The sequence below is a fragment of the Clostridium sp. BSD9I1 genome (assembly GCF_900185645.1).
Classification (GTDB): domain Bacteria; phylum Bacillota; class Clostridia; order Clostridiales; family Clostridiaceae; genus Clostridium_AK.
This window is the reverse complement of the sequence record NZ_FYAM01000025.1, coordinates 1-57,671: the sequence shown is the minus strand read 5'-3', so window position 1 is coordinate 57,671 and position 57,671 is coordinate 1. Positions and strand designations below refer to the sequence as shown.

Here is a 57,671-nt window from a genome sequence, read left to right as displayed (position 1 = left end):
TTTATTATTTTCCTTCAAATCGTTGATATATATTATTTGCCCGCACTTTTCACACTTCTCCCACATTCCTCCTGGAATATTAGGTTTTTGTTCTTCCTTATCATTTACTGATGTATTTAAATTTTGAGTACTTACGGTTATATATTTAGTCTTTTTAAATAATCCTTTAAACACCAAAATCATCTCCTACATTAGGTTTCTACCTACAAATCCTGTATCATAATTTCCTTCATTAAATTCCGCATTATCAATAATCTTAAATGCATACTCTATATTAGTTGTAAGTCCTTCTATCAAAAATTCACCTAATGCTCTTCTCATTTTATTTATAGCTTCATTTCTATCTTTTCCATATACAATGAGTTTTCCTATCATTGAATCATAATATGGAGATATAGTATATCCTTCATATATTGCACTATCTACCCTTACACCTAATCCCCCTGGCATAAATAATCCATCTATTCTTCCTGGACACGGCATAAAGTTTTTTGAAGGATCCTCTGCATTTACTCTAAATTCTATAGCATGCCCTTTTATCTGAATGTCTTCTTGTGTAAATTTCAATCTCTCTCCTGATGCTATTTTTATTTGCTCTTTTATCAAATCTACACCAGTTATAAACTCAGTTATAGGATGTTCCACTTGTATTCTTGTATTCATTTCCATAAAGTAAAAGTTCATGTGTTTATCTACTAAGAATTCTATGGTTCCGGCATTTTTATAATTTACATATTTAGCTGCTTTAACAGCTGCCTCTCCCATTTTACTTCTTAATTCTTCAGTCATTATTGGACTTGGAGCCTCTTCTAAAACTTTTTGATTTCTTCTTTGAATAGAACAGTCTCTTTCTCCTAGATATAGCACATTTCCGTAGTTATCTGCAAGGATTTGAATTTCTATATGTCTAGGATTTTCTATATACTTTTCCACATATACGTCATCATCTCCAAAGGCAACTCTGGATTCTTCCCTTGCTGCAAAAAACGCATCCAATAATTCTTTTTCTTCTCTTACAATTCTTATTCCTCTTCCGCCGCCACCTGCTGATGCCTTAATCATAACTGGATATCCTATATCATTTGCTATGCCCTTTATATTTTCTTCCGTAATTTTTTCTTCTACTCCAGGGATTACAGGAATCCCTGATTCTATCATCATTTTTCTAGCATTGGATTTATTACCCATAGAGTCTATAGTTTCAGCATCAGGGCCTATAAATGTTATGTTACATTCATTGCACATTTGTGCAAATTTGCTATTCTCAGATAAAAATCCGAATCCAGGATGTATTGCTTCTGCACCTGTAAGTACTGTAGCACTTAAAATATTCTTTACATTCAAGTAACTATCCTTTGACGCAGGAGGTCCAATACAAACTGCTTCATCTGCCATTTGAACATGTAGCGCATCTTTATCTGCAGTGGAATAAACTGCAACAGTTTCTATTCCCATTTCCCTGCATGCTCTTATTATTCTTACTGCAATTTCTCCTCGATTTGCTATTAATATTTTCTTAAACATATAATCACCCTATCATAAACATAATTTCGGCTTCCGCTACTTTCTCATTACCTACTAATGCAACGGCATCTCCAACACCAAAATTTCCTCTTAATTTAGTAAGTTCTACTTGAAGTTTTAAAGTATCCCCTGGTACAACCTTTTTTCTGAATCTAGCCTTATTAACTCCTGCAAAATATGGAGTTTTACCCTTAAACTCCTCAAGACTTAAAACTGCTACTGCACCAGCTTGAGCTAAAGCTTCAACTATAAGCACTCCTGGCATAACAGGGTTACCTGGGAAATGACCTTGAAAAAAGTTATCATTCATAGTAACATTTTTTATTCCTACTACTCTTTTACCTGGTTCTAATTCCTCTATTTTATCTAACAATAAAAATGGATATCTATGAGGAATTATTTCCATAATATCTTTTATATCTAAACCTTCCATAATAACCTCCTAGCTTATTTATAAATTAAAGCTTTCTTATTTTTACCATTTCCTGACCATACTCTACCATATCTCCATCACTTACAAGAATCTCTAAAACTTCTCCATCCACTTCACTTTGTATTTCATTCATAAGCTTCATGGCTTCAATGATACAAATAGTATCACCTTTCTTCACTTCTTTTCCTTCTTTTATAAAAGAATCTTTATCAGGTGATGGTGAACCGTAAAAGGTTCCCACTATAGGTGAAGTTATGGTATATACATTGACATCATTTACTACTTCCTTTTTTTCTACAGCTAAATCTCTACTTACTTCCTCATCAAGAATATCATAACTTGGGGGATTGACTACAGGTGTTTCGTTTTTAATAACTATACCTTGTGAATCCTTTTCCATCTTTATTGATATTCCATTTTCTTGAACCTCAAGAAGTTTTATATTAGAACTACTCATTACCTTAATAAGTTCAGTAATTCCCTTAAAATCCATTACTTATCACTCCATTTTTTTAATAAAATAACTGCATTATGTCCACCAAAACCTAATGAGTTTGACATTGTATATTGAAGTTCTTTCTCTCTTCCCTTATTTGGAACACAATCCAAATCACATTCTTCATCAGGAACTTTATATCCAATGGTTGGAGGTATAAAACTATCTTCCATAGCTTTTATACAAGCTATAGCTTCTACTGCGCCTGCTGCTCCTAAAAGATGTCCAGTCATAGATTTAGTTGAACTCACTGGTACTTCCTTAGCCTTATCGCCAAATACTAGTTTTATTGCTGCTGTTTCAAGTTTATCATTAACTTCTGTTCCTGTTCCATGAGCATTAATATAAGAAACATCCTCTGGTTTAATATTAGCTTCTTCTAGCGCCATTTTCATAGCTCTTGCTGCTCCTTCTCCACCTGGTGCTGGAGATGTTATATGATAAGCGTCACAAGTTGATCCGTAGCCCACTACCTCACCATATATATTAGCTTCTCTTTTTAATGCATGTTCTAAAGATTCTAAAACAACTATTCCTGCTCCTTCTCCCATTACAAATCCTGCTCTTTCCTTATCGAAAGGTATTGATGCTCTGCTTGGATCTGTACTTTTACTTAAAGCAGTTAATGTTATAAAGCCTGCTACTGAAAGAGGAGTTATAGATGCCTCTGTTCCTCCCGCTATTATTACGTCTGCTCTTCCCGATTTTATCATTTCAAATGCTTCGCCGATGGCATTTGTACCTGTAGCACAAGCAGTAACAACTGTTGTACATATATTTCTTGCTCCAAATCTTATAGCAATATTTCCTGCTGCCATATTACTTATAATCATTGGTATAAACAATGGATGTACTCTACCAGGTCCCTTTTCCACAAGAGTTCCATGCTGCTTTTCAACAGTGTCTATCCCACCTATTCCAGAACCTACAACTACTCCAAGCCTATCCTTATTTATAGTTTCTAAATCAAGCTTTGAGTCTTCCATAGCTTCTACAGCAGCTGCCACTGCGAACTGTGAATATCTATCCATTCTTTTAGCTTCTCTTTTATCAATTGTATCTTCTGGCTTAAAATCCTTAACCTCTGCTGCTAGTTTGGACTTGAAGTTTTCTGTATCAAATGCCTTTATGAAATCTATTCCACATTTTCCTTCTTTTAAACCATTCCAAAAATCCTTAACATTATTTCCTAGGGGAGTTATAGCTCCCATTCCTGTAATTACTACTCTATTTTCCAAGTTATATCACCATTCCTCCATCTACATTTATAACCTGACCTGTTATATATGAGGCACTATCAGAAGCTAAGAATGCCACTAATTCTGCTACATCTTCTGCTTTTCCAAATCTCTTAAGTGGTATACTCTTTACTGATTCTTCCTTAACTTTATCTGATAAACTACTTGTCATATCGGTTTCTATAAAGCCAGGTGCTATTGCATTAACATTTATCCCTCTTGATGCTAGTTCTCTAGCTACACTTTTAGTAAGACCTATTATTCCTGCCTTTGCAGCAGCATAGTTTGCTTGGCCTGCATTACCTGTAATTCCTACTACAGAAGACATATTTATTATTTTACCATATCTTTGTTTAACCATTACAGAAGATACATGTCTAATACAATTAAATGCACCCTTTAGGTTTACATTTATAACTTTATCAAAGTCTTCTTCTTTCATTCTCATGACCAATCCATCTAAAGTTATACCTGCGTTATTTACAAGAATGTCTATTCTTCCAAACTTATTTATTGTTTCCTTTATTATAACTTCTGATTCGGTAAAATCACTTATATCTCCTTTAATAGCAATACATTCTACATTCATGCCTTTAATCTCTTCAACTAGTTCTTCTAAATTATTACTACTTCTATAGTTAATTACTATATTAGCTCCTAGGCTCGCAAGTTTAAAGCATATTGCCTTTCCTATGCCTCTGCTTCCTCCAGTAACTATAGCCACCTTTCCTTCCAGTGCTCTATCCAAACTAACAACTCCTTCTCTAACTTATAATGGAGCAATTGATTATGCTCCATAATTAATAGTTTTTAATTTTCTATCTATCTTCTTTACAAAAGAACTTAAGGTTTTTCCAGGCCCAATTTCTATAAAGGACTCTACACCTTCTTCTATCATTTTTCTTATGCTATGTTCCCATTTTACAGAAGTCATAACTTGAAGTCTTAATGTATCCCTGATACTATCTTCATTCATGTATTCCCCTGTAACATTTGTTATAACAGGTATATTAGGCTTTGAGATCTCTAAGTTTTGTAGTTCCTCATAAAGCTTATCTGCCGCATCTTTAAGCATAGAGCTATGAAAAGGGCCACTTACAGGAAGCATTACAGTTTTTAGTGCTCCCTTTTCCTTAGCTATTTCGCAAGCATAACTTAAAGCTTCCATTTCCCCGGCAATAACTATTTGCCCTGGACAGTTAAAGTTAGCTGGTTCCACTATACCCTTTTCTTTAGCTATTTCACATACTTCATAAATTTGCTTTTCATCAAGTTTTAGCACTGCAGCCATTCCACCTATTCCATTAGGAACAGCCTCTTGCATAAACCTTCCTCTTTTCTTTACTAAAGCTACTGCATCTTTAAACTTAATTGCACCTGCTGTAACTAGTGCAGAATATTCACCAAGGCTTAATCCTGCTACTACATCAGGTGTTATTCCTTCTTCTTCTAGTAGCTTTAATGCTGCGATACTTACAGTTAAAATAGCTGGTTGAGTAAATTCTGTACTGTTTAATTTTTCCTCAGGGCCCTCAAAACATAGCTTTGCCATGTCAAAACCCAAAGCATAACTTGCCTCTTGAAATACTTCTCTACACTTAGGATGATTTTCATATAATTCCTTGCCCATCCCTACATATTGAGCACCCTGTCCTGGAAAAATGAAAGCTACTTTACTTGAATTACTCATACTTATCTCCTCTTTATCTATCTAATATCTTTATTAATTTTTTCTAATAAGTTTACTAAATCAAACATTTCTTCTATTATTTCTTTACAGGTTTCTTCTTTATTTATCAAGCCAGCAATTTGACCTGACATAAAGGACCCATTATCCAAATCTCCTTCTTTAACGGCCTTTACTAATGCCCCTTTTCCCAATTTATCCAATTCTTCTGAAGGAGCATTTTCCTTTTCCAAGATTTGAAACTTTCTTGTAAGCTTATTTCTAAGTACTCTTACAGGATGACCTGTACTTCTTCCTGTAACTACAGTTTCTATATCTTTAGCAGTTAAAACTTTTTGCTTATAATTTTCATGTATATTACATTCCTTAGCTACTAAAAACCTTGTTCCTACTTGTATTGCTACTGCTCCAAGCATAAAGGCTGCTGCTACTCCTCTTTTATCTCCAATTCCTCCTGCTGCAATTACAGGAACACTTACAGCATCTACTACCTGAGGCACTAATGCCATAGTTGTAAGTTCTCCTACATGGCCTCCTGATTCGCATCCTTCTGCTATAATTGCATCTGCACCTGCTTTCTCCATTCTCTTTGCAAGTGCTACTGAAGCTACTACTGGGATAACTTTTATATCATGGCTCTTCCACATCTCCATATACTTTCCTGGACTCCCTGCACCTGTGGTTACCACTTTTATCTTTTCTTCACAAACTATCCTTGCAACTTCCTCAGCATTTTGACTTAAAAGCATTATATTAACTCCAAACGGCTTATCTGTAAGCTCTTTGGCTTTTCTTATTTCTTCTCTTACAAGTTCTACAGGCATATTGCCAGTAGCAATAATTCCAAGTCCCCCTGCATTAGATACAGCAGCAGCTAAACTACTATCTGCTATCCATGCCATAGCTCCTTGGATAATTGGATATTCAATACCTATCATTTCACAAAATTTATTACTTTTCATCATTGACCTCCAAAAATTTAATACTAAAAGGCCTCATTTTATTCTTCTATATTACTTTCTACAAATTTAACTGCATCGCCTATAGTTTTTATTGATTCTGCATCTTCTATTTGAAGATTAAATTCTTCTTCAATTTCTATAACTATTTGGAAAAGATCTAATGAATCCACTCCTAATTCCTCAAAACTAGTTTCTAAAGTTAGACCTTCTTCTTCTATATTTAATTGTTCTACAATAATATTTTTTATTTTTTCAAAAACCATTTTTGTACCCTCCTCAAAATTAAATATCTCAATTTATATAGCCCATTTTATTAAGGTTCCGCCCCAAGTAAGTCCTGCACCAAATCCTACTAATATTAATTTATCTTCTTTCTTAAAAAGATTACTCTTATTAGCTTCATCTAGTGCTATTGCAATACTTGCTCCAGACGTATTTCCATACTTGTGTAAATTTATATAAAACTTATTTTTATCTATATTTAGCTTCTTTCCAACATGCTCTATTATTCTTAAATTAGCTTGATGTGGAATCACATAATTTATATCATCAATAGTTAAATTATTTGATTTTAATAATTCTTTAATTGTTTCATTCATAGCTCTTACTGCAAATTTAAAAACTTCTTTACCTTCCATAGATAAAAACAATTCCTCATAAATGGAATTTTCACAGGAACCTTTAAGCTTCTTATTAAATTCTTCATTGTTTACCTTTAAAGGTGCCGCAGTACAACTTAAAAATTTTCCACCTGTTCCATCTGATCCAGTATGGAAACTTACTATACCTTGTTTTTCACTTTTTGTTATAATGGCTGCACCAGCTCCATCACCAAATAATACACAGGTATTTCTATCATTCCAGTTTAAAATCTTTGATAATGTCTCTGCTCCTATTACTAATGCATTTTTTGCAGCACCTGTCTTTATAAACTGAGATGCAATATTTAATCCAAATATAAATCCTGAGCAAGCTGCTGAAATATCAAAACAAGTGGCTTTACTTGCTCCAATTTTTTCTTGGACAATGCATGCAGTAGAAGGAGTGTAACAATCTGGTGTAACTGTAGCAACTATTATAAGATCGATATCTTCAGCAGATAAGTTAGAACTTTTTAAGGCATTAATTGCTGCCTTTGCTGCAATATCTGATGTATTTTCGTTAAGTGAAACTCTTCTTTCTGATATACCTGTTCTACTTCTTATCCACTCATCATTTGTATCTACAAATTCAGAAAGCTCTTTATTAGTAACTATTCTATCTGGAACATAGCTACCTGTTGCTATAATTTCTACCTCATTCATTTAATTATGTCTCCTTCTCTTAATTTTTTATGTCATAATGACTTTTAAAGAAACCATTTAATTTTTCAAGAGAATCCATAAGAACTCTTTCCTCTTCGCCATTAAGTCCTAATATGGTATTTTTAATCATATCTGAATGAAACTTTTGATGAATTCTATAGGCAAGCTTTCCTCTTTTAGTAAGGCTTATATATACATTTCTTCTGTCTTCCTCTGACCTTTTTCTTTCTACATAACCCTTTCTTACTAGATGATTAATTGCAGTTGTTAAGGTTCCTACAGTAATTCTTAACTCTTGTGCAACTTCAGACATAGTTCTTTTACTATACATGCCTATGGCATCTATAGTATGTATTTCAGTCACAGATAAATCTTTAAACGCTCCAGCCTGTAATGCATTTTGTTCTATAGTGAGGATATCATTGAACAATTCCACCAGTAACTCATTTAGTATGCTAATTGACTTGCTCATACTCCATCACTTCCTTAATAAGATCATTTATAAGCTCTTTTACTGTAACTAATTTAGTTATTTTATACCCATTACTTCCAGTAAATATTAACCCATTTTCAATGTTTCCCTTAACTGCCTCCATTAATGCATTAGAAATGCAATATATGGTAGTTTTAGGGTCACATTTTCTCAAACAATTATAACATCTATCTATTTTAGGTCTTTGTTCGTTTACACTCTTTATAAATGAATTCTTTATAGCTCTTCCTGGCATTCCAACTGGACTTTGAATTATTTCTATATCTTCTTTTTTGCTTTCTATAAATGCTCTTTTATACTTTTCATCAGCATCACATTCATAAGTTCCTATAAATCTAGTACCCATTTGTACTCCAGAAGCGCCAATACTTAAAAGCTCTGCTATATCTTTCCCTGAGTATACTCCACCTGCTGCTACAACAGGTATCTTACAATTATGCTTAGCTTCATATTCACTTACAGTATCAAGTACCTCTTTTAATATATTCCTTAAATCATATTTTTCGATAACTTCTAGTTCGTCTCTCTTAAAACCAAGATGTCCTCCTGCCTTAGGACCTTCTACTACTATTAAATCTGGGATATAATTATGCTTTTCTTCCCATAACTTTAATATAACTCTAGTCGCCTTAGCTGATGAAACTATAGGTGCTATTTTAGTAGTACTTCCCTTTACAAGCTTTGGTAAAACAGTTGGTAATCCTGCTCCTGATATTATAATATCTATCTTCTCTTCTACTGCTGTTTTTACCATGTCCTCGTAATTATTCATAGCTACCATTAGGTTTAGCCCTATAACTCCCTTTGGACTTAGTTCTTTTGCTCTTCTTATTTCTTTTCTTAAAGCTCTAATATTAGCCTCTTTGCTATTAGATTTAAAGTCTTCTTCTCTAAATCCTATCTGCACCCCAGAAATCACTCCTAAAGCTCCTTCATTCGCTACTGCTGCTGCAAGAGTTGACAAGGAAACTCCTATTCCCATGCCCCCTTGTATAATAGGAACTTTTAAGGTTAGATCTCCAATTTGCAAAGGAGGAATATTCATAAGCTCCCCTCCCTACTATTTGATATTCAAATATTTTGATAGTCAAAGTATATATCTAAAAAAAAATAAAGTCAATAAAAAATTTGAAAATTTACTCAAAAGCAGCGTATTTTTTTTCCACATTTTTGAAAAATATCACCACTATAGAAGTTAATATTAAGTATATAAATCCAGCTATAAAAAAAGGCGTAATGGTAAAATCCCTTGAAAGAATTTGCTTAGCTGCTCGTAATAGCTCTTCCATACCTATGGTTGCTACTAATGCTGTATCCTTTACTAAGCTTATGCCCTCATTACAAGTAGCAGGTATTACTCTTCTTACTGCTTGAGGTATTATAACTCTTCTCATGATTTGTGAATAACTCATCCCTAAAGCCTTCGCAGCTTCATATTGTCCTTTATCTATAGACTCAATTCCAGCTCTAAATATTTCTGTAAAATATGCTGAATAATTTAATATAAAAGCAATTGATGCTGCTGCAAAACGAGATAATTTTACCCCTGTAACCGGAAGACCAAAGTATACAAAAAACAATTGAAGTAAAAGGGGTGTTCCTCTAAACACCCATGTATATACTCCAATTATTCCTTTTAATATTTTATTATTAGAAACCTTCATAAGAGATAATATTACTGCAACTGGTATAGAAAATAAAAATATAACAGAAAATAGTTTAATTGTTACTATACTTCCCTTTAATATAAATAGTACTGATGATTGAAGATTATCCATTTATTTCACCTCTATTTTTTAATAAGATCCTTTCCAAACCACTTTTCAGATATCTTTTTAGCTGTGCCATCAGCTTTCATTTCATCGAGAATTTTATTTACTTCATCCTTAAAGCTACCGTCAGCTTTTCTAAATCCTACTCCCATTGGTTGTTCTTCAAGGGAATCATCTAATACAGTATATACTCCTGGCTTTTTAGTCATATAGTATCTTCCAACTATTTCATCAATAACTACTGCTTCAACTCTTCCTATTTGTAAATCCATAAGAGCCTCAGCATAGTTTCCATATTTCTTTAACTCCTTAAATGACTTTAATAATTCAGGTTCCTTTTGTACTGCATCCTCACTAGTACTTCCCATTTGTAATGCTACTACTTTATCTTTTAAATCTTCCTTAGTCTTTACACTTGAATCTTTCTTTACCATTATAGCTTGTCTATCAACTAAATATGAATTTGAATAATTTATCTGCTCTTTTCTCTTTTCAGTAATACTTAGCCCATTCCATATAAGATCTATATCACCATTGTTTAAGCTCATTATTATTCCATCCCACTCAACTGGTTTAAATACTGCTTTAACTCCCATTCTCTTTGCTACTTCTTTTGCCAAATCTATATCCATTCCTACGATTTCACCTTTTTCATCTCTAAATCCCATAGGTGCAAAGGTGTCATCAAGTCCTACTACGAATTCACCCTTTTGCTTTATTGATTCCAAAGACTTATCTTCCTTGCTGTTACTTCCCTGTGATGAACATCCTATCATGCTAAAGCTTAAAATTAAAGCTGCTACTCCTAATAAAAATTTCTTTTTCATAGTTAATCCCCCTATACTTTTAAAATTTATAAATTTATTATACTTTAGCATGATAAATTTGTAAAGTGGTAAATCATTAAAATAATGTCGTTTTAATATTTTTTTAAATATGGTTCTGGATTTTGAGGAACATCACCTTTTCTTACTTCAAAATGAAGATGTGGTCCAGTACTATTTCCCGTACTTCCTACTTCTCCAATTTTATCCCCTGTATCTACTAAATCATATTTATTAACATTTAGAACACTACAATGGCCATATATTATAACAGTGTCTTCTCCTATATCTATTTTAATTACCTTTCCATATCCATCCTGCCATCCCGAAAATATAACTCTGCCCTTTCTTACTGCATATATGGGAGTTCCTGTAGGTGCGGCTATATCTATTCCCTTATGCATCCTTCCCCATCTTTCTCCAAAGCTGGATGAAATAGTTCCTCTTGAAACTGGTATCCATTTGTCTCCTTCTTTATAACCCTTTACCTGAAACTTTATTGGCCAATTATTATCATGACCTACAGCTATATTTGAAACATAGTGTGCTAAGTCATTTATTTCTGAGCTATTAACTACCTTTGGTACATATGTAATTTTGCTATTTAATCTTACTTCTTCTACCTCTTTTACATCACTTTGCTTTATAGCCTCTTTCTTTACCATATCAATCAACTTTTTAATCTCAGATTTATCTTTAACTAATGCAACTTCCTTACCATCTGATTTTACAGATATAACTTCAACCATATCAATATTGGATTTTTTCACAGTGCTGCTAGACGTATACTTTGCCTCTTTTGCTATTCTTTCAGCACTTATAACATAAGCTGTAGAAGTAAAAGTTATACTTACTGAAAGCACCCCAATTATTAACTTCTTTTTCATCATTTATTTTCCTTTCTATTCTTAATCACATGTTATATTAATCTATTTTTAACCAATCCTTACTTATTATATGCATTTCTTATAATTTTATTATTATTTATATGATATAAGTATGTCCTATTTTTTAGCTAAGTTATCAAGTATTTGTTATTGAGATAATAAATATACTTTGTTATAATTAGTTGAAGTAAAATAATTAGGAATTTTTAGGGGGCTTATAAATGAGTACATTTGTATTTAAAAATAAGCATTCTGAGTATACTCCTGTAAGCAATATATTTATAGATAAGTACATGCCGAAAGCCCGTGGAGAGTTTGTAAAAGTATATCTTCTTGGGCTAAAATATTGTGTATCTGGAGAACTTGGAGTAAATTCCAGCATAATGGCAAGTAGCCTACACTTACTTGAAACAGATGTACTTAATGCTTGGAGTTATTGGAATGATGAAGGACTTATAAAGATGATACCTGTAGATAATATGGGTAACTATACTATAGAATTTTTAGATATTACAACTTCTATATCATCTGAAAATGAAAATAACATAAACTTACTTGAGGAATTAAATAAAAACTCTACTAAAGATATGCTTCAAGATATTGAAAAGCTTTTAGGAAGACCTCTCTCTAGTAAGGAAATGACTATGTATATAGGTTGGATTAAAGACTATGCATTTTTACCTGAGATAATACTTCTCCTAATTCAATATTGTGTTTCTAAGGGCAAAACTGACTGCCGATATATAGAAACCATTGCCATTGCTTGGTATGATGCTAATATTAAATCCATTGAAGATGCACAAGGATTTATAAAAAAGCATGAAAATAAATGGATTAATATAAGGAAGATCCTAACTTACTTAGGTATAAAAGATGGGGAAATAATGAAACCTCAAGAAGAAATGTTAACTAAGTGGTTATACACCTATGGCTTTAGCATGGATATAATACATAGGGCTTGTGATATATGCTTTCAACGAATAAATAAAGCTGACTTTAAATATATAGATGGAATTTTAAATAGTTGGCAAAGGGAAGGTATCAAAACTATAGAAGATATAGACAAGAAGGATAATAAAAAGACTATTAAAAAGAATGGCTCTTATAAAGTTAAAATGGATAGTTTCAATAGTTATGATCAAAGAAATTATAATTTTGATGAGCTAGAAAAGAAATTGTTAGGATGGGATAAATAATGCTTAAAGTTTATCATGAAAAAGTTCTTAAGCTTTATGAAAATATAAGGACACAAGAGGAACAGGCCCTTTTAAAAAGAAGAGAAGAAATAGAAAAAAAACTTCCCGAAGTTATAAGGTTAGAAAAAGAAGTAGGAAAGCTTTCCTTAGAGCTTTCCTTAAATATATTAAGAGGTAGAGAAGATATAAACTCCTATATAAATAGTCAAAAGGAGAAAATAACAGAATTAAGAATAAGAAAGTCAGAGCTACTAGTTTCTAGAGGTTATTCTGTAGATTACTTAGAATTGCATTATAGATGTGCCAAGTGTAAAGATACTGGGCGTATAGGCAATGTGCAGTGTGGCTGCTATAAATATAATTTAGTAAAAATATTATATCAAAACTCTGAATTAAATGTTCTCCTCAAAACTAATAACTTCGATAACTTTAGCTTCGAATACTTTTCTACTAATGCAGGATCCAATGAGCCTGAAAGCCCTAGAAAAAACATGGAGAAAATAGCAAATGATTGTTGGAACTTCATAAATAACTTTCCTAATACAAATGAAAACTTGTTATTTTACGGGGATTCTGGAACTGGAAAAAGTTTTTTAGCTAACTGTGTTGCAAAAGAGCTTTTTGACAACGGATATTTAGTTATATACAGAACAGCAGTTGATTTAATTGAAAACTTAAAAGAGATACGCTATAGAGATAATGATGAATTAGAAGATTTACTTTTAAATTGTGACTTATTAATAATAGATGACTTAGGCACTGAGCCTATGACTGAGTTTTCTAAGGGAGAATTATTCAACTTATTAAATAGAAAACTGCTTAAAGGAAAGAAAATGATTATTTCTACAAACTTTACTCTAGAATTGATTTTAAAGACATACTCAGAAAGAATATCATCTAGACTACTTGGAAACTTTAATCTATATAAATTTTATGGCGATGATATAAGAGTAAGAAAAAATGTAGCAAGAAGAAAGTAAAAAATAAGGTATACATCTTAGATGTATACCTTATTTTAAGCTCCAATAAAAAAATGGTGGGAACAACAGGGATCGAACCTGTGACCCTCTGCTTGTAAGGCAGATGCTCTCCCAGCTGAGCTATGCTCCCACATTATAATGGTGACCCCTACGAGACTCGAACTCGTGTTACCACCGTGAAAGGGTGGTGTCTTAACCGCTTGACCAAGGGGCCTTATTTTATTAAATTAATGGAGCTGGCAATAGGAATCGAACCTACAACCTGCTGATTACAAGTCAGCTGCTCTACCGTTGAGCCATGCCAGCATAATTATGGCGACCCAGAAGGGACTCGAACCCTCGACCTCCGGCGTGACAGGCCGGCACTCTAACCAACTGAGCCACTGGGCCATAATGTGGTGGGAACAACAGGGATCGAACCTGTGACCCTCTGCTTGTAAGGCAGATGCTCTCCCAGCTGAGCTATGCTCCCACATTAATGGTGACCCCTACGAGACTCGAACTCGTGTTACCACCGTGAAAGGGTGGTGTCTTAACCGCTTGACCAAGGGGCCTTATTTGTCGGGTGCTTTGCTTTGTTGTGTCAGCCACCCGACATAGAATATAATACCTGAAAGTCTTCTAAGTGTCAACAGCTTTTTAAAACTTTTTTTATTTTTTTTTTTTATTTTTTATTTTTTTCCCCGTTAAAGTACTGATTTTACTATATTTCTACAAATCAGTATTTCTATAAAATTATACTTTTTAAAACAAATTAATGATCTTTTGTTCCAATATAACCTATAGACTCCATTATTAAAAGTGCTGTATCTTCTATAGCTCTTTTTGTTACATCTATAACTTTACATCTTAATCTTCTCATTACTTTATCTGCAAATTCTAATTCTTGAAGTACTCTTTCTGCATTTGCGTATTGTATTTCCGATGAAAGCCTTGAAAACTTATCCATCCTATGTTTCCTTATTTCTATCAATCTCATAGGTTCTATAGTAAGTCCTACTATCCTTTTACTATCTATTTCAAGTAATTCCTGTGGCATTGGAACTTCAGGCATTAAAGGAACATTTAATGCTTTTATACCCTTATTAGCTAAATACATACATAGTGGTGTCTTTGATGTTCTTGATAGGCCTACTAACACTACATCTGCATGTTTTATACCACTATTGTCTTTACTATCATCATATTGCATGGCAAATTCCATGGCCTCAATTTTCTTGAAATACTTAGCATCCATATCTCTAACTGCCCCTGGCTTATAATCAGGAAGTTTGTTTAAAATTCTAGAAGCAGTACTAATACAAGGTCCTAATATATTTACAATACGTATTCCCTTTTCTATGCACCTTTCAACTAAAAATTCTCTTACGTCAACTAAAACTATAGTATTTATTATCATGCTATTTTCAGGATCATCTATACTGTCTATAAGATCATCTACTGCCTCAAAGGTTTTTACATAAGTTATTCTTTTTACTTTTATATTTTCATTAAACTGCATTGCCGTAGCCCTTGCTACCTGTTCAGCAGTTTCTGCTATAGAATCTGATACCGCATAAATTGTAAGCATTAAAGCATCTACCTCTTTCTATTGTAGTAGGAAAGTTCTACTAATGCACATCCCTCTATAGCTATAATACCGTTTTCTCTACAAAAACTCAATATTTCTTCACTTTGTGCCCCTGGTTGAATTAAAACCTTATCTATGCCCAATTCCTTAGCTTCTATAAGCATTTTCTCACCTTGTATAGGATTTATACATAAATCTATAACATCGATGCCGTAAGGAACGTCTTTTAATGATCTGTACACACTTTCATCTTTACTATTAGGATGCACTCCTACAGCGTTAAAATCATGCTCTTTTAAGCTATTTAATATTCTATGAGCATATTTTTCACTATTTAATACATCTCCTACTACTACCCAATTTTTATATTCTAAAAGGTTTTGACCATCCATAAAAAAATCCTCCTCTATTTTCATTATTTAGAACTATTATATGTTGAAAAATCATTGCTGTATTAATTATTTTTTACTATTTTTTAAAATATATAATTGATAAAGTAAAATTTATGATTTACTATATTGGTAAATAAACTTTAAAAGGAGAAAACTATCATGCATTATGATATTATAGTAGTTGGTGCTGGTGCTTCAGGTATTATGACTGCTATCACCTCTAAAGACCGTGGACTGCAAGTAGCTATTTTAGAAGGAAGCAATCGTATAGCCAAGAAAATACTCACCACAGGAAATGGTAGATGCAATATAACAAATAAATATTCAAATATAGAAAATTTTCACAGTTTAAATAATAACTTTCCAAAGGATGTACTAAATAATTTTACAGTTAACGATACGTTAAACTTTTTTAAATCCATTGGTTTACCACTAGTAGAGCTAGAAGAAGGAAAAATGTTTCCTTTATCCTTGCAAGCTTCATCTGTATTAGATATATTACGATTTGCTTTAGAAGAGCGAAATATACCTATACATTTAGATACAAAAATAAATAAAGTGAAATATGAAAAAAATATTTTTAAAATTTTTACAAAGGAATCTGAGCCTTATACTTGCGACAAACTTGTACTTAGTTGTGGTGGTTCATCCGCTCCAAATACTGGATCTGATGGCAGTGGATATGCTTTAGCAAAGGCATTAGGCCATACTATAATATCGCCGGTTCCTGGATTGGTGCAATTAAAGCTTGATTATCCTAGGCTAAAAGCTATATCGGGAATAAAATTCCAGGGCTCAGTAGAAGCCTTTTCAAATAGCGTTCTTATACGTAAAGAGTATGGAGAACTTCTTTTTACTGACTATGGAATATCAGGCCCCCCTATACTACAAATTAGCAGTTTAATTTCCAGAGATTTATATAACAAACAACAAATAATCTTAAAAGTAGATATGTTCCCTCATATGGACTATGAAAGTATGAAAGAGTTTCTTGATAACCACTTTGGCGTATTTGGATATAGAAGTATTTCAGAGTCTTTGATAGGAATATTAAATAAAAAATTGATACCTATACTTTTAAAAGAAGCACAGATTACCGATATACATAAACCTTGCTTTGACCTTTCATGGAAAGAACGAGAAAACATATTAAACCTTGTTAAGTCATGGAAATTTAATGTATATGACACAAATTCTTTTGCAAACTCTCAAGTGACTTGCGGCGGAATAGATACTACTGAAGTTAGTTCTATTACTCTAGAATCTAATAAGATAAAAAATTTATTCTTTACAGGAGAAATATTAGATGTAAATGGTGATTGTGGTGGGTTTAATTTGCAATGGGCTTGGAGTAGTGGCTATACGGTAGGAATGTCACTTTAAAAGATATTAAGCATTTTTAATCTTTCAGGATTAAGGTATTAGGTCTAGGCTTTTAGTAAATTTCACTTAAGTGAAATTTTCACATTTCCCAATTCCTAATACTTATTCCTGTTACTTAAAAGTTTCTAGTACAACCTTTGCTATCTTGTCCAAGTAGTCTCTGCCACCGTTAATTCATTTCCTTCTTTATCAACAATTTTATGCTTACATACTGCCTTTCCATCTACCTCACGTACTTCAACACATGAATCTATAACTTCTCCATAGGTTGTTTCTTTTTCATAAGTTATAATTAAATTACTTAAACTATATTGTGTAACTATGTTTAATGGAACAGCTTCCAATATCCATGAGATATACTTAGAATTATTAACATGTCCATTGGTATCTATATCGCTATACCTAACATCAAAGGTTTTACAAAAGTCACTTTCATTAGGTGCTGTAATCCTTGGTATATCAATAATTTCATTATCATCCTTACTTAAACAGTAACCAGTATACATTTCTTCTTGTACCCTAACAGGCTTTCTAGTTTCAATGTCTATTAAAAACCACAGCGAATCAGCTTCTACTATCACATTTCCTTCAATATCTAGTATGTAAAACTTTCTATATGCATAAAACTTTCTAAATGAATAAGGAACTGTTCTTGCAATAACCTTTTCTCTATAAGTTGGGTATCTATGTATCTTCACATTCCACTTATAAAGTACCCAGGCCATATTAACTTTTTTCAAATAATCAATTCCCATATTTCTATCTTCAGATTGCTTACTTGATATATCTCCAAAGTAATTCATCAAGCTAGTAAACAAAGCTCTTCCCTTATAATCAACTTCATAAAAGTGTATTTCATACTCTTTATCTGTTACAAGCTTCCCCATTGTTATCCTCCCATTAATTAACCTTATTTTACAATAATTATATCACAAAAATACCTATACCCATATCTTACTAATATAAGATTAAGCTTTAAATAAATAATAAAAATACTCCTAGCTAAAAGCTAGGAGTATTTTTATTATTTATTTAAAGCTTCCATTAATTGGTTTAAATCTAAACCATGAACCATAGCAGCCTGCTCTACTGTTTCAGCTTGAGCTGATGGGCAAAATACACATCCCATTCCAAAGCCTGCTAATACTTCAGCAGCTTCTGGTTTGTTTTTTATAACTTCACCTATAGTCATATCTTTAGTAATATTCATATTATCTACCTCGCTTTATTTATTTATTAAAGTATATAATAATAGTCTACTTTAGTTAATTATATACAACTAATATCGAAGTTTCAAGTACATACATAAAAATATTTATTAAATTTTAAAGTTCATTTACATTCATAGTTTGATCTCTCTTAGGACCTACAGATACTATAGATATTCTAGTTCCTGTAAATTCCTCTATTTTCTTTAAGTATATCTTTGCGTTTTCTGGTAGTTCTTCGTAACTTCTAGCATTTTCAATACTTTCGTCCCAACCCTTAAATTCTTCATATACTGGTTCACATTTTGCTAAATCTTCTAAGCTTGCAGGCACATAATCTATTACCTTACCATTGAAATTATATCCTACACATACCTTTAAAGTGTCTAGGCCTGCTAAAGTATCTATTTTAGTTACAGCAAAACTTGTAAGACCTGAAACTCTAGCTGCAGTTTTTAATATAACCAAATCTAGCCATCCACATCTTCTTGCTCTTCCAGTAGTTACTCCATATTCATGGCCCTTTTCTCTTATCCATTCACCTGTTTGATCAGAAAGCTCTGTAGGGAATGGTCCTTTACCAACTCTAGTTGTATAAGCTTTTGCTATACCCACTGCATTAGTTATCATAGTTGGACCAATACCTGCTCCTGTACATACTCCACCTGCAATGGTATTAGAAGATGTTACGTAAGGATACGTACCATAATCTATATCTAGTAGTGTACCCTGAGCTCCTTCAAATAATACTTCCTTTTTAGCCTTGATATTATCATATACTACTACAGAAGTCTCTGTAACATATTCCCTCATTTTTTCAGCGTAGTTTATATATTCATTAAATATAGTGTCAAAATCAAGGCCTTCTTCTCCATATATCTTAGTTATAATATCATTTTTATCTTTTACATTTTCTGAAAGCTTTTCTTTAAAAACTTCAGTATGCATTAAATCACATACCCTTATACCGCTTCTTTCCATCTTATCTGTATAACAAGGACCTATTCCTTTTCCTGTAGTTCCGATATCCTTACTTCCTCTATACCTTTCCTTTATGCCGTCTAACACTCTATGGTATGGCATTATAAGCTGCGCTCTATCACTTATTAAAAGATTCTTAGGTGTGATTTCCACTCCAAGTTCTTTTAAGTATTCCATTTCTTCAAACAACGCCTTTGGATCTAATACTACACCATTACCTATTATATTTAACTTATTTCCATAAAGTATGCCTGATGGAATTAAGTGAAGCTTATATTGTTTTTCTCCAACTTCTACTGTGTGACCAGCGTTATTACCACCTTGATATCTAACAACCACATCTGCATTTTCTGCAAGGTAATCTGTCATTTTACCCTTTCCTTCATCTCCCCATTGAGCTCCTAATACTATATATGCTGACATACAAATTCCTCCTAATCTTTAATAAAAATCATCTAAAGTTTTTTATATATATCTCTAGCCACTACTACTCCTGTAACTGATGCTTGCATAAGTCCTCTAGTAATTCCAGCTCCGTCGCCTATTGTATAAAAGTTTTCTACAGCAGTTTCAAAATGATTATTGGTTTCAAATTTACTTGAATAAAACTTTACTTCTACTCCATATAACAAAGTATTTTTGCTATATAGCCCTGGTGCTATTTTGTCAAAAGCCTTTAAAGCTTGAACTATAGATGTGAGATGTCTTTGAGGTAATACAAAACTTAAATCTCCTGGTACAGCTGACTTTAATGTAGGGATTGTGGTTGATTTGCTAAGCCTTGAAGCATCTGTTCTTCTTCCATTTAATAAATCTCCAAGTCTTTGAACCATGATTCCTCCACCAGTTAACATGTTTCCTAACTTTGCAATATATTTTCCATAATCTATTGGTTGATTAAAGGGCTCTGTAAATGTAGTGGATACTAATAATGCAAAATTAGTATTTTCTGTTCTAAGCTCCTTTTCTGAATAACTATGTCCATTTACCACAGCTATATTTTCGTCATAATGTTCCTCGGATACTACTCCTCCTGGATTCATACAAAAAGTTCTTACCTTATTTTCAAATTCATCAGAATAATAAACAAGCTTTGCCTCATAAAGGTCCTTTGTTAAGTGATCCATAATGGAATTAGGCACTTCAACTCTGACTCCTATATCAACTGCATTATTTTTAGTTTTTATATTGTGAGTCTTAGCCTGCTTATTAAGCCATTCAGCCCCACCTCTTCCTGGCGCTGCTATAACATAATCTGCATATACGGTTTTTAATCCTTCTTTATTCTTAATAGTAATTCCTTTGATTTTTTTATCTTCCATTAACAACTCTTCAACTTCTGTTAACTCACTAAAATCTGTATTTGTATTGTTAATTAAGTGATAATACATGGCTCTTAAAACATCATAAGCAAGCTCTGTACCCAAGTGCCTTACTGGGCATTCCACAAGTCTTATATTATGCTTACTTGCCTCATATTTTATTTTATCTACTTTCTCATTATTTAATCCATAAACTGTTTCGTTTGCTCCAAATTTTAGATATATATCATCACAATATTTAATTAAGTCCTTACACTCTTCTTCACTAAAATATTCTAGTATTCTTCCACCAACTTCAGGGCTTAAAGAAAGCTTTCCATCAGAAAAAGCCCCTGCACCAGACCATCCAAATGTTATTCCACAAGGATTACAATTCACACATTTACCTGTGGTTCTAGCGGGACATGCTCTCTTTTCTATATTTCTTCCTTTATCTATTATAAGAACATTTATCTCTGGCCTCAATTTAGTAATCTCTAAAGCTGTAAATATACCTGCAGGGCCAGCACCTATTACTATTATATCATACTTATTTTTCATACTATCCCCTCCCGTATCATGGTAGCAAATTTAAAATCATCCGTCAATACATATACGAATATTTGAAGGTGTATTTGTCTTAAAATTCGTCAAAAATATCTATAATTAACTTTTTATATATTTCAAAAATTGTTTAATATTTTATATAAATTCATTATCAATTATTGTATACATTGTTATAATATTAATATAACCATTTATTAAGGATTACATTAATTATATAGGAGCGATTTGAATGAATATTCCTAATTTACTTACGCTTTTTAGAATGTTCCTTATTCCAATATTTATTCTTATATTTTTTTCAAATATAACTAATAGTTTTGCATATTCTATATATATTTTTTTTATAGCAGGTTTTACTGATATATTAGATGGATACATTGCTCGAAAACACAATTTGATAACTAAGTGGGGAACAGTATTAGACCCCTTAGCTGATAAATTAATGCTAATAACAGTATTAGCTTGCCTTACATTAAAAAATTTAATACCTAGTGTAATTTTGATAGTTATAACCATTAAAGAAGCAGCTATGATTATCGCAGGAGTTCTTCTTTATAATAAGAACTTTATCATTCCTTCTAATATCTTTGGAAAAATGTCTACACTTATTTTTTATTTAGCCATACTAGTTTTAAGCTTTAATATCTTATATGGAAGATACATTCTATACTTAGCAGTTATAAGTGCACTTGTAGCATTTTTTAACTATTTAATGCTATATATAAAAAAAAGAGATGAAGCATAACTTGCAACATCTCTTTTACCACTTTGCTAAGAATTATTAATCCATAGCCACCAATTCAAGCTTTATTACATGATTCATGTCTCTAATCTCATCTAAAAATTCATTTAATTCTACATTTAAACTTGACATATCAAATGTAATATTTACATTTGCTGAATTATTAATTGGGATTTCCTGATTTATGGTTAATATGTTTCCCTTATAAAAAGCAACCTTATCTAATATCTTTGAAAGTGTTCCCGGTTCATGATCTAAGGTTAAAGCTATTATAACTTTTCTAGTATTTAGATTTTCTGAGACAGCAAACACATAATCTTTATATTTATAATAGGTACTTCTACTTATACCAATAATTTTTACTGCTTCAGTTATCTCTTTTACCTTTCCTGATTTCATTAACTCTTTTACTTCTAAAACCTTTTCAAATACATTGGGTAATACACTAGTATGTATCATTAAAAACTTACTTGTCATAATTTCACCTCATCAATACTATAATGATATGTTAATTATACAATAATGCTATCATATATAAAATAAACATACAACTGCTTTATTTTATTTAGTATAGGCAACTTAAGCTTAATTATGAATTTTTTATTGACATATATACCTTTAAATGCTAGAATAATTCTGTTCAATCATTGGAAACACATGTTTTCGTAATGCAAACACAGGATTTTCACTATGCTTACAAATTTAGAATTAATTTATAAGAATTTTTCATTAAACAGTTATGTAAATATATATGAAACCGTGAAAATGTTTTAGGTACTCAAAAAAGGAGAGCAAATCTTGCTCCCCTTTTTTGGTTATATCATTTTAATCTTGTATTACTACTAAAGCATTACGTGGAATATTATCATACATCCACTTAATATATGCATCAGGTAATCTTATGCATCCATGAGATGCTCTTGTTCCAAGCTTTTCATATTCAGATGTCATAATAGAACCATCTAAGTTATGAAGTACACTATGGAACAAATAATCATAATTTATTCTTATAAAATTATAACATATATATCCCTTTTCTTGACCAAAGGATGGCCCTCTTCCCCCTACTAAATACTTTCCTGTAGGAGTAGGTGTATAATATCCCCCTGTTGAACATATAAAGGTTTTATAAAGCTGCCCCGATTTATATATATATACCTTCTGATCACTTATATCTACTACTATACTATATGAATTCACAGGAGTTGTCTTCTTAACGTAATCTTTTCTTATATAGCCCTTTATAATGTTTGAAGTTTCATAGTCTCTTGTTTGTACATAATAGAAGTCTCCGCTTGTTCCCAATATATTTAACACCTGAGTACTACCATAAATATATCCTAATATTTTAGAAGAAGTGCTTGCACTTTGTCTTACATTAATTCGTTCAACCTCACTAGCATTGCCTACATAAACTGACTCAATTTTAGGTGCTTCTGGATATGCTGGCTTAGGTGGTGCCGGCCTCTTTACAACTTTAACATCATAACTCTGTAATGAATCATAATCTCCTAATGAATCTTTATACTTTCCTGGTATATTAGCTTTTTTTACCCTAATCTGTACTTTATAATCTCCTAAAGCAAGATTACTTATTTCTATTTTTGATTCTTGAGTTCCTAAATATGCAGTTGAGTATGCTGAAGTTACTTCAGACCACTTTTTACTACTATTTGAATATATAAAAGCCTTATATTGAACATAATCATTAAGGTTAGAAGTTAATCTTAATGTTATTTTATCTCCTTCGTATACACTGCTTGAGCTTAAGTTAGCCTTTAATTGTGGTAATATATCTTGCTCAGATGTTACATCTAGTACTTTTAAATCTTCATATTTAACTTCTGCAGCTCCAATTTGCATGGATTTAGTTCCTTCTGAATCTAAAAGTTTAGCAAAGACATATACCTTATATTTACCTGATAAAAGTTGAGGCATTACCTTAACATAACTATCCTTAGTTTTAATGCCTTCTGAATAATTAATCGTAATATCTTTCCACTCATTTTTATCTATTGACTGCAATACGACCTTATATTGAACTTCTTTCTCATAAGCAGATTTTATAATAAGTACTGCCCTATCCTTTTCAAAAATCCTTTGCTTATCTATTTCTATTGTTGCATCTTTTAATATAGAATTTTCTTGCCCTGGATTTTCTAGAATCTCCTCAGTAGTGTTAGGCTCTTTAACATCATTAGTAATTACCGCATTCTCATTATCTCCTTGAGTATCACTTATAATTACTGTATTATTATCTCCTGCCTTAACCTTATTAACAGGGAAATACATAACCATGCTAAATGCCATTAAAATAATAAAAAATAAATTAATACGCTTTAACTCTTTAACCATAACCGGCCTCCATTTTTTTATATAAGTTAGTACAAGCTATGACTATATTATAATACAAAACCCGGCTTTTATGGTGATAAGTTTATATATTAAGTTAAATTTAATAATTGCTTTATTGATAAAAATCTCCCTTAAATTTCAATAACTTGGTGCTCCCGACAGGAATCGAACCTGCGACCTACTGATTACGAATCAGTTGCACTACCAACTGTGCTACAGGAGCATACTCCATATATATACTACCATAATTATACATTTATATCAATTCATGAATTAAAAAAACAAGTAGGGAATCCCTACTTGTTTCTTATTCTTGATGTATAACATCTAATCTACCAAACTTACTATATTGCCCTAACCATGCCAGTTTAACTGTTCCAGTAGGACCATTTCTTTGTTTAGCTATAATGCATTCTGCTACGTTTTTCTCTTCAGTTTCCTTATTATAGTACTCATCCCTATATAAGAACATAACTAAATCCGCATCCTGCTCTATAGAACCTGACTCTCTTAAGTCAGATAACATTGGTCTATGATCTGTTCTTTGTTCAGGAGCACGAGAAAGCTGAGATAATGCTATTACAGGACATTGCATTTCCTTTGCCAGTGCCTTAATAGATCTAGATATTTCAGATACCTCTTGTTGTCTACTTTCATTACCCCTGCTTCCTGACATAAGCTGTAGATAATCTATAAGTATTAAATCTATTCCATGTTCTATCTTTAACTTTCTACATTTAGATCTCATTTCCATAACAGAGATACCTGCGGTATCATCTATAAATATTCTAGCTGTTGAGAGTGGTCCTGATGCTTTTGCTATACTTTCCCAATCCTTATCCTCCAAATTTCCTGTTCTAAGCTTTAACATATCTACATTAGCTTGTGAACATAGGAGTTTATATGCTAGCTGTTCCTTAGACATTTCCAGTGAAAACACAGCCACACTTTTTCCTTCTCTAAGTGCTGCATATTCTGCTAAGTTAAGGGCAAAAGTTGTCTTTCCCATAGAAGGTCTAGCTGCAATCAGCACCATATCTCCCCTTTGAAAACCAGAAGTTTTAGAATCCAGCTCAGGGAAACCTGAAGGTACGCCTGTTACACCGCCTTTATTATTAAAGAGTCGTTCTATTTCTAAAAATCCTCTTTCAAGTACAGTGTTCATGGCCTCAAACTCACTTGTATCTCTATTACTCCCTATATCAAAAATCTTTTTTTCTGCTATATCTACAACAGAAGCTACATCATCTTGCTTATTATAACTTTGTTCTATAATATCAGTAGATGCACGTATAAGTTTCCTTAGTGTAGACTTATCTTTAACAATCTTTATATAAGATTGAAGATTAGCTGTAGAGATAACCGAAGTACAAACCTGACTTATATAAGTTATTCCTCCAGCATCTTCAAGTCTCTCCTTTGATTGCAAATGTTCTGTGAGAGTTATCAAATCTACCGCTGTATCCTTTTGATATAAGTCCATTATTGCATTAAATATTACTTGATGAGCATCTTTATAAAAATCTGAGGCTTGTAAAACTTCTGCTGATTGTGCTATTGAGGTTTTGTCTATGATCATGGAACCAAGCACACTTTGTTCTGCCTCTAAATTATGGGGCATGCTTCTTAATACTGATGTATCCAAACCTCATCTCTCCTTAGTCTTTAAACACTAGCTTCATTAATTCCTCTATATCTTCTACTGCCTTTACTTCTATATCCTTTAAACCCACAGGGACTTCTTTACCATTGTCCTTAGGTATTATAATTTGTCTTATACCTTTTCTTCTAGCACCGTATATTTTTTCAAATATGCCCCCTACAGGCTTAACTTTTCCTCTTAAAGATATTTCTCCTGTTATTGCAATATCTTGTTTTATAGGTTTATTTAACAGCGAGCTTATTATACACATAGTAATAGCAGCACCTGCTGAAGGACCATCAATACGTCCTCCACCTATTATATTTACATGTATATCATAATCACTCATATCCTTATCGGTTATCTTTCTTATTACAGATGCAGCATTAAATACTGAATCCTTAGCCATAGAACCTGCAGTATCATTAAATCTTACCTTGCCTTGTCCTTTTTCTTTAGCATCAAATACAGCTGCTTCAATTTCGATGGTAGAACCTATATATCCACTAACTCCTAGTCCATAAATGTGACCTATTTCATACTTATCTCCATTTTGCACTTCTTCATACGGGGTAAGCCTATTTATGGATATAACTTGTTTTAAATCCTCTAGTGATATACTTACTTTTTCATTAGCATCTATATTATTCTTGTATAGTACATATCCATATACATCTGCAAGTATATTTACTGCTTTTCTTCCTTCTATGGTATATCTACTTATAATTTCTGCTAATCCATCTTCCGTTTCTATATTTAACTTTTTTGCTGCATTTTCAATTATAATTTCTATATCCTTCGGAGTCAACGGCTCAAAATATACCTCAGTACATCTTGATCTTAAGGCAGGATTTATTTCTTCAGGTTCCCTAGTAGTTGCTCCTATAAGTATAAAGTCTGCAGGAGCCCCTTTATCAAATAAGTATTTAATATACTTAGGTGTACTTTCATCATCTGGGTCATAATAAGAAGATGAAAACTCAACTCTTTTATCTTCTAAAACCTTAAGAAGCTTATTTTGAAGTATATTGTCTAGTTCCCCTATTTCATCAATAAATAGAACTCCTCCATGAGCTTCTGTTACCAGGCCTGGCTTTGGTTCAGGCACTCCGATTTCTGCTAAATCTCTCTTACTTCCTTGATATATAGGATCATGAACAGATCCAAGTAAGGGATTAGTTATCTCTCTAGGATCCCATCTTAAAGTAGTACCATCCACTTCAACAAAGTTTGACTCTTCTTTAAATGGAGTATTCTTCATTTTCTTTGCTTCTTCTAGGGCCAATCTTGCAGCAGTAGTTTTACCTACTCCTGGAGGTCCATAGAGTATTATATGCTGAGGGTAAGGCGATGCAATTTTAGAAAGTAGTGATTTTATAGCCCTTTCCTGACCTACAATCTCATCAAAACACTCTGGTCTTAAAAGAGATTGAATATTTTTAGTAAGCTTTTGTGAATCCAAAACTTCTAACTGAGCATACTTTTTAAGTGTCTTTGCATTTTCTGGTCCCTTTTGCTTTTTAATTATTCCAAGCCTTATCTCGTCTATATATTTTTCTTGCTTCTCATTTAAAAGAGTTTCCACTTCTTTCTCAATATTACTTTGAACATATCTTTTAGCAAGTATTTGTGATATCCATTCATTTGTATCTTGAAGAGCGTCATATACACTTTTTTTATCTGGAACGATTTCTATACCTTTTCCATCACTTATTATCTTATTTAAGGCATATAACCTTTTATATGGATCTACACCACTGATATATTTTTGCAACTTATATTTAACTATTCGTGATTTTATAGTTTTTTCATCTACTATTTTGCCCAGCATTTCCCACAACACATTTACTTGTGTTTCCATGGATAGAGAATCAACTATATCCTTTTCAAATTCACCAACAAATTGAGATTTCAACTCATATCCTCCTTATTGATGGTCCACAACAACTTTAATCTTTGTAGAAATTTCAGGGTATATTTTTACTTCTACCTCATAAGTTCCTAACTGTCTTATAATATCAACTACAATCTTTTTCTTATCTATATCTATATTAAACTTTTTCTTTAACTCCTCTGAAATGTCTTTACCTGTTATGGACCCAAATAATCTTCCATGTTCTCCAGTTTTAACTTTAATAAGTATTTCCTTGCCTTGTATTTCTTTAGCTAACTTTTGTGCCTGTTCTATTTCTGCAGTCTTTTGTCTTCTTTCTGCTTCCTTTTTATTGTTTAACACATGCATATTAGAATCGTTTGCCTCTATTGCTAATTTCCTTGGAAATAAGAAATTCCTTGCATATCCATCAGATGTATTAACTACATCACCTTTCTTTCCCAATTTTTTAACATCTTGTAATAATATTACCTTCATTTATAGTCACCTTCCCTTAAGTATTTATCTATAGCATTTTTTAATTTTTCTACAGCTTCTTCTATTGTATTAGACTTTAATTTAGCTCCTGCCATAGTCATGTGCCCACCACCACCTAAAGCTTCCAGTATTACCTGCACATTTATATCTCCTAAGGAACGACCACTTATGTGTATATCATCTTCTATTTTAGCAAAAACAAATGATGAATGAATACCTGTAATATTTAGTAGTTCATCCGCTGCTTGTGCAGCTAATACAATATTTTCTATATCCGGCGGGCATATTGATATGGCAATTCCATTTATTACTTCAGCTGACTTTATTATCTCATATCTTTTTAAATAAGTGTCTAAGTCATCTGAAAATAACTTCTTAACATCTATGGTATCAGCACCTAACTTTCTTAAAAAAGAGGCAGCCTCAAAAGTCCTTACCCCTGTCTTAAAATAAAAGTTTTTTGTATCTACACATATTCCTGCAAGCAAAGCCTCAGCCTCTAATATCTTTAATTGTGGCTTGTCACTCATATATTGTATCATTTCTGTTACCATTTCTGAAGTAGATGAAGCATATGGCTCTATATAACTCAATAAAGTTCCTTCTACAAAATTAGAGGACTTTCTATGATGATCTATTATAACCGTTTTCTTTGCCTTTTCTACTAATCTTATATCTTCCACATGGCCCTTACTATGAACATCCACTAATATAAGTAATGTATCTTCATCTAACTTATCTATAGCATCAATTGTACTTATAAATGCATTATTATAATCCTTTTCATTCTTAAGTTTTTCCATTATTATTTTAATACTGTTATTTACTTCATCTAATACTATATTACATTGCTTATTTAGAGAATTAACAGTACTATAAATACCAACTGCTGCTCCTAGACAATCTATATCCATATTTACATGACCCATAATAAGAACTGCACTACTTTCATTTATAAGATCTAAAAGAGCATGAGCTATAACTCTAGCTCTCACCTTAGTTCTTTTTTCTACTTCCTTAGTTTTTCCTCCATAAAAGGAAAGTTTCTCTCCATTTTTTACAACCGCTTGATCTCCCCCTCTTCCAAGGGCCAAATCTTTAGCTGATGCTGCAAACTTTTGATTTTCTATAGGATTTTTTCCACCTCGTCCTATACCTATGCTTAAAGTTACTGTAAGCTTATTTCCTATGTCTATTTCACGTATATTATCTAAGACATCGAACTTTTTTTCCATTTCTTTTTGAATATACTTGTTTTGAACAGATAATACATATTTATTTGAATCGTATTTTTTTGACATAGCATTAAGATTTTGAGAATAGCTATTAATAACTTTTTCTATTTCTGCTATCAAAATAGGTTTCTTATCTTCTTCAGTACTTTTTATCACTTCATCTAAATTATCTACCTCAATAAGCATTACAGTTTCCTTATTTTCATCAACACTTGTCATCATATGATAAAAATCTGTTACATCATATAGGTATACAAGAATCATCTTTTCTTTATTACTTACCTTACTTTCATTACCTTCAACTATATTAGTATAAATATCGAAGTAACTATCCTGTAGTTTTACATATTTAAATGAATTTTTTTTACCTTCTAATACTTGCCTTATATTTAGTTCTTTTATAAAATCATTTATATTTTTATCTAGTATATCTTGGTTACTTAAAACTTGGGAGAAATTTTGATTATACCACAATATATTTCCCTTTTTTCCTATTATAAGCATTGGAAAAGGTAAATTTACCAATGTATTTCTAGTGGCATTATCCATGTTTAAAGAAAAATTTTCTATAAACTTTTTCCACTTGTTTTTCTTAGTTTTATTTGTTCTTATATTGTATACTATAAGACCAATATATATAAAGCTAGCTAATAAACCAATTATATAATTATAATAACTTACAAACATAACCAATATAGCTATCATTATCATATAAATTTTGTTGGTAGTAAAAAAATAATTATAATTATTATCCATACGGGACCCCCATTAACTTGTTTTCCAAATCCTATTTGGGTCAAGCTTCCTAAAATCTGCAATGATATCTATTACTCCAAGTATTATATACACAATTGCTAATTGAGAAACTGTTGTAAATACTATTAATGCAACAATAACTCCCTTGGATAAACTTAATTTATTACTAAGATAATAAGTTACTAGTGCTATTCCATCAAATAAAAATGCATACAAAAGCATTAACTCTGAGGAAATCGATATATACTCTCCTACAGTTATATTTAACCTTATAAGTATTATTCCTATAAGCATTGTTATAGCTAATATTGTTACAAATCTTATATCAATATACATCTTGGAAAACTTAGGCATTTCCTTTATATTATATCCTAATTTTCTGAGTATTAATCGAGTAATTATATAACTTAAAAATGCAAATATAACCGAAGAAATAAGAAGAGCTGATGGTATAAGCTTCATCATATAATCTACTGTAAAAATACCTATCATACTTTTAAACATCTTAATTTGCTCTGATGGCATTCCCATTTTCTCGTAAAAACTTATACTCATATTCATAGATTCATTTATAGTCCTAACAACTTCACTCATAAACTTTGTTACACTTGTTCCACTAATTAATGTTATATATACAGTAAAGTCAATAACAGATCCTATTAAAGATGCCAATGCTAAAAGCATTATAGTGGTAGGTACACTTAGTTCTCTTTTTATACTATAACCTAATGCAATACCTGTAAGACCAAACATTATTGCACTAGTTAATCCGGATAGCGGGTTGTTAATTAAAGAAATTAATATACCACTTGCAGCTAAAGCTGTAAATGTAACCTTTGAATTATGTCTTAAATATAGCAATGTTACTGGAATTGGAAGAATAAACTTTAATACATATGAAAATATAGGCATGTATATATTTATTAACATTAAAATTAAAATAATACACGTCATAATTCCTGCTTCTACAGTACTTTTAGTAGCATATTTTTGATTCTTCATATTATTCCACCTTACTGCCTTTCCTTAAGATGAGAATATAATCTACTTAAATCCTTATTTTCCTTCTCTACTTTATCTTCCTCGAGTATTCCCATCTTTAATTTTCTTTTCATATTTTCATCCACTGCAGTATAAGAATATCCAAGTCTCTCTGCTAATATATATAATACTGTTATTGACCCTGCAATGCAGTCAAGTATAGCTTCTTGAGCTACATTACTTCCACGAGTTAATAATCTAAAAAAATCTCCTATTAAACATAACAGTTCTGCCTTTAGTTCCTCTATTACTTTTATGTTATGCATTATATTAAAATCATCCTTTTTCATGTTTTCACCTCTTTTAATTCCTTTTTGCTAAAACCCGGTTATCCAAAGTTATACACATAATATAATTATAAGTTTACTATAAATATTTTACAATAATTATATTCCATTTTACCATTTATAATCCTTTATTGCATAAGGTTATATATCGATTAAAGCTCATTATGTATTGATATTGTATATAAAAAAAAGAAAGGATAAATCCTTTCTTTAAGCAATCTATATAAACTTTATTATTCTGTTGTGAATGGTAATAAAGCTATGTTTCTTGCTCTCTTTATTGCATCTGTAAGTTTTCTTTGATGCTTTGCACAAGTTCCGGAAATTCTTCTTGGAAGAATCTTTCCTCTTTCAGTTATATATTTTCTTAATTTGTTTATATCTTTGTAATCAATGCTTTCTGCTTTGTCTACACAGAACATACAAACCTTTCTTCTTGATCTTCTCATTTTTCCAGAAGATCTTCTGTTTCCGCCATCTCTATCTCTATCTCTACCAGATTCTCTGCTCATTTTTCAACCCTCCTTTATTATTAAAATGGTATCTCTCCATCATCTATAGGAGTGATATCATCGGAATAGGAACCATCAAATCCTCCTGGCATACCAGTCTGTGGGTAGCCTCCATTGATTTGGTCTGCCGTGGATTGTCTGTTCCCCCATTCAAGAAATTGAACCTCTTCTGCAACTATCTCGGTTATGTACCTTCTAGTTCCGTCCTTAGCTTCATAACTTCTTGTTTGAATTCTACCGCTAACTCCCATAAGTTTACCTTTGCTCATGTAATTAGCTGTAGATTCTGCTTGTTTTCCCCATACCACTACAGGGATAAAGTCCGCTTCTCTATTACCATCTTTAGAAAATCTTCTATCGACAGCTAATGTAAAGGTGGCTACTGCTGTACCATTTCCAGGAGTAAATTTTAACTCTGGATCTTTGGTAAGCCTTCCTATTAAAACTACTTTATTCATTTTAGCACCACACCTTATTTTTCATCTTTAACTATTATATGTCTTATAACTGAATCATTGATTCTAAATAATCTATCTAATTCTTTTGGTAATTCTGGGCCAGCGTTGAAGTTAAATAATGTATAATAACCTTCGCCGATTTTGTTAATTTCATAAGCTAATTTTCTTCTTCCCCAGAAATCAACATTTTCTACTGCTCCACCATTGCTTTCAATAACACCTTTAAATTTTTCCACAGTTGCTTTAACTGCTTCCTCATCTAATGATGGATTAAGTATAAATATAGTTTCATATTTTCTCATTAGATTTCACCTCCTCCCCTTGGACTTACGGCTGTGATTTTCACAGCAGGGACTACCGATATATTTTATCATCTATTTTTATAAAAATCAATAGTTTTTATATCTATTTTAAAATATCTTCTTTATTTTCTTCGTTGCTACATTTTACTACCTTTTTCATATCCTTTTCAAATTTACTTCTTGGAAGCATTATTATTCTTCCACATCCGCAGCATTTTATTTTTATATCTGCTCCCATTCGTATAATTTCCCACTCTTTACTTCCGCAAGGGTGATCTTTTTTCATTTCAACAATATCTCCCAAATTAAAAATTTTAACCATTTTGTTCCTCCTTTATTATTTTCATTTTAGTATATGGTCTCTTAATATTTTTTCTATCTAATAAATGCATTATTTTTTCTCTTAATTCTACTTCAACATCCCAATGTGTTAAAGGCTTAGACTTTCCTACTACTCTTATAGTAAATGAAGTTTCATTCATTGCTGTAACTCCTACAACTTTCGGCCCTTCTACTATGTTTTTATTTTCTATCTTAAATTCCTTGCATATTTCTTTTATCATATTGATTACTTTATCTAAACTTTCATCGTTTGAAATACTTATATCAAGAAGAAACCTTATATTTCCTCTAGAATGATTTGTTACATTACTTATAATACCATTGGGAAGTATATGTAAGTCTCCATTGAAATCTCTTACTCTTGTTATTCTAAGTTCTATAGTTTCTACAATGCCAGCCTTGTTTTCTATGGTAACATAATCTCCTACAGCATATTGATCCTCAAATAATATAAAAAATCCATTTATTACATCCTTTATAAGATTTTGAGCTCCAAGACCTATGGCTACACCACCAAAACTTGCAAAGGTAATTCCTCTAATTCCAAATAACATCTCTACAATTATAAATATTCCTATAGAATATATTGAATATTTCAATATACTCTTAAGTATTGCCCCTAAAGTCTTAGATCTCTTTTCATTTAACGAAAACCTCATATTACTTTGTTTGCTTACAAATCTATTTATTACGCTATTTCCTATTTTTCTTAATAAATACATTAAAATAAGTATGATTAAAACCTTAATAGTTGTATAAATTGCTCCATATATATCTAATTTATCTAAAAAACTACTTATATTGCTAAAACTAAACACTATGTATTCCTCCCTGATAATTATAAAGCATTATTCTTCATTATTATATATTCTCCTATATGCGCTTTCCTCTCTTCCAAATATAGCCTTTGCAGTGAGCTTATTTTCTGTTATTAATTCTTTTATTTTATTTATATCATCTGGATTTACTTTAATGCTTATGCCGCAACTTTGAGTAATTCCTGTAGGGGTGGGCATTATAGTCATATTTATGCTATTTTCCTTTAAAAATTTTTCTGCTTTTATTGAGTCAAGTGTATTTTTAAAAACTAAAACATAATACTGTGTCATTATTATCACTCCATTTACAACTTTATCACTTTGCTAGAATTACTTATTTTCTCTACTATAAAATACATGTTAGAAATTTCACCTAATTTTAACTTATCCTTTAGATTATAAAAATCTAAACATGTTCCACAACTTGAAATAGCTACACCCTTTTTACTCATAGCCTCTAAAACATCTAATACTTCAGATCCTTCTGTAGTAAGAAAAACACCACTATTTAAAAATATTATATTTGTCGGAAGCTTATCGTTTTCTGAAACAGCATAAAAATAGCTTTTCATTAATATCTTTCCTAATTCTTCACTTCCCTCTCCGAGCTTATCTGTAGTAACTAAAATAGTATACCCATCATTTAGTAAATTTTTATCTTTTGTATTCTCTACTTCTTTAACCACTTTTATATAGTATAATTCATTTTCCATCTTTACTATTTCTGATAAATAGTTATTATTTTTAGCAAACTTTATTATATTGTTTTTAGCAACTTCATTATCTACTATTACTGTACCTTCTCCTTGGCTAATAGAATCAAAATACTTTTTTGTATTAATTACAGGTTCTGGACAATTAAGTCCCTTGCAATTTATTATATTATCCATTTTTTTCACCTCTACCTTGTAAATTTAATAGTAATTACCTTATAATATATTTAACACTTTTATTATACTATAACTTTGTAAATAATTTTAAATATGAATTTATTTTTAAAAATATATTGATACAAAATTTATTAGATAATTAGGATGGTGATTACTATAAGTATATATTTAGATAATGCAGCTACAACCTTTCCAAAGCCCAATGAAGTTACAGATTCTATGATAAAATACATGACAGAAGTAGGGGGAAATCCCGGGAGAGGTGCCTATAAGAACTCAATTAAGAGTAGTGAAATTGTTTTTGACTGTAGATTAAAACTTGCTGAACTTTTTAACTTTGATAAATTAGAAAATGTAATTTTCACACCAAATATTACTACATCATTAAATACTTTACTAAAATCATCTGTAAAAGATGGCTGGCACATAATTACTACTTCAATGGAGCATAACTCAATATTAAGACCTCTTGCATCCCTTCAAAGATCTAAAAACATTGAAGTTGACATAATATCTTGTAATGAAAGTGGTATTATTGATATAAATATGCTTAAAGAAACAATAAAAGAAAATACTAAATTGATTATTCTTTCTCATGCTTCTAATGTAATAGGTAGTGTACAGCCAATTAAAGAAATAGGTGATATATGTAAAGAAAAGAATATATACTTTATTATAGATTCTGCTCAAACAGCAGGAAATTTAAATTTAGACTTTAAAGACCTTAATTGTAGTGCATTAGCATTTACAGGGCATAAATCATTACTAGGTCCCCAAGGGATAGGCGGATTTTTACTTACAGATGAGTTTAATGATGAAATGTCACCTTTTATAGAAGGTGGTACAGGTAGCGAATCTTTTAATACAGAACAACCTACCTTCTTACCAGACAAATTTGAAAGCGGCACATTAAACATGCCTGGTATAGTAGGATTACTTTCTTCTTTGAAATTTATAGAAAACTTTGGATTAAAAAACATAGAAAACACAGAACATAACTTATTCAAAATATTTATAGAAGAGCTTTTAAATATAGATAATATAAGTATTATAGGATATAATAGTAACTTAAAGTATGTTCCTACCATTTCTATAACATCTTCTAAAATTGATGTTGCTGAACTTGGTATGCTACTTGAAAGAGATTTTGGCATTATGACAAGAACGGGGCTCCATTGTGCTCCATTAGCCCATAAAACAATAGGAACCTTTCCTACTGGAACCTTACGGTTTAGTTTAGGATTATTTAATACCAAGGAACATATTGACTATACTATAAATTCACTATTTAAACTGTTAAAAAGGGAGTGACATAATGGGGCGGTTTTTACAACGATTTGATAGAACAATATTGTTCTTTATAATTTATACACTTGTATTTATAACATTTTTTAAAACCCTACAGTTTACCTTACCCTTTGTGCTAGCATTAATTTTTGCACTTATATTAAGAAAACCAAGTAGATTTATATGCAAAAAATTCAAGATAAAGAACTCTATATCTTCTTTACTAGCTACATTGTTTTTTTTCACAGTGATTTTATCTCTCTTATATACTGTGATTTTTACTCTTACTAAAGAAGCCATACAATTAGCTAAAAATATTCAGCTATATTTAAATACTAATAGTAATAACATAAACTATCTTGTTCAAGATTTAGAACAATATTATAATAATTTAGATCCATCTATTATAAATGCTATAGAGAAAAACTTATCATCTTATATATCTAAAATTTCTAATTTAACTGTATTAATTACAGGTAAGATAATACAAGGAGCTATATCATTTTTAGGGTATATACCTTCTGTTTTTATGGTAGTATTATTTACTTTAATATCAACATACTTTTTTACAAGAGACTTGTCCTCTGCGAAAACTAAGTTTTTGCACGCTCTAGAAAATGAGAACTCAGATAGGCTTATTCATATAATTCATGAAGCTAAAAGAATGCTTACAAATTATGCTATGTCTTATTTGCTTGTTATCTGTATTACATTTATAGAGACACTAATTGGCTTTACAGTCTTAAAAGTAAAGTATTCTGGTATATTAAGTGTTGTAGCTGCTATATTTGATATTCTTCCTGTACTTGGAGTTGGCGGCATATATATTCCCTTAGCTTTAATCTACTTCTTTATAGTTAAAAATTACTTTACTGCCTTTGGAATATTAATATGGTATATAGTTGTAACTGTAGTGAGACAAATAGTGGAGCCTAAAATAGTATCTGCCTCATTAGGATTACATCCGGTATCAGTAATTGCTGCTATATTTATAGGATTAAAGGTAAATGGCATTTCAGGAATGTTTTTTTGTATCTTCTTAGTAGTTTTTTACAAAGTATTAAAATCTGTAGATGTATTATAATTTATGTATAATAAACCTCCGTTTGGATATAATCCTAAACAGGAGGTTTTGCTTATATGGAGAAAAAAGTTATGTTTGATTCATCTGTTACATCTTCTATATTTTCTTTAAGAGATACCTTAACTGAATTCTTAAGTCCTGTAGTAAAATCTAATAAAACTATTGTTGTATTATGCATAGGTTCTGATCGTTCTACAGGTGATAGTTTAGGTCCTTTAGTTGGACACAAACTTAAATTCTTAACTAGGGAGAATTTCTATATTTACGGAAACCTGGAAAACCCAGTTCACGCTAAAAACTTATGTGAAACAATTGAAGAAATACATATGAAATTTAAAAATCCATATATAATAGCCATAGACGCTTGTCTTGGAAGTATTCAAAATATAGGTAAGGTTTGCGTTGAAGAAAAGCCATTGAGCCCTGGCTCAGCTATGAATAAGAACTTGCCTGAGATTGGTGATCTAAGTATAACAGGAATTGTAAATATTTCTGGTTCTCTAGAATTTATGGTTCTTCAAAACACTCGTCTTTATACGGTTATGCAGTTAGCTGAAACCATATCTGAAGGTATATATCATTCTGTACTTAAAACCATAGGTGGTAAAAAGATTGAAAAAAGTAAAAAAGTACTTTTAAATAATTAATATTTATAAACATTTAAAATATAAGGCGATTCTTAATAATTTATGATAATTTATAGTTTTAACTTAATTATTATCATATATGATTTAAGCATCGCCTTATATAAAAAACAATCTAAAATATGGAATTATCCGTTCTATTATTGAGTATGTTTTCTATTTCATCTATATTTTTACTTCCAAGGTCTATTATAAGAATCCCCTCATTTTTCAAGGTATGTTCCATAGTTAATTTGCTTAATCCCCCGTCCTTTAGATTGCATATAATAACATCACAATTACATTCTCCAAGGGATTTTATTATGCTATATCCTCTTTTTTTTAATTCATTTGATATATGATTAAGTTCTTCAGAAACACATATTACCATAGTAAAAAACCTCCTTTAAGGTAAATATTACCCCAAACGAGATTTTTTATACTTATGCTTAAATATTATTCATTATCATTCATTGCATCTTGTAGTACTTGATCTTCTTCGTCAGATAATTCATATCTTGATATACCCTTATCTATAGGCTTTGCATAAGTTGTACTTTCATTTCTTCCATAAAGTCCAGTAAGAATTATTCCGTTATTACTGTTATCTAATAAGGCTATTGAATAGCTCAAGTCACTTCCAACATCCTCAAACGCTCTATATCTTACAATTGAAAACTTTTGAATGCATGAGTTAATCTTAATACTTAACTCATTATATAAATCATTGATATGCTCAGTTTTTTCTACAGATTCATCTATTTTATCTAAATAACTTGTTATTACTTTTTCTAAATTTTTATTATCTACTCCCCTCATAAGTCTTTTATACCTTACCTCTAATCTACTTATTGCCTTTCCCTGTACAGCTATAGCTATAATTAATATAATTACAATTGCCACAAGAGCTATTATTATAAAGGGCTGAACTTCATTTAGTGCTGCAATTAAGCTTTCCATATAATATCTCCTTTCATGTTATTGTTTCACGTGAAACATTTTATAATTTACTTAAAGTTTTAGTATATCTAATATTCTTTGAAGGTCTTCTTCAGAATAATATTCAATTTGAATCTTTCCTTTGTCATTATTGCTATTCAAAACTACTCTAGTTCCAAATAACTCTTCTAACTTATTTTTTATATCATCATAATATATATTGTTAATTTGCTTATTATTTCTTTGTTTCTCTTTGTCCCTGTTTAGTGATTTTATCAATTTTTCAGTTTCTCTTACACTTAATTTATCATCTATAATCATCTGAGATATCTTATATTGTAATTCCTTATTTTCAATAGCAAGCAATGTTCTGCCATGCCCCTCAGTTAAAACTCCATCTATAACATAGTCTTGAACTCTTTCATCTAAATTTAAAAGTCTAATACAATTTGTAATAGCTGTTCTAGATTTACCCACTCTTTTACTCAATTCTTCTTGCGTTAACTTAAAATCTTCTAAAAGATTTTTATATGCTTTAGCTTCTTCAATTGGATTTAAGTCCTGTCTTTGTATATTTTCTATTAAGGAAATTTCCAGAATCTCTTTTTTATTTAGCTCCTTTATAATAACAGGTACTTCTTTGATCCCAGCAAGCTTTGCCGCTCTCCATCTTCTTTCTCCAGCTACAATTGTATATGTATGGGTACCATCATCTTTTGTAATAAGTATAGGTTGAATAACTCCATACTGTTTTATTGACTCTGATAGTTCCATTATTTTTTCTTCATCAAAGCTCTTTCTAGGCTGAGTGTTATTAGCTCTTATAAGCGAAATATCTATCTTTTGCATCCCATTTAGCAAGAGATTATCTTCTGAAGAATCTTCAGGAATTAATGCCCCCAATCCCTTTCCTAATCCAAACTTCTTACTCATATTTTAATTCTCCTGCCTTTCTAAGAATTCCTTAGCTAGCTTTTCATACGCCTCTGCACCTTTACATTTATTATCATACAACATTATCGGCAATCCAAAACTAGGGGATTCTGCCAGTCTTATATTTCTTGGAATAGTTGTATCATATACTTTGTTCTTAAAATACTTTTTAACTTCACTAACTACTTCATTTGAAAGATTAGTTCTACTGTCAAACATGCTTAAGACTACTCCCTCAATATCAATATTGGGGTTTAATGACTTTTTAACGAGTTGAATAGTATTAACAAGTTGTCCAACTCCTTCTAATGCATAAAATTCACATTGTATAGGAATCAATACACTATTAGAAGCAGTTAAAGCATTAATAGTTAAAAACCCTAATGATGGAGGACAGTCAATAAATATAAAATCAAACTTTCCTTCAACACTTTTTATTTTTTCTCTCAATATTTTTTCCCTATTAACCTTATCTATTATTTCCACTTCTGCTCCTGCTAAAGACATAGTTGAAGGAACTATGTAAAAATTGTCTACAAATTCACATTTTATCATAGCCTCTTCTATAGAGGTATCATCAGTGATTACATCATAAATAGATGTTTTAATTTTTCTCTTATCGAAACCTAATCCACTAGTGGTATTACCCTGAGGATCTATATCCATAGAAAGAACTCTATATCCTTCCATAGCTAAGTATGAACATAAATTAATATTAGTTGTTGTCTTACCCACTCCACCCTTTTGATTAAATACTGTAATTACCTTCACCATATTCACCGCCTCATAATATTAGTTATAGTTTTATTATATAGTCATATAATATATAAAAAAAGTACTTATTTAAAAAAATTGTATAAAAATAAAAAAACTATGTGCTAAAATGTTATTTTCACTCATCACATAGTTTTTAATGTTTCACGTGAAACATTTATTATAATATTATTGAATTATTTATTCTTTGGAATTGTAATCATAATTTGAATACTTTCTTCTGAATCTTGAGATGAATACTGTGCATTTAGACCATACTTATCAAATACTTGTCTAATAGTATTTATATAAACCTTAGGACTAAAAATACCTTTGATTTTTTTTCTTTCCTCTTTTGAAGAACTCTTTTCTATTAACTTATTTAACTCTTTTTCTATGAGCTCTTCTGATTTCTTTACATTTAAACCTTTTTTAATTATGACACTTAAAACCTTTTTTTGAAGCTCTTCTGCCGGTAACTTAAGAAGGGCCCTAGCATGTCTTTCTGTAAGATTATTTTCTATTAAAATCTTTCTAACTCCAGAAGTTAATCTTAACAGTCTTATTTTATTAGCTATAGTAGATTGCTTTTTACCTATAATTTCCGACAACTGTTCTTGAGTATAATTATGTTCTTTAATTAAATTGTAGTATGCTTCTGCCTCTTCCAAAAAATTCAAGTCTTCTCTTTGTATGTTTTCTAATAATGCTATTGCTGCTGAATCCTTATTGGACACATCAACAATTATAACAGGTACTTCTTGTAAACCTGCCTTCTTTGCTGCCCTTAATCTTCTTTCTCCTGCTATTAATTCAAACTTATCTTCACTAACCCTTCTTACAGATAAAGGTTGAATAATGCCATAAACCTTTATGGATTTTGATAATTCCTCTATGGCTTCTTCATTAAAAAACTTTCTAGGTTGATACACATTAGGAGAAATCAATTCAGTATTTATATAACTAACCTTTTGTTCCATATTAACCCATCCCTCTTGTGCTTTCATTTATTTAAAATTTCTCTGTTAACCGTTAAAATTCCTTCTATAATTGAATAAAATTTTTATCTTAAAGGACTCTTATTAACTAATCCAGCTTTTCTAGGATATTTATCTGGGGTTTCTTTTATCTTCTTTATAATAACTAAATTATGTCTTAAGTCACTTTCTTCTATGTCGATTCCTATTATATCTTCTATCTTTCCTCCTAAAGTACTTATTGCATTTTTGGCTTCTTTAATTTCTTCCTCTACAGCTGGCCCTTTCATTGCAATAAAATATCCATTTAATTTTACAAATGGTAAGCAAAACTCACTTAATACACTCATATTTGCTACAGCACGAGAAACTACACCATCAAAGCACTCTCTATAACCTTTATCTTTTGCAACATCTTCTGCCCTGCCATGAACAGTTTTGATATTCTCTAGTTTAAGTGTATTAATAACTTCATTTAGAAAATTTATTCTTTTGTTTAGTGAATCTAATAAAACCACTTGCTTTTTTTCATCGACTATTTTAATAGGCAGTCCTGGAAACCCTGCTCCAGTCCCTACATCTATAATCCTTTTCATATCCTTTAAAGGAGAAAACTTATATATTTTTATGCTATCTATAAAATGTTTTTTTATTATTTCCTCATCTTCAGTTATAGAAGTAAGGTTAATTTTTTCATTCCATTCTTGTAATAAGTTTTTATACTGTATTAACTGATTATACTTATTTTCATCAAAATCAATATTTATATCTTCACAAGAAGCCTTAAGTATATCGAAATATTGCATATTTATCCTCCATAAATCACTTATATATGAATTATATAATTCATATATAAGTGTAATTTATATTTTATTTAAAATTAATTTATTACTTTGAAAGTCTATATTTATGTTCTAAATAAATAAGAAGTACAGAAATATCTGCTGGAGATACTCCAGATATTCTAGATGCCTGCCCTATATTCATAGGATTAATTTTGCTTAATTTTTGTACTGCTTCAATTCTCAAACCATGCACTTCACTATAATTGATTTCAGATGGAATAAGCTTTTTCTCAAATTTCTTGAACTGTTCTACTTGCTCTAATTGTTTTTGTATATATCCCTCATATTTAGCCATAGTATTTACTTCATATTGTACTTCATACGGCAATTCAATTCTATCTTTATCTAATTCGTAAACTTTAAAATAATCTAATTCAGGTCTTTTTATAAGCTCATATAAGCTTATTGGCTTTCTCAACTCTGATGAATTTAAGGATATTAACATTTCATTTATCTCTTTTTTATTTGTTATTTGAAGGGCTTTTATACGGCCTATTTCCCCTTCTATAGCTTCCTTCCTACTTATGAAGCTTTTGTATCTTCCTTCAGTAACAAGTCCTATTTGATAACTCATTTCTGTAAGTCTCAAATCTGCATTATCCTGCCTTAATAAAAGTCTATATTCTGAACGTGAAGTCATCATTCTATATGGTTCATTAGTTCCCTTTGTAACTAAATCATCTATAAGAACTCCTATGTATGCATCAGACCTTTGTAGTATAAAAGGTTCTTGTCCTCTCACCTTTAAAGCAGCATTTATTCCCGCTACAAGTCCTTGTGCTGCTGCCTCCTCATACCCTGAGCTTCCATTAACCTGGCCTGCTCCAAATAACCCTTCTATTTCTTTAAATTCTAAGGATAATTTTAATTGTGTAGAATCTATAGAATCATATTCTATTGCATATGCTGTTCTTAAAAATTCTACATTCTCAAGACCAGGAACACTGCGATACATTGCAATTTGAACATCTTCTGGTAAGGAACTAGACATACCTCCTACATACATTTCCTCAGTATTTTCTCCTTCAGGCTCAATGAATACTTGATGCTGTTCCTTATCTGGGAATCTCATTACCTTATCCTCTATAGAAGGGCAATATCTAGGTCCTACTCCTTCTATAGACCCGTTATATAAAGGAGATCTATGTATGTTTTCTCTTATTATTCCATGAGTCTTTTCGTTTGTATAAGTTAAATAGCATGAAACTTGATTTCTAGTTATTTCTCCACTCATAAATGAAAATGGAACTATCTTTTCATCTCCTGGTTGTTCTATCATTTTAGAAAAATCTACTGTTCTTCTATTTATTCTCGCTGGAGTACCAGTTTTAAATCTTCTTAAACTTATTCCTAAGTCTATAAGGCTTTGTGATAAGTCCTGCGCAGGAAATAACCCATTTGGTCCACTACTATAGCTTACATCTCCAATTATCACTTTACCTTTTAAGTATGTTCCTGTGGCAAGGATAACAGCTTTAGTGTTATAATATGCACCATTTTTTGTAAGCACACCTTTAATTTTACCATCTTCTACATCCAATGCAACTACTTCTATTTGTTTCATTGTTAAATTTTCTTGGCTTTCTAAAACATTTTTCATTCTTTGAGAATACTTCTGCTTATCTGCCTGTGCTCTTAATGAATGCACAGCAGGTCCCTTTGAGGTATTAAGCATTCTAGATTGGATAAAGGTATTATCTATATTTATACCCATTTCCCCACCTAAGGCATCTATTTCCCTTACTAAATGTCCTTTTGCTGTTCCTCCAACATTAGGATTACAAGGCATCATACCTACACTATCTAAGTTTATCGTACATACTAGTACCTTGGATCCCATCCTAGCAGCTGCAAGGCCAGCCTCACAGCCTGCATGGCCTGCTCCTACTACTACTACATCGTAATCTCCTGCATAATACTTCATATACTCTCCCTACTTTCCTAAACAAAATTCTGAAAATATTTTATCTATAATATCTTCTTCTAATGTATCGCCTGTAATTTCTCCGAGCCTTGACCATGCATCTCTTATATCTATAGATGATAGATCTATTGCTAAAGTATTATTTAACGTATCTAGAGCTGAGCTTAAGCTTTCCTTTGCTCTAATTAGTGCTTCCTTATGTCTAGCATTAGTTATAATTATATCTTGATTCTTTACTTCCCCTTTAAAAAACAATTCCTTTATAGAATCTTTAAGCTCATCTAGTCCCTTGCCGCTTTTAGCTGAACTTTCAATTATGTATTTTAAATTTAAACCTGCTAAATCTTCCTTAACTACTTTATTTTCCAAATCACTTTTGTTTAGTAAAACAATATATTTCTTATCTCGTATATAATCCATTATTTCTTTATCTTCATCATCTAATTCCCTACTTAAATCTATCATAAAAATAATTAAGTCAGCTTCTATTATTTTTTCCTTTGATTTTTCTACACCAATTTTTTCAACAATATCTTCTGTTTCTCTAATTCCTGCTGTGTCTATTATCTTAATAGGTACACCATCTAAATTTATATATTCCTCTATAACATCTCTTGTGGTTCCTGGTACCTCAGTTACTATAGCTCTTTGTTCTTTTAGTAAAGCATTTAATAAAGAAGATTTTCCTACATTAGGTTTACCTACTATAACTACATTTAATCCTTCTCTTAAAATCTTACCCTCATCTGCAGTACTTAAAAGTTCACTTACTTCATTTATTATATTTTCAACTTGGATACTAACTTGATTAGATGTAACTTCCTCCAAGTCATCCTCAGGAAAATCCACTGTTGCTTCAATATGAGCTATAGTCTGAAGTAACCTATTTCTTAGAGAATCTATCTCCTTAGAAATTCTACCGTTGGATTGAAGTACCGCTGACTTCATGGATAATTCTGTTTTAGCTCTTATTATATCTATAACAGCCTCTGCCTGGCTTAAATCAATTCTACCATTTAAAAAAGCTCTCTTTGTAAATTCACCTGGCTCTGCAACTCTTGCCCCAGCCTTTATAATTTCTTGAAATATTCTTTTTGTTGGCGTAACACCACCATGACAATTTATCTCTACTGTATCCTCTGCAGTGTAACTTCTTGGTCCCTTCATATACGTTACCAAAACTTCATCTAATATATCTTCCGTCTCTTTTTCTATTATAAAACCATATCTCATGCTATATGGACTTATATCTAATAAATTCCTATTATTTTTTCCCTTGAAAATACTATCTACAATATCTAAGCTCTTACTTCCAGAAATTCTTATAATAGAAATACCGCCTTCGCCAAGCACTGTTGCAATTGCAGCAATAGTATCAAACTCTTTCATAAGTTTCACCTCATATTTAATAATGTTTAACTAATTAACTCATTTTACTATAAATTTAAAAAGAAAGCCATATTAGGCTTTCTTTAAATCTACTACAACTCTTCTATAAGGTTCTTCTCCCTCACTATATGTTTTTACTTCTGGGTCATTTTGAAGAACAGAATGTATAACCCTTCTTTCATAGGGATTCATAGGCTCTAATTTAACAACCTTTCTTGTTCTTCTAGCCTTATTCGCTATCTTTAAAGCTAACCTTTTAAGAGTTTCTTCTCTCTTTTGTCTATAATTTTCTGTATCTAATATAACTCTCTTATACTCTTCTTCATGATCCTTATTTATAACAAGACTTACAAGATACTGTAGTGAATCTAATGTCTCTCCTCTATATCCTATAAGTAAACCCATTTCAGGACCTGCAAGAATTATCTTTAAAGCATCTTGTTCTTCTCTAATTCTTATTTCAGCCTTTATGCCCATAGAATTTAAAACTTCTCTTAAAAATTCTCTTGCTTCAGATATATAGTCCTTTTTAACTGTAACTCTTATCTTTGCTGGCCTACAACCAATTAAATTAAACAGACCCTTATTTCCTTGATCTAAAATATCTATCTTTACCTTATCTTCTGTAACATTTAATTCCCTTAAAGCGTTCTTTGTAGCTTCAGCTATGGTTCTTCCAGTCATATCAATATATTTCATACCGCAAGCCCCCCTTTAAGCATTAAGTGCCTTATGTCTTTCCTCTAATTTCTTTGTAAGAAGTGTCTGACCCATCTGAATTATGTTACTTATTACCCAATATAAAACTAAGGCTGATTTAAGCCTCCAGCTTATAAATATCATAAATAATGACATACTAATATTCATCGTACCAGTTTGCTTAGCCTGAGGACTATCTCCTGGAGGCGCCATCAATAATGATGCATAGTATTGAGTAGCTCCAGCTAAAACTGCAAGCACTACATCTGCCTGTGCTAAATCTTTTACCCATAAAAAACTCACACCATTTATTCCTGTAATATTATTAAATACATAATATAAGGCTATTAATATTGGCCATTGAATTAATATAGGTAAACATCCACCTAATGGATTTATACCTCTGTCCTTATAAAGCTTCATTACTTCTTGTTGGGACTTTTGTGGATCATTTTTATATTTTTCTTGAATTTTCTTTGTTTCTGGCTGTATTTCATTCATTCTTACACTAGAACGAATTGATTTAATATTTAACGGTAACAATATTAACTTTATTATTAATGTAACTAATATAATGGCTATACCATAAGAATAGTTAGGATTTGTAATAAAACTCGTTACTAACTGATGAATAAAAACAAAGAATTGAATCAACGCATTGTTTAAAATACTCATTATAAACCTCCAGTCAAATTATTCAACAGGATCATATCCCCCTGGATTAAAAGGATTACATCTTAAAATCCTTTTAATTGACATAAAACTTCCTTTTAATACTCCATATTTATTGATAGCATCTAATGCATATTGAGAACAAGTGGGGTAAAACCTGCAGCATGGGTTTTTAAGAGGTGAAATATACTTTCTATATGATTTAATTACCAATATTATAATACTTCTCAATTCTTAATTAAACCTGCCTTTTCTAACAAATTTAACAAGGACTTTTCTATAAGGTGATAATCCTTATCTTTGGCAGGATTTCTTGCTATAATTACACAATCATAGCCTTCTTTTATACTATTATATCTAAGACGTACATTTTCTCTAATCAACCTTTTAACTCTACTTCTTACTACACTTTTACCTACTTTTTTACTAACTGATATGCCAAATCTACTATCTTTATTTTTATAATTTTTATACATATATAAAACTAATAATTCATTAGAAAAAGACTTTCCTCTTCTGTATACCACTCTAAATTCTGCATTCTTTCTTAACTTATACTTCTTCATCATCTATTGCTCCTTTTTTGCGGTTGCAGAAAAAGGCCACAATATGCGGCCTTATGCTGTCAATCTCTTTCTACCTTTTTGTCTTCTTCTTTGAAGAACATTTCTTCCTGATTTAGTCTTCATTCTTTTTCTAAATCCATGTTCTTTCTTTCTCTGCTTCTTTTTTGGTTGGTATGTCATAAACATTGAGCTACACCCCCTTTTTGTATAATGTGTATAGCAATTAACTTACTACCTTATTTATAGTTTTACTATTAAATTATATATATACCTACCCTTTCTGTCAAGAAAAAGGGTTTGTTAATATTTTAAAATTATTTTTTGTGGATAACTTCTTGAATACCTATATGCGTTTTGATATTATTAATAAAGGACTGTTGATAACCTTTGTTTATATTTAACTTATCCACAATTGTTGATAACTATGTGTATAAGTTGTTATATTTTTTGTTTTATTCTTTATAATATATATTCTAGACCTGTTTTTACCTAGTTATTCATATGTTAATAGTGTTATCAATTATTTATTAACATATGTTGATAAACAATTGAATAAAAAACTATGTACAAAAATACTAACATGTGAATATTTTTATTGATAATTGTCAACAACCTATAATGATGTGTATAAACTTGTAGATTTACTGTTAATTAGGGAATTTTCTATTTAAATTTAATATTTAATATTTTGAACTGGAGGATAAAATATGAATGCCCAATTAAAAGATATATGGGAAAATGCATTAACTATTATTAAAGGAGAGCTTACAGAGGTAAGTTTTAATACTTGGATTAAAAGCATTGTTCCTTTAAAAATAGAAGCGGATTGTTTTTATTTATGTGTCCCTAATGATTTTACTAAAGGCATTTTGAGTAGTAGATATAAGGATCTCATTATTAATGCTTTAAAACTTATAACTTCTAAAAGATATAATGTAGAATTTATAGTATCTACAGAAGAAGTAATAGACTTAGAAAAAAGTCCTTCCAATAATATACCTGAAAAAAATAATAATATAGTTGTAAATGATGAAATGTCAGCTATGCTAAATCCTAAGTATACTTTTAAATCCTTTGTCATAGGCAATAGTAATAGGTTTGCTCATGCAGCATCTTTAGCAGTAGCTGAGGCCCCTGCAAAAGCTTACAATCCACTTTTTATATATGGAGGAGTTGGACTGGGAAAAACTCATCTAATGCATGCTATTGGTCATTATATTCTTAATAATAATCCTAACTCTAAGGTTGTATATGTTTCTTCTGAAAAATTTACAAATGAACTTATTAATTCTATAAAAGATGATAAAAATGTAGAATTCCGTAATAAGTATAGAAATATAGATGTACTTTTAATAGATGACGTTCAATTCATAGCAGGAAAAGAAAGAACTCAGGAAGAATTTTTCCATACATTTAATGACTTACATGAGTCAAATAAACAAATAATTTTATCAAGTGATCGACCACCTAAAGAAATTCCTACATTAGAAGATAGGCTTCGTTCTAGATTTGAGTGGGGACTTATTGCAGATATTCAGGCACCTGATTTTGAAACTCGAATGGCAATACTAAAGAAAAAAGCCGATGTAGAAAACTTAAGTATTCCAAATGAAGTGTTAGTATACATAGCCACTAAAATAAAGTCTAATATAAGAGAACTTGAAGGAGCATTAATTAGAATAGTCGCCTTTTCCTCATTAACAAACAAGGAAATTAGTGTAGACTTAGCTTCAGAAGCACTTAAAGATATTATATCTAATAAGCATTCTAAGCAAATTACTATAGAATCCATACAAGATATAGTTTCTAGCTATTTTAATTTGCGAGTTGAAGACTTTAAATCTGCAAGAAGAACACGAAATGTAGCTTTCCCAAGGCAAATTGCCATGTATCTTTGTAGAAAGCTTACCGATACTTCACTGCCTAAAATAGGTGAAGAATTTGGAGGAAGAGATCATACTACTGTAATACATGCATATGAAAAAATTTCTTCAAGCTTAAAGGAAGATGAGTCCTTACAAAACGCCGTTAGTGAACTAACGAAGAAAATAACTCAAAAATAGCTAACACTTGTGTATTATTTTTTTATTAATAGCTGTGGATAAAAATAAAAACTTTTATTTTATATAATTATGTGGATAAAGTTAGTTGACGCAGAACAACTTATCCACAATTATTTTTTCTTATTTTTCGTTGATTTATCTAGCCTGAAGGCACTTATCAACAATTCCACAGCCCCTACTACTATTACTACTATAAATATCTATTATATCTATTCTATCTAAGAAGAATATTTAGTGTTGATAATTAAGGAGGATTACATATGAAATTTACATGCGAAAAAAGCAATCTTCAAGAAGGTATATCTATTGCCCAAAAGGCTGTTACAGGAAAATCAACAATGCCTGTCTTACAAGGTATTTTATTAAAAGCTTTGGGCTCGTCTATTGTATTAACAGGATCAGATATTGATTTAAGTATAGAAACTAAAATCAAAGCAGACATAATTGAAGAAGGAGAAATTGTTGTTGATTCAAAAATATTTGGAGAAATAATAAGAAAATTACCAAACGATATAATTGAAATAACTACAAAGGACAATAATTCAATAGAAATAATATGTCAAAAATCTAAGTTTACTTTAATTCATATGAATGCAAAAGATTTTCCTGAACTACCAACTATCAATGAGAATACAATTGTTCAAATTCCGCAAAGCATACTAAAAAATATGATAAAATCAACTATATTTGCTGTAGCACAAGAAGAAACTCGCCCAATACTTACAGGATTATTGTTTGAAATAAAGGATAAAAACCTTAATTTAGTGGCACTTGATGGATACAGATTGGCAGTAAAATCTGAATATATTGATAGTGAAAGTACAATAAGTGCTGTAATACCAGGGAAGACTTTAAATGAAGTATCTAAGATACTAGAAGAAACTGATGAAAAAGTTAATATAACATTTACTCCAAATCATATTTTATTCACAATAGGGGAAACTAAAATAGTATCAAGACTTTTAGAGGGCGAATTTATTAAATATAAATCCATAATCCCAGATGAATATAATCTTAAAGTAATGGCTAAAAGATCAGAATTACTAGGATGTATAGAAAGAGCATCATTAATGGGCAAGGATGGGAATACGAATTTAATAAAATTAGATATACAAGGAGAAAATATGATTATCACTTCAAATTCTCAATTGGGAATGGTGAGAGAAGAATTAAACATAATTTTGCAAGGGCAGCCGCTACAAATTGCATTTAATTCAAAGTATCTAATTGATGCCTTGAAAATAATGGATGAAGAAGAAATATCCATGGAATTGTCTAGCAGTGTAACGCCTTGTATTATAAAAAATAATGAAGTAAACAATTGTACTTACCTTGTATTACCAGTTAGATTATTAAATAACTAAGGGGAATTAATGATATGATTGAAATAAAAATAAATACAGATATAATAAAGCTAGATGCCTTTCTTAAATGGTGTGGGGCTATATCAACAGGTTCAGATGCAAAATATTATATTCAAAATGAAATGGTAAAGGTAAATGGAGAAATTGAAACCAGAAGAGGGAAGAAGTTAACAAAAGGTGACAAAATTGAAGTAGATGGAGAAGAGTTTATAATAGTTTAATATAATACGAGTTAAGAGAGTTTAAGATATATAAATAAAGGCTTTGTTAAAGGCATGATTTTAAGCAGATCTTAACTCTTTTATTTATATTTAGCTGAATTGAAAATATTATGATATAATTACATAATGGGTGTTTTGTATGTATATAAAGTATTTACAGTTAATTAATTATAGAAATTATAAAGAGTTAAGTATAGAATTAAGTAAAAATGTCAATGTTTTTATTGGAGATAATGCTCAAGGAAAAACCAACATTTTGGAAAGTATTTATTATTCAAGTATAGGAAAATCCCATAGAACAATTAGAGATAAAGAACTTATAAATTGGCAAGAAGAAAGTGCTTATATAAAACTTTACGTTGAAAAAGAAAGATTAGATAAAAAAATTGAAATAAAAGTTTTCAAAGAAGGAAAGAAAGGAATTAATATAAATTCTATTAAGATAAATAAGATTTCTGAACTTTTAGGGGTATTAAACGTGGTAATGTTTTCTCCTGAAGATTTAAAAATTGTAAAAGAATCTCCATCCTTTAGAAGAAAATTTTTAGATATAGAATTATGTAAGTTGAGTAAAGCATATTATCATAACTTAGTTCAATATAATAAGATCTTAAACGAAAGAAATATGGTTATTAAACATAAAAGTGAATCTTTAATGAATATGTTAGATATATATGATGAACAATTGTCTAGTTATGGAACAGCTATTGTAAGGGACAGAAAAGCCTATATTAAAAATCTCAACAGCAAGGGTAAGGTTATACATAAGGAAATAACATCTGGAAAAGAAGATATAAGTTTTTCTTATTGCTCATCTATAAATTTCAAGGAAGGTAATAAAAAAGAGTTTCTAGATGCAATTATAAATAATAGGGAAAAGGATCTAGAAAAAAGAACTACTTCCTTGGGACCACATAGAGATGATTTTATTATTAAAATAAATGATATAGATGCAAGAAGTTTTGGTTCTCAAGGGCAGCAAAGGACTTCCGTTTTAACTATAAAGTTTGCATCTTTAGAAATAATAAAAGAAATTGCAGGAGAATACCCAGTACTATTGTTAGACGATGTGCTTTCAGAACTTGATTCCAAGAGACAAAGGTATATATTAAACTCTATTAATAATATACAAACAATAATAACATGTACTGGAGTTAATGATATAAAAAATTATCTAAAAAAAGATGATTCGAAAATTTTTACAGTAACTAATGGAAAATGTATGGAAAAAAATTATATACTCTAAATTAAGGAGGAATATTGGTGTTTTTGCATTTAGGTGAAAATGTTGTAGTGCCTTTAAAAGATGTAATAGGTATTTTTGATATAGAAACTTGTATGTATAGTTCAGATACAGCACAATTTTTAAGAATGGCAGAAGAGGATGGATTTATATATCGCATAACTAAGGAAAAACCAAAATCATTTATTATTGCAGAGGTAGATAAAAAAAGTAAAATATATCTATCTCCAATTTCATCGTCTACTTTAAATAAGCGATCAGAAGTAATATATTATGAACTTTAAGGCTAAGGAGGATATATATGGAACAAAATAACAATGAAGCATATGATGATAGTCAGATACAAGTCTTAGAAGGATTAGAAGCAGTAAGAAAAAGGCCTGGGATGTATATAGGAAGCACAAGCCTTAGAGGGTTACATCACTTGGTATATGAAATAGTAGATAACAGCATAGATGAGGCTTTAGCAGGCTATTGTGATGAAATAAACGTATTTATACATGAAGATAACTCCATTACAGTTAAGGATAATGGTAGGGGGATGCCTGTAGGTATGCATCCTAAAATGCAAAAACCAACAGTAGAGGTCATTATGACTATACTACATGCAGGAGGCAAGTTTGGTGGAGGAGGATACAAGGTTTCAGGAGGCCTTCATGGAGTTGGTGCTTCTGTCGTAAATGCTCTTTCAGAAACTTGTCAAGTTGAAGTTGCAAGAGAAGGATACATTTGGAAGCAAATCTATGAAAGAGGAAAGCCAATTACAGGTCTTGATAAATTAGAACCTACAGATAAACATGGAACTAGAACTTATTTTAAGCCAGATCCTGAAATCTTTGAAGAAATTGATTTTGATTATGATACATTAGCTCAAAGATTAAGAGAACTAGCATTTTTAAATAAGGGAATTAAAATTATATTAATAGATGAAAGAGTAGATAAAGAGGATGAATTTCATTATGAAGGAGGAATAAAATCCTTTGTAGCTTATTTAAATAGAAATAAGGAAGCTTTACACGATGAACCTATTTATATTGAGGGTAATAAGGATGATTATCTAGTAGAAATAGCACTTCAATACAATGACAGCTATACAGAAAATATATTTTCATTTGCAAATAATATAGATACTGTAGAAGGGGGAACCCATTTAACAGGTTTTAAAAATGCATTAACTAGAGTATTTAATGATTACGCTAAGAAATTTGGATTTTTAAAGGAAAATGATAAAAATTTTTCAGGGGAAGATATAAGAGAAGGCCTTACAGCGGTAGTTTCAATTAAATTAACTAATCCTCAGTTTGAAGGACAAACAAAGACTAAGCTTGGAAATAGTGAAGTTAGAGGTATAGTTGATAGTATAGTAGGTGAAGGTGTATCTATTTTCCTAGAAGAGAATCCTCAAATTTCAAAAACTATAATAGATAAATCATTAACGGCTTCTCGTGCAAGAGAAGCAGCAAGAAAGGCAAGAGAGCTTACTAGAAGAAAGTCTGTTTTAGAAAATACAGCGTTACCAGGAAAGCTAGCAGATTGTTCATCAAAGGATCCAAAAGAATGTGAAATTTATATAGTAGAGGGAGATTCTGCGGGTGGATCTGCAAAGCAGGGTAGAAATAGAAGATTTCAAGCCATTTTACCTTTAAGAGGAAAGATAATGAATGTTGAAAAACAAAGATTGGATAAAATACTTAATTCAGATACTATTCGATCGATGATAACAGCTTTTGGAGCAGGAATTGGAAAAGATTTCGATATCTCAAGAATACGATATGACAGAATAATAATAATGACAGATGCTGATGTAGATGGTGCGCATATAAGAACACTACTACTTACTTTTTTCTACAGGTATATGAGAGAATTAGTAGAACAAGGGCATGTTTACATAGCACAACCACCATTGTATAAAATAGCTAAAAGTAAAAAAGAACAGTATGTTTATTCAGATAAAGAGCTAGAAAAAGTACTATTTGAGATAGGTGGAAGAGATAATAATACAGATATTCAAAGATATAAAGGTCTTGGAGAAATGAATGCTGAGCAGCTTTGGGATACAACTATGAATCCAGAAAATAGAGTTCTTCTTAAAGCTACAGTAGAAGATGCAATGGCAGCAGATGAAATATTTACTATACTTATGGGTGACAAGGTAGAGCCTAGAAGAGAATTCATACAAGAAAATGCTAAAAAAGTTGGTAACCTTGATATATAGTTGGAAGGTGAGAGATTAATGTTCAATGAAGGTAAAGTTTTAGAAGTAGATATAAAGCAAGAAATGAAACGATGTTATATAGATTATGCTATGAGTGTTATAGTAGGTCGTGCACTTCCTGATGTACGTGATGGTTTAAAACCTGTACATAGAAGAATATTATATTCTATGCAGGAATTAGGGCTTTCTCCAGAGAAAAGTTATAGAAAGTGTGCCAGAATAGTTGGGGACGTATTAGGTAAATACCATCCTCATGGAGATAGTTCAGTTTACGATGCGTTAGTAAGATTGGCTCAAGATTTTTCTATAAGATATACAATGGTAGATGGCCATGGAAACTTTGGATCTGTAGATGGTGACTCTGCAGCAGCTATGAGATACACAGAAGCTAAGATGAGTAAAATTGCGGTAGAAATGTTAAAAGATATTAACAAAAATACGGTGGATTTTGTACCAAATTTTGATGGTTCTGAAAAGGAGCCATTAGTACTTCCTTCACGTATTCCTAATCTGCTAGTTAATGGTTCATCTGGGATAGCCGTAGGGATGGCTACCAATATACCTCCTCATAACTTAGGTGAAGTAATAGAAGGTATACACTTATTAATAGATAATCCTGATGTTACTGTGTTAGATTTAATGTCTAAGATAAAGGGACCTGATTTTCCTACAGCAGGTATAATACTTGGAACTAATGGCATAAGAGAAGCTTATGAAACTGGAAGAGGAAAGATACTTGTAAGAGCTAAGGCAGAAATAGAAGAAGAAAAGGGAAGACAAAGAATCATAGTAACAGAATTGCCTTATCAAGTAAATAAGGCAAAGCTTATAGAAAATATGGCTGACTTAGTAAAGGATAAAAGGATAGAGGGAATTTCTGATCTTAGAGATGAATCAGATAGAGATGGTATGAGAGTTGTAATAGAAATTAAAAGAGATGCTAATGCAAATATCGTTTTAAACCAACTCTATAAACATACAAAAATGCAAGATACCTTTGGAATAATAATGTTATCACTAGTAAATAATGAGCCTCAAGTTTTAAATTTAAAGCAAATGCTGGTTTATTATATAGAATTCCAAAAGGAAGTAATAAGAAGAAGAACTAAGTTTGAGTTAGATAAAGCAGAAGCTCGTGCCCATATTTTAGAAGGATTAAGAATAGCTCTAGATCATATAGATGAAGTAATTAAGGTAATAAGAGGTTCTAAAAATACAGAAGAAGCTAGAAATGGCCTTATGAGTGGATTTGGATTATCTGAAAAACAAGCTCAAGCCATTCTTGATATGAGACTTCAAAGGCTTACAGGATTAGAACGAGCTAAAATAGAAGAAGAATATGCAGAACTTTTAAAGACAATTAATTATTTAAAAGAGATATTAACAAGTGAAGAGCTTGTGCTAAAAATTATAAAAGACGAGTTAAACGAAATAAAGAATAGGTATGGAGATGAGAGAAGAACTCAGATCGAAAAGAGAATAGATGAAATAGATATAGAAGATTTAATACAAGAGGAAGAAGTTGTTATAACTTTAACTCATTCAGGATACATAAAGAGAATTTCATCTGATGCATACTCCTCACAAAAAAGGGGAGGAAAAGGAATTCAAGCCATGACCACTAAGGAAGATGACTTTATAGAAAGAATATTTGTAACATCCACTCATAGTAATTTATTATTCTTTACTAATTTAGGTAGAGTATATAAGCTTAAGGGTTATGAATTACCTGATGCGGGAAGAGTAGCAAAAGGACTAAATCTTATTAATCTTATACCATTAAGTCCTAATGAAAGTGTTAGAGAAGTTATATCTATAGCGGATTTAAAGGATGACGGATATTTATTAATGGGAACTAAAAATGGAATCATTAAGAAAACTCCATTAAGTGAATTCTCTTCTATAAGAAAGAATGGATTAAATGCTATAAACTTAAGGGAAGATGATGAATTACTCAAGATTAAGAAAACAAGAGGAGATGCAGAGATATTTATAGTAACTGCAGCTGGGTTTGCAATAAGATTTAGTGAAAAAGATATAAGACCTATGGGAAGAGCAGCTACAGGGGTAAGAGCTATTACCTTAAGAAAAGGTGACATAGCTGTAGGTATGGATATAGTTGAAGAAGATAAAGATGTATTAGTAGTTAGTGAAAATGGATTTGGAAAAAGAACACACCTATCTGAATATAAAGTTCAAAGTAGGGGTGGAAAAGGACTAATTACTTATAAGGTTACAGAAAAGACAGGTAAGATAACTGCAGCAAGAATTGTAAAAGATGAAGATGAAATTATGCTTATTAATAGCAGTAATATTGCTATAAGAATATTAGTTTCAGATATAAGTATAACAAGCAGAAATGCTATGGGTGTTACCTTGATGAAAACAGTAGAGAATGAAAAGGTACTGGCAATTGCAAAAATAAATACTTCAGTAGAAACTGAATAAATTAAATAAAAATGCCCTTTAATTTAATTAAGGGGCATTTTTATGTTTAAACTTAACTACAACTTTTTCTGGTGTATCAATATGAGAAAAATTAAGAAAAAATAAGAAAAACAATGAAAAATGAGTATATTATTCTATAATAAGAGATATAATAATAGAGCGATAGTATATACATGATAAAATAACACATGTCGTCACAAGAAACGACAAATGAGTTAACAAAGATTTAAAAGATATTTTAAAAAGTTGTTGACAACAATAAATTAAAGTGTTAATATGTAAAAGTCGCTTGGAGCGACAGGGTCTTTGAAAATTGAACAGAGAATAGAAACCAGTCAATTACTTAACAATTAAATGTTAAGAAACGCGATGAGCGAAACAGATTAAACTTTTAAATTGAGAGTTTGATCCTGGCTCAGGACGAACGCTGGCGGCGTGCCTAACACATGCAAGTCGAGCGATGAAACCCTTCGGGGT

Annotated in this window: 63 protein-coding genes, 7 tRNA genes and 1 rRNA gene (1 of these 71 running past the window's edge); 15 read left to right on the top strand and 56 right to left on the bottom strand. The window is 30.9% G+C overall.

The annotated features are described in order from the left end of the window. The 15 genes from BSD9I1_RS15845 to BSD9I1_RS15775 all read right to left on the bottom strand — a co-directional run. On the bottom strand, positions 1-183 hold the beginning of the coding sequence (locus BSD9I1_RS15845; protein ID WP_373419359.1) for an acetyl-CoA carboxylase carboxyltransferase subunit alpha. It extends 1,566 nt beyond the left edge of the window; 183 of the gene's 1,749 nt are visible here — the first part of the coding sequence; its start codon is at positions 181-183; its stop codon lies off the left edge, out of view. A gap of 3 nt (positions 184-186) precedes the next feature. Continuing rightward, on the bottom strand, positions 187-1,524 hold the full coding sequence (locus tag BSD9I1_RS15840) for an acetyl-CoA carboxylase biotin carboxylase subunit (protein WP_035306692.1): 1,338 nt from the start codon (positions 1,522-1,524) through the stop codon (positions 187-189). 4 nt (positions 1,525-1,528) lie between these two features. Continuing rightward, the gene (fabZ, locus tag BSD9I1_RS15835; RefSeq protein WP_204600165.1) at positions 1,529-1,960 is read right to left on the bottom strand and encodes a 3-hydroxyacyl-ACP dehydratase FabZ; all 432 of its coding nucleotides are present in this window, start codon (positions 1,958-1,960) and stop codon (positions 1,529-1,531) included. Between the two features lie 22 nt (positions 1,961-1,982). Beyond that, positions 1,983-2,450, bottom strand: coding sequence for an acetyl-CoA carboxylase biotin carboxyl carrier protein (accB, locus tag BSD9I1_RS15830; RefSeq protein ID WP_035306686.1), 468 nt, complete (start codon positions 2,448-2,450; stop codon positions 1,983-1,985). Then, positions 2,450-3,691: a beta-ketoacyl-ACP synthase II gene (gene fabF / locus BSD9I1_RS15825; RefSeq protein ID WP_186431155.1), complete on the bottom strand. Its 1,242-nt coding sequence runs from the start codon at positions 3,689-3,691 to the stop codon at positions 2,450-2,452. Before fabF ends, accB begins: the two co-directional genes overlap by 1 nt. Position 3,692: 1 nt before the next feature. Continuing rightward, positions 3,693-4,439 (bottom strand): 3-oxoacyl-[acyl-carrier-protein] reductase, encoded by a 747-nt coding sequence (gene fabG, locus BSD9I1_RS15820; RefSeq protein ID WP_186431154.1) that lies wholly within the window; start codon positions 4,437-4,439, stop codon positions 3,693-3,695. Between the two features lie 39 nt (positions 4,440-4,478). Further along, positions 4,479-5,381 (bottom strand): ACP S-malonyltransferase, encoded by a 903-nt coding sequence (gene fabD / locus BSD9I1_RS15815; RefSeq protein ID WP_186431153.1) that lies wholly within the window; start codon positions 5,379-5,381, stop codon positions 4,479-4,481. A 17-nt stretch (positions 5,382-5,398) separates the two neighbouring features. Beyond that, positions 5,399-6,340: an enoyl-[acyl-carrier-protein] reductase FabK gene (fabK, locus tag BSD9I1_RS15810; RefSeq protein WP_186431152.1), complete on the bottom strand. Its 942-nt coding sequence runs from the start codon at positions 6,338-6,340 to the stop codon at positions 5,399-5,401. Between the two features lie 38 nt (positions 6,341-6,378). Then, positions 6,379-6,603, bottom strand: a complete 225-nt coding sequence (locus BSD9I1_RS15805; protein ID WP_186431151.1) for an acyl carrier protein — start codon at positions 6,601-6,603, stop codon at positions 6,379-6,381. A gap of 33 nt (positions 6,604-6,636) precedes the next feature. Further along, a complete protein-coding gene (locus BSD9I1_RS15800; RefSeq protein ID WP_035306671.1) occupies positions 6,637-7,644 on the bottom strand; it encodes a beta-ketoacyl-ACP synthase III in 1,008 nt (335 codons plus the stop codon). Between the two features lie 19 nt (positions 7,645-7,663). Further along, positions 7,664-8,116, bottom strand: coding sequence for a MarR family winged helix-turn-helix transcriptional regulator (locus BSD9I1_RS15795; protein ID WP_186431150.1), 453 nt, complete (start codon positions 8,114-8,116; stop codon positions 7,664-7,666). Further along, positions 8,100-9,182, bottom strand: coding sequence for a nitronate monooxygenase family protein (locus BSD9I1_RS15790; protein ID WP_186431149.1), 1,083 nt, complete (start codon positions 9,180-9,182; stop codon positions 8,100-8,102). The genes BSD9I1_RS15795 and BSD9I1_RS15790 overlap by 17 nt, the downstream gene beginning before the upstream one ends. Positions 9,183-9,273: 91 nt before the next feature. Then, positions 9,274-9,915: an amino acid ABC transporter permease gene (locus BSD9I1_RS15785; protein WP_035306662.1), complete on the bottom strand. Its 642-nt coding sequence runs from the start codon at positions 9,913-9,915 to the stop codon at positions 9,274-9,276. Between the two features lie 11 nt (positions 9,916-9,926). Further along, a complete protein-coding gene (locus BSD9I1_RS15780) occupies positions 9,927-10,736 on the bottom strand; it encodes an amino acid ABC transporter substrate-binding protein (protein WP_186431148.1) in 810 nt (269 codons plus the stop codon). 92 nt (positions 10,737-10,828) lie between these two features. After that, on the bottom strand, positions 10,829-11,620 hold the full coding sequence (locus BSD9I1_RS15775; protein WP_207653915.1) for a M23 family metallopeptidase: 792 nt from the start codon (positions 11,618-11,620) through the stop codon (positions 10,829-10,831). A gap of 221 nt (positions 11,621-11,841) precedes the next feature. Here BSD9I1_RS15775 and BSD9I1_RS15770 point away from each other — a divergent pair, with 221 nt between their 5' ends. Beyond that, a complete protein-coding gene (locus BSD9I1_RS15770) occupies positions 11,842-12,816 on the top strand; it encodes a DnaD domain protein (RefSeq protein ID WP_035306656.1) in 975 nt (324 codons plus the stop codon). Then, the gene (locus tag BSD9I1_RS15765) at positions 12,816-13,796 is read left to right on the top strand and encodes an ATP-binding protein (protein ID WP_035306653.1); all 981 of its coding nucleotides are present in this window, start codon (positions 12,816-12,818) and stop codon (positions 13,794-13,796) included. The genes BSD9I1_RS15770 and BSD9I1_RS15765 overlap by 1 nt, the downstream gene beginning before the upstream one ends. A gap of 54 nt (positions 13,797-13,850) precedes the next feature. Here BSD9I1_RS15765 and BSD9I1_RS15760 read toward each other — a convergent pair. The 8 genes from BSD9I1_RS15760 to BSD9I1_RS15725 form a co-directional block, all read right to left on the bottom strand. Then, positions 13,851-13,926: transfer RNA gene (locus BSD9I1_RS15760), tRNA-Val, on the bottom strand. 9 nt (positions 13,927-13,935) lie between these two features. Then, positions 13,936-14,010, bottom strand: a tRNA-Glu gene (locus BSD9I1_RS15755). 17 nt (positions 14,011-14,027) lie between these two features. Continuing rightward, positions 14,028-14,102: transfer RNA gene (locus BSD9I1_RS15750), tRNA-Thr, on the bottom strand. Between the two features lie 7 nt (positions 14,103-14,109). Beyond that, positions 14,110-14,186, bottom strand: a tRNA-Asp gene (locus BSD9I1_RS15745). A gap of 6 nt (positions 14,187-14,192) precedes the next feature. Further along, a tRNA-Val gene (locus tag BSD9I1_RS15740) sits at positions 14,193-14,268 on the bottom strand. Positions 14,269-14,275: 7 nt separating this feature from the next. Then, positions 14,276-14,350: transfer RNA gene (locus tag BSD9I1_RS15735), tRNA-Glu, on the bottom strand. 200 nt (positions 14,351-14,550) lie between these two features. Then, the gene (locus BSD9I1_RS15730; protein WP_186431146.1) at positions 14,551-15,366 is read right to left on the bottom strand and encodes a pyruvate, water dikinase regulatory protein; all 816 of its coding nucleotides are present in this window, start codon (positions 15,364-15,366) and stop codon (positions 14,551-14,553) included. Between the two features lie 8 nt (positions 15,367-15,374). After that, positions 15,375-15,758, bottom strand: a complete 384-nt coding sequence (locus BSD9I1_RS15725) for a CoA-binding protein (RefSeq protein WP_035311714.1) — start codon at positions 15,756-15,758, stop codon at positions 15,375-15,377. 159 nt (positions 15,759-15,917) lie between these two features. On the opposite strand from BSD9I1_RS15725, the gene BSD9I1_RS15720 reads away from it, so the two are divergent. Beyond that, positions 15,918-17,141, top strand: a complete 1,224-nt coding sequence (locus BSD9I1_RS15720; protein WP_186431145.1) for an NAD(P)/FAD-dependent oxidoreductase — start codon at positions 15,918-15,920, stop codon at positions 17,139-17,141. Positions 17,142-17,281: 140 nt separating this feature from the next. Here the strand turns inward: BSD9I1_RS15720 and BSD9I1_RS15715 are convergent, their stop codons facing one another. The 4 genes from BSD9I1_RS15715 to BSD9I1_RS15700 form a co-directional block, all read right to left on the bottom strand. Continuing rightward, positions 17,282-18,028, bottom strand: a complete 747-nt coding sequence (locus tag BSD9I1_RS15715) for an acyl-[acyl-carrier-protein] thioesterase (RefSeq protein WP_186431144.1) — start codon at positions 18,026-18,028, stop codon at positions 17,282-17,284. Positions 18,029-18,165: 137 nt separating this feature from the next. Next, a complete protein-coding gene (locus BSD9I1_RS15710) occupies positions 18,166-18,351 on the bottom strand; it encodes a DUF1858 domain-containing protein (RefSeq protein WP_035310136.1) in 186 nt (61 codons plus the stop codon). Positions 18,352-18,466: 115 nt separating this feature from the next. After that, complete coding sequence (locus BSD9I1_RS15705) at positions 18,467-19,753, bottom strand: adenylosuccinate synthase (RefSeq protein WP_186431143.1); 1,287 nt, start codon at positions 19,751-19,753, stop codon at positions 18,467-18,469. A gap of 32 nt (positions 19,754-19,785) precedes the next feature. Beyond that, positions 19,786-21,192 carry an NAD(P)/FAD-dependent oxidoreductase gene (locus tag BSD9I1_RS15700; protein WP_186431142.1) on the bottom strand — a complete coding sequence of 469 codons (1,407 nt, stop codon included), beginning with the start codon at positions 21,190-21,192 and terminating at the stop codon, positions 19,786-19,788. Positions 21,193-21,427: 235 nt separating this feature from the next. Between BSD9I1_RS15700 and pgsA the strand changes: the two genes are divergently transcribed. Beyond that, positions 21,428-21,943 (top strand): CDP-diacylglycerol--glycerol-3-phosphate 3-phosphatidyltransferase, encoded by a 516-nt coding sequence (pgsA, locus tag BSD9I1_RS15695; RefSeq protein ID WP_186431141.1) that lies wholly within the window; start codon positions 21,428-21,430, stop codon positions 21,941-21,943. Between the two features lie 36 nt (positions 21,944-21,979). Here pgsA and BSD9I1_RS15690 read toward each other — a convergent pair whose 3' ends face one another. The 16 genes from BSD9I1_RS15690 to yedF form a co-directional block, all read right to left on the bottom strand. Further along, positions 21,980-22,417: an ACT domain-containing protein gene (locus BSD9I1_RS15690; RefSeq protein ID WP_035310129.1), complete on the bottom strand. Its 438-nt coding sequence runs from the start codon at positions 22,415-22,417 to the stop codon at positions 21,980-21,982. A 348-nt stretch (positions 22,418-22,765) separates the two neighbouring features. After that, positions 22,766-24,295: a L,D-transpeptidase family protein gene (locus BSD9I1_RS15685; RefSeq protein WP_186431140.1), complete on the bottom strand. Its 1,530-nt coding sequence runs from the start codon at positions 24,293-24,295 to the stop codon at positions 22,766-22,768. A gap of 147 nt (positions 24,296-24,442) precedes the next feature. Next, positions 24,443-24,518 (bottom strand) — tRNA-Thr (locus tag BSD9I1_RS15680). An 84-nt stretch (positions 24,519-24,602) separates the two neighbouring features. After that, positions 24,603-25,940, bottom strand: a complete 1,338-nt coding sequence (locus tag BSD9I1_RS15675) for a replicative DNA helicase (protein ID WP_081957217.1) — start codon at positions 25,938-25,940, stop codon at positions 24,603-24,605. A 13-nt stretch (positions 25,941-25,953) separates the two neighbouring features. After that, positions 25,954-27,798 carry a Lon family ATP-dependent protease gene (lonC, locus tag BSD9I1_RS15670; protein WP_186431215.1) on the bottom strand — a complete coding sequence of 615 codons (1,845 nt, stop codon included), beginning with the start codon at positions 27,796-27,798 and terminating at the stop codon, positions 25,954-25,956. 66 nt (positions 27,799-27,864) lie between these two features. Next, positions 27,865-28,308 carry a 50S ribosomal protein L9 gene (gene rplI, locus BSD9I1_RS15665; protein ID WP_035310126.1) on the bottom strand — a complete coding sequence of 148 codons (444 nt, stop codon included), beginning with the start codon at positions 28,306-28,308 and terminating at the stop codon, positions 27,865-27,867. Beyond that, complete coding sequence (locus tag BSD9I1_RS15660) at positions 28,305-30,299, bottom strand: DHH family phosphoesterase (protein WP_186431139.1); 1,995 nt, start codon at positions 30,297-30,299, stop codon at positions 28,305-28,307. Before BSD9I1_RS15660 ends, rplI begins: the two co-directional genes overlap by 4 nt. Before the next feature lie 12 nt (positions 30,300-30,311). Beyond that, complete coding sequence (locus BSD9I1_RS15655; RefSeq protein WP_186431138.1) at positions 30,312-31,301, bottom strand: YybS family protein; 990 nt, start codon at positions 31,299-31,301, stop codon at positions 30,312-30,314. 11 nt (positions 31,302-31,312) lie between these two features. Further along, the gene (locus tag BSD9I1_RS15650; RefSeq protein WP_035310118.1) at positions 31,313-31,630 is read right to left on the bottom strand and encodes a MazG-like family protein; all 318 of its coding nucleotides are present in this window, start codon (positions 31,628-31,630) and stop codon (positions 31,313-31,315) included. Between the two features lie 230 nt (positions 31,631-31,860). Next, positions 31,861-32,139: a 30S ribosomal protein S18 gene (gene rpsR, locus BSD9I1_RS15645; protein ID WP_186431137.1), complete on the bottom strand. Its 279-nt coding sequence runs from the start codon at positions 32,137-32,139 to the stop codon at positions 31,861-31,863. A gap of 20 nt (positions 32,140-32,159) precedes the next feature. Beyond that, positions 32,160-32,597, bottom strand: a complete 438-nt coding sequence (locus tag BSD9I1_RS15640) for a single-stranded DNA-binding protein (protein ID WP_035310114.1) — start codon at positions 32,595-32,597, stop codon at positions 32,160-32,162. Between the two features lie 14 nt (positions 32,598-32,611). Then, positions 32,612-32,899 (bottom strand): 30S ribosomal protein S6, encoded by a 288-nt coding sequence (rpsF, locus tag BSD9I1_RS15635; protein WP_186431136.1) that lies wholly within the window; start codon positions 32,897-32,899, stop codon positions 32,612-32,614. A 103-nt stretch (positions 32,900-33,002) separates the two neighbouring features. Further along, on the bottom strand, positions 33,003-33,221 hold the full coding sequence (locus BSD9I1_RS15630) for a DUF951 domain-containing protein (RefSeq protein WP_035310110.1): 219 nt from the start codon (positions 33,219-33,221) through the stop codon (positions 33,003-33,005). Continuing rightward, positions 33,214-34,059 carry a mechanosensitive ion channel family protein gene (locus BSD9I1_RS15625; RefSeq protein WP_242966522.1) on the bottom strand — a complete coding sequence of 282 codons (846 nt, stop codon included), beginning with the start codon at positions 34,057-34,059 and terminating at the stop codon, positions 33,214-33,216. The genes BSD9I1_RS15630 and BSD9I1_RS15625 overlap by 8 nt, the downstream gene beginning before the upstream one ends. A 30-nt stretch (positions 34,060-34,089) precedes the next feature. Continuing rightward, positions 34,090-34,350 carry a DUF3343 domain-containing protein gene (locus BSD9I1_RS15620; protein ID WP_186431135.1) on the bottom strand — a complete coding sequence of 87 codons (261 nt, stop codon included), beginning with the start codon at positions 34,348-34,350 and terminating at the stop codon, positions 34,090-34,092. 14 nt (positions 34,351-34,364) lie between these two features. Continuing rightward, positions 34,365-34,949, bottom strand: coding sequence for a sulfurtransferase-like selenium metabolism protein YedF (yedF, locus tag BSD9I1_RS15615; RefSeq protein WP_186431134.1), 585 nt, complete (start codon positions 34,947-34,949; stop codon positions 34,365-34,367). 156 nt (positions 34,950-35,105) lie between these two features. Here yedF and BSD9I1_RS15610 point away from each other — a divergent pair, with 156 nt between their 5' ends. The 3 genes from BSD9I1_RS15610 to yyaC are packed head-to-tail and all read left to right on the top strand — an operon-like array spanning position 35,106 to position 37,967. Then, entirely contained in the window at positions 35,106-36,260 is a 1,155-nt protein-coding gene (locus BSD9I1_RS15610) for an aminotransferase class V-fold PLP-dependent enzyme (RefSeq protein WP_186431213.1), read from the top strand. 4 nt (positions 36,261-36,264) lie between these two features. Further along, positions 36,265-37,320 carry a sporulation integral membrane protein YtvI gene (gene ytvI, locus BSD9I1_RS15605; RefSeq protein WP_035310100.1) on the top strand — a complete coding sequence of 352 codons (1,056 nt, stop codon included), beginning with the start codon at positions 36,265-36,267 and terminating at the stop codon, positions 37,318-37,320. Between the two features lie 56 nt (positions 37,321-37,376). After that, positions 37,377-37,967, top strand: a complete 591-nt coding sequence (yyaC, locus tag BSD9I1_RS15600) for a spore protease YyaC (RefSeq protein WP_186431133.1) — start codon at positions 37,377-37,379, stop codon at positions 37,965-37,967. Between the two features lie 112 nt (positions 37,968-38,079). Here yyaC and BSD9I1_RS15595 read toward each other — a convergent pair whose 3' ends face one another. From BSD9I1_RS15595 to rpmH, 13 genes are all read right to left on the bottom strand, one after another. Next, the gene (locus BSD9I1_RS15595) at positions 38,080-38,334 is read right to left on the bottom strand and encodes a YkuS family protein (RefSeq protein WP_035310097.1); all 255 of its coding nucleotides are present in this window, start codon (positions 38,332-38,334) and stop codon (positions 38,080-38,082) included. 65 nt (positions 38,335-38,399) lie between these two features. Next, the gene (locus tag BSD9I1_RS15590; protein ID WP_186431132.1) at positions 38,400-38,903 is read right to left on the bottom strand and encodes a DUF4446 family protein; all 504 of its coding nucleotides are present in this window, start codon (positions 38,901-38,903) and stop codon (positions 38,400-38,402) included. 51 nt (positions 38,904-38,954) lie between these two features. Beyond that, the gene (locus BSD9I1_RS15585) at positions 38,955-39,815 is read right to left on the bottom strand and encodes a ParB/RepB/Spo0J family partition protein (RefSeq protein ID WP_186431131.1); all 861 of its coding nucleotides are present in this window, start codon (positions 39,813-39,815) and stop codon (positions 38,955-38,957) included. A 3-nt stretch (positions 39,816-39,818) separates the two neighbouring features. Next, positions 39,819-40,586, bottom strand: a complete 768-nt coding sequence (locus tag BSD9I1_RS15580; RefSeq protein ID WP_035310140.1) for a ParA family protein — start codon at positions 40,584-40,586, stop codon at positions 39,819-39,821. Positions 40,587-40,765: 179 nt separating this feature from the next. Beyond that, the gene (locus BSD9I1_RS15575) at positions 40,766-41,548 is read right to left on the bottom strand and encodes a ParB/RepB/Spo0J family partition protein (protein WP_035310138.1); all 783 of its coding nucleotides are present in this window, start codon (positions 41,546-41,548) and stop codon (positions 40,766-40,768) included. Positions 41,549-41,631: 83 nt separating this feature from the next. Beyond that, positions 41,632-42,351 carry a 16S rRNA (guanine(527)-N(7))-methyltransferase RsmG gene (gene rsmG / locus BSD9I1_RS15570; RefSeq protein ID WP_186431129.1) on the bottom strand — a complete coding sequence of 240 codons (720 nt, stop codon included), beginning with the start codon at positions 42,349-42,351 and terminating at the stop codon, positions 41,632-41,634. Positions 42,352-42,433: 82 nt separating this feature from the next. Then, a complete protein-coding gene (gene mnmG / locus BSD9I1_RS15565; protein WP_186431128.1) occupies positions 42,434-44,314 on the bottom strand; it encodes a tRNA uridine-5-carboxymethylaminomethyl(34) synthesis enzyme MnmG in 1,881 nt (626 codons plus the stop codon). A 9-nt stretch (positions 44,315-44,323) separates the two neighbouring features. Then, positions 44,324-45,703: a tRNA uridine-5-carboxymethylaminomethyl(34) synthesis GTPase MnmE gene (mnmE, locus tag BSD9I1_RS15560; RefSeq protein ID WP_186431127.1), complete on the bottom strand. Its 1,380-nt coding sequence runs from the start codon at positions 45,701-45,703 to the stop codon at positions 44,324-44,326. Between the two features lie 72 nt (positions 45,704-45,775). Next, complete coding sequence (jag, locus tag BSD9I1_RS15555; RefSeq protein ID WP_035310083.1) at positions 45,776-46,402, bottom strand: RNA-binding cell elongation regulator Jag/EloR; 627 nt, start codon at positions 46,400-46,402, stop codon at positions 45,776-45,778. Between the two features lie 15 nt (positions 46,403-46,417). After that, the gene (yidC, locus tag BSD9I1_RS15550; RefSeq protein WP_186431126.1) at positions 46,418-47,077 is read right to left on the bottom strand and encodes a membrane protein insertase YidC; all 660 of its coding nucleotides are present in this window, start codon (positions 47,075-47,077) and stop codon (positions 46,418-46,420) included. Positions 47,078-47,095: 18 nt separating this feature from the next. After that, a complete protein-coding gene (yidD, locus tag BSD9I1_RS15545) occupies positions 47,096-47,305 on the bottom strand; it encodes a membrane protein insertion efficiency factor YidD (protein ID WP_186431125.1) in 210 nt (69 codons plus the stop codon). Next, positions 47,302-47,640, bottom strand: a complete 339-nt coding sequence (gene rnpA / locus BSD9I1_RS15540) for a ribonuclease P protein component (protein WP_035310080.1) — start codon at positions 47,638-47,640, stop codon at positions 47,302-47,304. The genes yidD and rnpA overlap by 4 nt, the downstream gene beginning before the upstream one ends. A 51-nt stretch (positions 47,641-47,691) precedes the next feature. Continuing rightward, entirely contained in the window at positions 47,692-47,826 is a 135-nt protein-coding gene (gene rpmH, locus BSD9I1_RS15535) for a 50S ribosomal protein L34 (protein WP_035310078.1), read from the bottom strand. Positions 47,827-48,347: 521 nt separating this feature from the next. Between rpmH and dnaA the strand changes: the two genes are divergently transcribed. The 8 genes from dnaA to BSD9I1_RS15495 all read left to right on the top strand — a co-directional run. Then, positions 48,348-49,703 carry a chromosomal replication initiator protein DnaA gene (dnaA, locus tag BSD9I1_RS15530; RefSeq protein WP_186431124.1) on the top strand — a complete coding sequence of 452 codons (1,356 nt, stop codon included), beginning with the start codon at positions 48,348-48,350 and terminating at the stop codon, positions 49,701-49,703. 260 nt (positions 49,704-49,963) lie between these two features. Beyond that, the gene (gene dnaN, locus BSD9I1_RS15525) at positions 49,964-51,067 is read left to right on the top strand and encodes a DNA polymerase III subunit beta (protein ID WP_186431123.1); all 1,104 of its coding nucleotides are present in this window, start codon (positions 49,964-49,966) and stop codon (positions 51,065-51,067) included. 14 nt (positions 51,068-51,081) lie between these two features. Next, complete coding sequence (gene yaaA, locus BSD9I1_RS15520) at positions 51,082-51,288, top strand: S4 domain-containing protein YaaA (protein ID WP_186431122.1); 207 nt, start codon at positions 51,082-51,084, stop codon at positions 51,286-51,288. A gap of 139 nt (positions 51,289-51,427) precedes the next feature. Beyond that, positions 51,428-52,534, top strand: a complete 1,107-nt coding sequence (gene recF, locus BSD9I1_RS15515; protein ID WP_186431121.1) for a DNA replication/repair protein RecF — start codon at positions 51,428-51,430, stop codon at positions 52,532-52,534. 17 nt (positions 52,535-52,551) lie between these two features. Then, positions 52,552-52,815: an extracellular matrix regulator RemB gene (remB, locus tag BSD9I1_RS15510; RefSeq protein WP_035310067.1), complete on the top strand. Its 264-nt coding sequence runs from the start codon at positions 52,552-52,554 to the stop codon at positions 52,813-52,815. 17 nt (positions 52,816-52,832) lie between these two features. Further along, the gene (gene gyrB, locus BSD9I1_RS15505) at positions 52,833-54,746 is read left to right on the top strand and encodes a DNA topoisomerase (ATP-hydrolyzing) subunit B (RefSeq protein ID WP_186431120.1); all 1,914 of its coding nucleotides are present in this window, start codon (positions 52,833-52,835) and stop codon (positions 54,744-54,746) included. Positions 54,747-54,764: 18 nt separating this feature from the next. Next, positions 54,765-57,194 (top strand): DNA gyrase subunit A, encoded by a 2,430-nt coding sequence (gene gyrA, locus BSD9I1_RS15500; RefSeq protein WP_186431119.1) that lies wholly within the window; start codon positions 54,765-54,767, stop codon positions 57,192-57,194. A gap of 392 nt (positions 57,195-57,586) precedes the next feature. After that, positions 57,587-57,671, top strand: a 16S ribosomal RNA gene (locus BSD9I1_RS15495); the annotation flags it as partial.

Coding starts and splice junctions, on each gene's coding strand:
- accB (WP_035306686.1), bottom strand. CDS start 2,450: ATGGATTTTAAGGGAATTACTGAACTTATTAAGGTAATGAGTAGTTCT.
- fabD (WP_186431153.1), bottom strand. CDS start 5,381: ATGAGTAATTCAAGTAAAGTAGCTTTCATTTTTCCAGGACAGGGTGCT.
- gyrA (WP_186431119.1), top strand. CDS start 54,765: ATGTTCAATGAAGGTAAAGTTTTAGAAGTAGATATAAAGCAAGAAATG.
- BSD9I1_RS15730 (WP_186431146.1), bottom strand. CDS start 15,366: ATGCTTACAATTTATGCGGTATCAGATTCTATAGCAGAAACTGCTGAA.
- BSD9I1_RS15790 (WP_186431149.1), bottom strand. CDS start 9,182: ATGAATATTCCTCCTTTGCAAATTGGAGATCTAACCTTAAAAGTTCCT.
- BSD9I1_RS15660 (WP_186431139.1), bottom strand. CDS start 30,299: ATGGATAATAATTATAATTATTTTTTTACTACCAACAAAATTTATATG.
- BSD9I1_RS15710 (WP_035310136.1), bottom strand. CDS start 18,351: ATGAATATTACTAAAGATATGACTATAGGTGAAGTTATAAAAAACAAA.
- BSD9I1_RS15650 (WP_035310118.1), bottom strand. CDS start 31,630: ATGAAAAAGGATGATTTTAATATAATGCATAACATAAAAGTAATAGAG.
- rsmG (WP_186431129.1), bottom strand. CDS start 42,351: ATGCAATATTTCGATATACTTAAGGCTTCTTGTGAAGATATAAATATT.
- BSD9I1_RS15770 (WP_035306656.1), top strand. CDS start 11,842: ATGAGTACATTTGTATTTAAAAATAAGCATTCTGAGTATACTCCTGTA.
- yyaC (WP_186431133.1), top strand. CDS start 37,377: ATGGAGAAAAAAGTTATGTTTGATTCATCTGTTACATCTTCTATATTT.
- gyrB (WP_186431120.1), top strand. CDS start 52,833: ATGGAACAAAATAACAATGAAGCATATGATGATAGTCAGATACAAGTC.
- mnmG (WP_186431128.1), bottom strand. CDS start 44,314: ATGAAGTATTATGCAGGAGATTACGATGTAGTAGTAGTAGGAGCAGGC.
- BSD9I1_RS15715 (WP_186431144.1), bottom strand. CDS start 18,028: ATGGGGAAGCTTGTAACAGATAAAGAGTATGAAATACACTTTTATGAA.
- BSD9I1_RS15720 (WP_186431145.1), top strand. CDS start 15,918: ATGCATTATGATATTATAGTAGTTGGTGCTGGTGCTTCAGGTATTATG.
- BSD9I1_RS15795 (WP_186431150.1), bottom strand. CDS start 8,116: ATGAGCAAGTCAATTAGCATACTAAATGAGTTACTGGTGGAATTGTTC.
- pgsA (WP_186431141.1), top strand. CDS start 21,428: ATGAATATTCCTAATTTACTTACGCTTTTTAGAATGTTCCTTATTCCA.
- rpsF (WP_186431136.1), bottom strand. CDS start 32,899: ATGAGAAAATATGAAACTATATTTATACTTAATCCATCATTAGATGAG.
- BSD9I1_RS15620 (WP_186431135.1), bottom strand. CDS start 34,350: ATGACACAGTATTATGTTTTAGTTTTTAAAAATACACTTGACTCAATA.
- BSD9I1_RS15655 (WP_186431138.1), bottom strand. CDS start 31,301: ATGAAGAATCAAAAATATGCTACTAAAAGTACTGTAGAAGCAGGAATT.
- dnaA (WP_186431124.1), top strand. CDS start 48,348: ATGAATGCCCAATTAAAAGATATATGGGAAAATGCATTAACTATTATT.
- BSD9I1_RS15725 (WP_035311714.1), bottom strand. CDS start 15,758: ATGGATGGTCAAAACCTTTTAGAATATAAAAATTGGGTAGTAGTAGGA.
- BSD9I1_RS15705 (WP_186431143.1), bottom strand. CDS start 19,753: ATGTCAGCATATATAGTATTAGGAGCTCAATGGGGAGATGAAGGAAAG.
- rplI (WP_035310126.1), bottom strand. CDS start 28,308: ATGAAGGTAATATTATTACAAGATGTTAAAAAATTGGGAAAGAAAGGT.
- BSD9I1_RS15780 (WP_186431148.1), bottom strand. CDS start 10,736: ATGAAAAAGAAATTTTTATTAGGAGTAGCAGCTTTAATTTTAAGCTTT.
- dnaN (WP_186431123.1), top strand. CDS start 49,964: ATGAAATTTACATGCGAAAAAAGCAATCTTCAAGAAGGTATATCTATT.
- BSD9I1_RS15595 (WP_035310097.1), bottom strand. CDS start 38,334: ATGGTAATATGTGTTTCTGAAGAACTTAATCATATATCAAATGAATTA.
- BSD9I1_RS15785 (WP_035306662.1), bottom strand. CDS start 9,915: ATGGATAATCTTCAATCATCAGTACTATTTATATTAAAGGGAAGTATA.
- BSD9I1_RS15700 (WP_186431142.1), bottom strand. CDS start 21,192: ATGAAAAATAAGTATGATATAATAGTAATAGGTGCTGGCCCTGCAGGT.
- BSD9I1_RS15800 (WP_035306671.1), bottom strand. CDS start 7,644: ATGAATGAGGTAGAAATTATAGCAACAGGTAGCTATGTTCCAGATAGA.
- lonC (WP_186431215.1), bottom strand. CDS start 27,798: ATGGAAACACAAGTAAATGTGTTGTGGGAAATGCTGGGCAAAATAGTA.
- BSD9I1_RS15590 (WP_186431132.1), bottom strand. CDS start 38,903: ATGGAAAGCTTAATTGCAGCACTAAATGAAGTTCAGCCCTTTATAATA.
- BSD9I1_RS15805 (WP_186431151.1), bottom strand. CDS start 6,603: ATGGTTTTTGAAAAAATAAAAAATATTATTGTAGAACAATTAAATATA.
- BSD9I1_RS15775 (WP_207653915.1), bottom strand. CDS start 11,620: ATGAAAAAGAAGTTAATAATTGGGGTGCTTTCAGTAAGTATAACTTTT.
- rnpA (WP_035310080.1), bottom strand. CDS start 47,640: ATGAAGAAGTATAAGTTAAGAAAGAATGCAGAATTTAGAGTGGTATAC.
- yaaA (WP_186431122.1), top strand. CDS start 51,082: ATGATTGAAATAAAAATAAATACAGATATAATAAAGCTAGATGCCTTT.
- rpsR (WP_186431137.1), bottom strand. CDS start 32,139: ATGAGCAGAGAATCTGGTAGAGATAGAGATAGAGATGGCGGAAACAGA.
- jag (WP_035310083.1), bottom strand. CDS start 46,402: ATGAAATATATTGATATGACTGGAAGAACCATAGCTGAAGCTACAAAG.
- recF (WP_186431121.1), top strand. CDS start 51,428: ATGTATATAAAGTATTTACAGTTAATTAATTATAGAAATTATAAAGAG.
- BSD9I1_RS15630 (WP_035310110.1), bottom strand. CDS start 33,221: ATGGTTAAAATTTTTAATTTGGGAGATATTGTTGAAATGAAAAAAGAT.
- mnmE (WP_186431127.1), bottom strand. CDS start 45,703: ATGAAAGAGTTTGATACTATTGCTGCAATTGCAACAGTGCTTGGCGAA.
- BSD9I1_RS15640 (WP_035310114.1), bottom strand. CDS start 32,597: ATGAATAAAGTAGTTTTAATAGGAAGGCTTACCAAAGATCCAGAGTTA.
- BSD9I1_RS15685 (WP_186431140.1), bottom strand. CDS start 24,295: ATGGTTAAAGAGTTAAAGCGTATTAATTTATTTTTTATTATTTTAATG.
- BSD9I1_RS15585 (WP_186431131.1), bottom strand. CDS start 39,815: ATGAGTAAGAAGTTTGGATTAGGAAAGGGATTGGGGGCATTAATTCCT.
- BSD9I1_RS15690 (WP_035310129.1), bottom strand. CDS start 22,417: ATGACAAGTAAGTTTTTAATGATACATACTAGTGTATTACCCAATGTA.
- rpmH (WP_035310078.1), bottom strand. CDS start 47,826: ATGTTTATGACATACCAACCAAAAAAGAAGCAGAGAAAGAAAGAACAT.
- BSD9I1_RS15765 (WP_035306653.1), top strand. CDS start 12,816: ATGCTTAAAGTTTATCATGAAAAAGTTCTTAAGCTTTATGAAAATATA.
- yidC (WP_186431126.1), bottom strand. CDS start 47,077: ATGAGTATTTTAAACAATGCGTTGATTCAATTCTTTGTTTTTATTCAT.
- fabK (WP_186431152.1), bottom strand. CDS start 6,340: ATGAAAAGTAATAAATTTTGTGAAATGATAGGTATTGAATATCCAATT.
- BSD9I1_RS15840 (WP_035306692.1), bottom strand. CDS start 1,524: ATGTTTAAGAAAATATTAATAGCAAATCGAGGAGAAATTGCAGTAAGA.
- BSD9I1_RS15575 (WP_035310138.1), bottom strand. CDS start 41,548: ATGGAACAAAAGGTTAGTTATATAAATACTGAATTGATTTCTCCTAAT.
- yedF (WP_186431134.1), bottom strand. CDS start 34,949: ATGGATAATATAATAAATTGCAAGGGACTTAATTGTCCAGAACCTGTA.
- ytvI (WP_035310100.1), top strand. CDS start 36,265: ATGGGGCGGTTTTTACAACGATTTGATAGAACAATATTGTTCTTTATA.